The sequence below is a fragment of the Pseudodesulfovibrio sp. lm2024 genome, assembly GCF_051175575.1.
Taxonomy (GTDB): domain Bacteria; phylum Desulfobacterota; class Desulfovibrionia; order Desulfovibrionales; family Desulfovibrionaceae; genus Pseudodesulfovibrio; species Pseudodesulfovibrio caledoniensis.
Genome location: NZ_CP195092.1, coordinates 3,283,612 through 3,341,282 on the forward strand (window position 1 = coordinate 3,283,612; position 57,671 = coordinate 3,341,282).

Genomic DNA, 57,671 nt, shown 5'->3' on the forward strand with positions numbered 1-57,671 from the left:
GCGAAATAGGACAAAATGTTGATGGTCGCCTGGACCAGGCAGGTGTTTTTGTCGAAGACGATGATCGACCCGGTGCCCAGGGACAGCCCGGCCTTTTTCATGGCGTCGAAGTCCATTGGCGTTTCCAGGTGCTCCCTGGCCACGAAGCTGGTGGACGTGCCGCCCGGCAGGCAGGTCTTGAACTCCGCGCCCGGCAGCATGCCCCCGGCGGCCCCGAAGATGATGTCCCCCAGCCGGGTGCCGTTGGGGAGCTCGAAGCAGCCGGGTTCGGCCACCTCGCCGCTCACGGAGTAGAGCTTGGTGCCGTCCCCGGCGGGCGAAGCGGCCAGGGACTTGAACCAGTCCACCCCGTTGCGCAGGATGGACGGGACCGAGGCCAGGGTCTCCACGTTGTTGACCACCGTGGGCAGTCCCCACAACCCCGAGTCGGTCATGTGGCTGTTCTTGTCCGGGTTGGGCCGCTTGCCCATGATAGCGTTGGCCTGCGCCGAGCTCTCGCCGCAGATGTACCGCCCGGCGCTGCGGTGCACGTCGATGTCGAAGGAAAAGCCGCTGCCCAGGATGTTCTTGCCCAGCAGTCCGGCTTCGCGGGCCACGTCCAGTTCCTTTTCCAGCAGCCGGGCGTCCGCGTCGTAGGACGGCCGAATGAAGAACACGCCGTGGTCCGCCTGGACCGCGTAGCCGCACAGGACGATGCCCTCGATGACCAGGTGGGGGTCGGTATTGACCAGGATGCGGTCCTTGAAGGTGCCTGGCTCCATCTCGTCGGTGTTGCACTGAATGTAGCGGGGATGGGGCGCGTCCTTGCGCACGAAGCTCCATTTGCGCCCGGTGGGGAACCCGGCCCCGCCCCGGCCGCGCAGCCCGGAGTCCATGACCTCTTGTATGACCTCCTCCGGGGTCATGGTCCGCACCGCTTTCTCAAGGGCCTCGTAGCCCCCGCCCGCGCGGTAGTCCGCGAAGCTGGCGGGGCGGCAGTCGGCGCGCCGGTTTTTGAAAAGCACCTGTTCGCTCATGACGTCACCTGCACAGACACAGCGGGATGGTGTCGACGTTTTCGCGCAGATTCTCGAGAATCCTGTCTACCTTTTCCGGAGTCAGCCTGCCGTAGTGCTCGCCGTTTATGAGCATGGCCGGGGCGTTGTGGCAATTGCCCAGGCAGGCCGTGGGCAGGACCGTGAACAGCCCGTCCGGGGTGGTCTCGCCCACCGCCACCCCGAGCTTGCGGCAGAGGTAGTCGAACAGCCCGTTCTCATGGTGCATCCAGCAGGTCACCCCGTCGCAGACGTGGATCACAAACCGGCCCAACGGCTCGCGGTAGATGAAGTCGTAGAAGGTAGCCAACTCCTCGAGCTCCACCAGGGTCTTGCCCGTGAGCCGGGCCGCGTGGCCCATGGCCTCGTCCGAAAAATATCCGAAGTGCCGCTGCAGGAGGTAGATCACGTCGATGATCTTCTCCTCCACGTGCTCTGTGCCGTGGACCATGTCCGCTATTTCCTGTTCCAATTCCCTGGGGAGCATGTTCCCTGTTCTCCTAGCGGTCCAGATCGGGCGCGATGTAGTCCAGCGAGCCCATGATGGCGATAAAGTCGGCGATGGTGTGGCCTATGGTCATCAGGGGCAGGGCCTGCACCGAGGCGTAACCGGGCGAGCGCATGTGCAGCCGGTACGGCATGTTGCCGCCGTCGCTGACCACGTAGAACCCTTGCTCGCCGCGCGGGGCCTCGGTGGCCGCGTAGGCCTCGCCCGCGGGCACCTTGGGGCCGCGCGTGGCGTTGATGAAATGGTGGATCAGACTCTCGATGTCCCGCAGCGTGTCCTTCTTGTCCGGGATGCAGTAGCGGTAGTCGTCGGCCATGAACCGGCCGGACGGCATCCACTCCAGGCACTGGGCGATGATCCGGTTGCTCTGGACCATCTCCTCGAAGCGGACCTCGAACCGGGCCAGGCAGTCGCCGTCCTCGCGAGTGGGGATGTCGAAGTCGTACTGCTCGTACCCCGAATACGGGGCGACCTTGCGCAGGTCCCGCGTCGAGCCGCAGGCCCGCAGGTTGGCCCCGGAGATGCCGTGGTCCACGGCGTCGGCGAGCGACAACCGGCCGATACCCTTGACCCTGGCCCGGACGATGGGGTTGCCGGTGATCATCCGCCGGTAGCCCGCCACCCTTTCCGGAAAGATCGTGACGAAGTCGCGGACCATTTTGTCCCAGCCGTCGGGCAGGTCCATGGCCAGGCCGCCGATGCGCAGCCAGGCCGGGTGCAGCCGCGCCCCGGTTATGGCCTCCATGATGTCCAGGATCTGCTCGCGCTCGCGGAAGGTGTGGAAGACCGGGGTGATCATGCCCAGGTCCTGGACCATGGTCCCGAGCCAGAGCAGGTGGTTGGAAAGCCGGTAGAACTCGGCCAGCATGACGCGCACGCACTGGGCGCGATCGGGCACGGCCACGCCGCAGAGCTTTTCCACGGCCAGCAGGTAGGTCAGGTTGTTGGCCGCCCCGCTCAGGTAGTCCAGGCGGTCGGTGTAGGGGATGAACTGATGCCAGGATTGATGCTCGGCGATCTTCTCCACGCCCCGGTGGTGGTAGCCGATGTCCGTGGTCATATCCACGATCTCCTCGCCGTAGAGTTCGAGGATGAAGCGGACCAGCCCGTGGGTGCTGTAGTGGTGCGGGCCGATGTTGAGCACGAACTCGCGACGCGTCGGCGGCGCGCCGTTGGCCCTTTCGAGCAGGCTGACCGCGTCCTCGGGCTGCTCGCGCCGGGCGTCCTCGGCCAGGTACGGGGCCATCTCCGTGGCCCGCTGCGGGTCGCCCTTGCGCAGGGGATGGCCCTGCCACTCCTCGGGCATGATCAGCCGCCGCAGGCCGGGATGGTCCTTGAAGCGGATGCCGAACAGGTCCCATATCTCGCACTCGTACCAGTTGGCGCTGGGCCAGACCGGCGTCACGCTGGGCAGTTCGAGCCCTTCCCCCACGGGCACGCGCACCCGCAGGTACTCGACGGCGCTTAAGGACGTCAGGGTGTAGACCGCCGTATAGTCGTGCTCGGGCCGCACCTTGCGGGCGGTCTCGTCCACGGCCGTGATGTCCTCCAGCCGTTCGAACCGGATGGGCGCTTCGCGCTTGAGGAAATCGAGGACCTCGACGATGCGTTCGGGCGGTACCGTGACCGTGGGCATGTCCACGACCGCCCCGTGCCAGGACGCGATCTCGCCGAACCGGGCGGCCAGGGCCTCGCGCAGGGAATCGTGGGCCGGGGTAAAGGAAAGTTGGGGGGCCGGGGGCGTCCACATCTCGTCGGACCGGGAGCCCGCGAACGCGGGCGGGGTCACCGAGGTGCCGCGCGCCGGGATACCGGCCATGCCCGGGCCGCGCGTGTCGCGGTCCTTGGTCGCGCCGGGCACCAGAATGTCGTCGCGCCCGCCGAGTTGGCCGCCGTCCAGGTTAAGGACCGGGCGCAAGGGACGGCCCTTTTGGCGAATCATGTCCTGGAGGGTGATCAACCCGTGCAGCAGGGCCTCGGGCCGGGGCGGGCAGCCGGTCACGTAGACGTCCACCGGGATGATCTGGTCCACGCCCTGGACCACGCTGTACACGTCGTACATGCCCCCGGTGTTGGCGCAGGAGCCCATGGAGATGACCCACTTTGGCCGGGGCATCTGATCGTAGATGCGCTTGACCATGGGCGCGGCCTTCTTGAAGACCGTGCCCGAAACCACCAGAAGGTCGGCCTGCCGGGGCGAGCCGCGCAGGACCTCGGCCCCGAAGCGGGCGATGTCGTACAGCCCGGTGAAGACCGTGGCCTGCTCCACGAAGCAGCAGGACAGGCCGAAGAACAGGGGCCACAGGCTGTTGGCCTGGCACCAGTTGAGGATGACGTCGCCCAGGCCCGCCTTGTCCGGCAGGGCGGCCGCCGCGTTAGCGTCCCCGTCCATGGCCGCCCGCACGGCCTTGTCTAGCGCTTGCGCGTCATGCCCCATTCGAGGCCCCCCTTGCGCCAGACCCAGAACAGACCGAGCAGCAGCACGCCGATGAAAAAGGTTATCTGGCTCCAGGCGGCCCAGGTCAGGCGGGTGAAGGACACGGCCCAGGAGACCACGTACACGGCCTCCACATCGAAGAGCAGGAAGAAGACCGCCACCAGCCAGAACGGGGCCGGATAGCTCGGCCGGGCCGACCCCGAGGGGATGATGCCGCACTCGTACGGACGGCCCTTCTCCCCTTCCTCGCGCCTGCGGGTCAGGACCACGGACAGGGTCAGCAGCGCCGCCACCAGACCGGCCGCCAGCAGGGCGAAGACGATCAGGGAGAAGACGCTCGGGGCCCAGGCGTTGAACCCGGTGGACATGTATTCCGGTGACGTTGGCATGCGTTTCGATTCCTTTTCGGTCAACGGCCGATCGGCCATTGCGGGCCCCGGGGCCCGGCGTTTGCGGGTCCGATGAACGATGCCCGACCTCTCCTGTTTAATAGCTTCGGCCACTTAAAACAAGTTACTGTTGGCAAAATCCTCAAAGAACATTTATCTATGTGCTCATGTTGCTGACAATTTTCACGGACCGGTTGCCTCTTCGAGGTTTTTGAGGGACACTGCAGGGCGGTTCCGGCAGGCCTCCCGCCCGCGCCGCAACGGCCGAATCGAGCAGCGAGACATGGTACACACGTTGACCGACTACATATTCCTCTCCAGGGTCCAGTTCGCTCTGACCACCATGTTCCACATCATCTGGCCGGTGCTGACCATCGGCCTGTCGGTGTTCATCCTCATGGCCGAACTGGCCTGGGTGCGCACCGGCAAGGCCCACTGGTACCAGCAGGCCCGGTTCTGGAGCCGGTTCTTCCTGCTGGCGTTCGCCATGGGCGTGATCAGCGGCATCCCCCTGGAGTTCCAGTTCGGCACCAACTGGTCCGGCTTCTCGGCCGCCACCGGCCACTTCCTGGGCCAGATCCTGTCCGTCGAGGCCATGTCCGGCTTTCTCCTGGAATCCATATTCCTCTACCTGATGGTCGCCGGATGGAACCGGCTGTCGCCCCGGCTGCACCTGTTCACCACGGCCATGGTCACCCTCGGGTCGGTCCTGTCCGCCTTCTGGATCATGGTCGCCAACTCCTGGATGCAGACCCCGCGCGGCGGGCACATGGAAAGCGGCGTGTTCACGATCACGGACCGGGTGCGGGCCATCCTGAACCCCGATCTATTCGTCTCGTTCCCGCACATGCTCCTGGCCTGCCTGACGGCCACGGCCTTCATCCTCGGCGGGGTCGCGGCCTGGCACCTGCTGCGCGCCCGGCACACGGCCTTCTACCTGCGCGTCTTCAAGTTCGCGGTGGCCGCCGGGCTCCTGCTGGCCCTGCTCCAGGCGGGCACCGGCGACCTGTCCGGGCAGAGCGTCGCCAGACACCAGCCCGCCAAGCTGGCCGCCACAGAAGCGTTCTGGAACACCAACGGCCCGGGCGAAGGCGCGGCCTGGTCCATATTCGCCTGGCCCGGCGCGGAGAACGAGCGCAACGTCGTGGAATTCCGCATTCCCTACGTGCTCAGCCTGCTGGCCACCCACGACCCCTATGGCCGGGTCGTCGGGCTCAAGGACATCCCGCGCGACGAGCGGCCGCCCATCGTGCTCATCTTCTACTCCTTCCGGGTCATGGTCTTCACCGGCACGCTGATGATCCTGGCCGGGCTGCTCGGCGCCCGGGCATGGCGCAAGGGACGGCTCACCCCGGAACGGGCCGGGGCCCAACGCAGGCTGCTGACCTTTTTCGTCTGGCTGGCCCCTTTTTCCATGATTTCGGTCTGGACCGGCTGGATCATGCGCGAGGTGGGCAGGCAGCCCTGGATCCTCCAAGGCATGCTGCGCACGGCCGACACGGCCTCGCCGCTCACCGCCCGTGCCGTTGGCCTCTCCCTGTCCATGTTCCTGGTGGCCGCCGTGGGGTTGACCTGGCTGTTCATCGCCTTCAGCCGACGGCTGCTCAAAGAGGGGCCGGGCCGCGACGTGCCGCCCGACCGCTGCGATATAGGGAGGCGGCCATGAGCCTGCACGACTGGTGGTTCCTGCTGCTGGGCGGGGTGCTCTTCCTCCACCTGGGGCTGGGGAGCATCGACCTGGGCGTCTGCCTGCTCTCCCTGTTCGCGCCCCGTGACCGGGTGGAGACCATGCTCGGCTCCATCGACTCGGTCTGGCACGCCAACCAGACCTGGCTGGTGGTCCTCGGGGCCATGCTCTTCGGGGCCTTCCCCGACGTGTACGGCGAGGTCCTGACCCGGCTGTACGGCCTGGTCATACTGTTGCTCATCGCCCTGGCCCTGCGCGCGCTGGGGCTGGAGTACCGCCACCACGCGGCCAACCCCGAGCCGTGGCGCAGGCTGGCGGGCTGGGGCGCGGTCGCCGTCATGCTCGCCGAGGGGCTGTTGCTCGGCGCGGTCTTCCTGGGCCAATCCGAGGCGACCGTCCTCTACGGGCTGGGGGCCTTGGTCCGGCCCGTGTTCTTCCCGGCCCTGCTCTTCATGTTCTGCTGCGGTCTGCTCATGGGAGGGTCGTGGCGGCTGGGCTGGCTCAAGCGGGCGCGGGGCAACGACATCGACCTGCATCTCTACGGCGCGCTCACCCTGGTGGGCGGCCTGGGCGCGGTCCTGACCGGCGGGCTGCTCTGCGGCCAGCTGGCCGAAGGGCTGGACCGCCTGCCGTGGCCGTATCTCATCCCCATAACCATCACCGCACTGGCCGATCTGGCCGTGCTGTACGCCAGCCTGCGCCCCGGCTGGCAGGGGCCCCCGCTGCCCTGGGGGCTGGCCCTCGTCGGACTGGCGCTGGCGGCCTGCGCGGCCGTGGCGCGCGGCGCGTGGGTTGCGGCAAGCCCGGCCGGGGACGGCGGGGAGCTGTGGTTCCTGACCGTGTCCACAGCCGTGCTGCTGCCGCCGCTGCTGGCCTTCCAGATTTTCCAATACCGCCTGGAGCGGCCGCGCGCCCATCCGGGACGCCAGGCCCCGGCGAACCCGGCAGGGGAGGAACGGCCATGACCCGCGACCGGTTGATCGACATCCTCAAGGGCGTGGGCCGGGGCGCCAAGGGGCTGCTCCAGGGGTACGGCGAGACCTTCAAGGCCATGTTCACCAAGCCCATCACCGTGCAGTACCCGGAGGAGAAGCGCACCCCGCCGCCGCGCTCGCGCGGACACATCATCCTGACCCGCTCCCCGGACGGGGACGAGCGCTGCGTGGCCTGCTACCTCTGCTCGGCCGCCTGCCCGGTCAGCTGCATCTCCATGCAGGCGGCCACCCGCGATGACGGCCGCCGGTACGCCTCATGGTTCCGCATCAATTTCGCCCGCTGCATCTACTGCGGCCTGTGCGAGGAGGCCTGCCCCACACTGGCCATTCAGCTCACCCCGGCCTACGAATTCGCCACCGACGCCACGCTCAAGCTGGTGGCCGAGAAGGAGGACCTGCTGGTGGACCACGGCGGCAAGGACAACGAGTACGATTTCTACCGCCACGCGGGCGTGGAGGAGAAGTTCCCCCGCGAGGAGCACGAGGGCGAAGAGCCGCCCGTCAACTACAAGAGCAACCTGCCATGACCCTGTACGCCGTCCTCTTTTACGCCCTGGCCGCCGTGACCCTGGTCTGCACCCTGGTGGCCGTGACCCGCCGGGTGCTGGTCCACGCCGTGGTCTGGATGGTCGGATCACTGCTCGGCACGGCCCTGATCTTCCTGTTGCTCGGCGCGCCCCTGCTGGCCGGTTTCGAGGTGATCATCTACGCCGGGGCGATCATGGTCCTCTTCCTGTTCGCCATCATGCTCATGGCCCAGGAGCCCAACGAGCCAAAAGAGGTCCGGGCCATGGTCCGGCGCAGGCTGTTCGCCCGCATGTTCTGGCCCGCCGTCTGGGGTCTGGCCGGGATCGTCGCCTGCATGGCCCTGATCTCCTTCGACCCGGCCAACACCACCCCGCTGACCGCCGGGCGCGTCACGCCCCGGGCGCTCGGGGCCTGGGTCTTCGGCAACGCCTGGCCCGCGGTGGAGGTCGTCTCCCTGCTGCTCTTCGCGGCCCTGGCCGGAGCCCGCTACCTCGGCCTGCCCCTGGTGCGCTCGGACCGGCCCGAAAAGATCGGCGGGAGCCTGGACCTGGACCAGCCGCCCTGCGCCGTGAACCCGGAGGACGACCGATGATCGTGCCGCTCGAACACGTCCTGCTCTTTGCCTCGGCCCTGTTTTTCGTCGGCCTGATAACCGTGGTCGCCCGGCGCAATCTGATCATGATCCTGCTCGGCGTGGAGGTCATGCTCAACGCGGCGGGCGTGGTCTTCGTGGCTGCCGCCCTGCGCTGGTGGGACATCGCGGGCCAGGGCATGGTCCTGTTCATCATGGGCGTGGCCGCCGCCGAGATCGCGGTGGGCCTGACCCTGGTCTTCCGCGTCTGGCGCAGGACCCGGAGCCTCAACCCCGACTCGCTGAAAACCCTCAAGGACTGACGGCATGACCGCGACACTCTGCCTGACCCTTTTCGCCCCCCTGGCGGGCGCCCTGATCCTGGCCCTGGCCGGGCGCGCCCTGCCGCGCATGGCGTCGGGCCTGCTCGCCTGCCTGGCCGTGAGCGCGTCCCTGGCGGGCGCGACCGCGAGCTGGGCGCAGCTTGAACACGGGCGTGAGCTGGTCGTCCATCTCTTCGACTGGTTCGAGGCGGGCGGACTGCGCGTGGCCGCGACCCTGCTGTACAATCCGCTGTGCGCGGCGATGACCACCATGGTCGCCTTCGTCTCCCTGATCATCCACGTCCACTCCCTGTTCTTCATGCGCGACGACGACGGCTGGGTGCGCTACTTCTGCTACCTCAACCTGTTCGTCTTCTTCATGCAGTCCATCGCCATGGCCGACGACCTGGTCTTCCTGTTCATGGGCTGGGAGGGCGTGGGCTTCTGCTCCTTCTCGCTCATCGGCTTCTGGTACCGCGAACCCAAGAACGTGCTCGCGGGCAACAAGGCCTTCCTGGTCACGCGCATCGGCGACGTGGCCTTCCTGGGCGCGCTGGCCGTGCTCTTCAACGCCACCGGCGACCTGAGTATCCAGCACCTGTCGAGCAACGCGCCCATCATGGCCGCAGGCACCCTGACCCTGGTAGGGCTGCTCCTGCTCACGGCGGCCACGGGCAAGTCCGCCCAGCTGCCGCTGCTGGTCTGGCTGCCCGACGCCATGGCCGGTCCGTCTCCGGTGTCGGCCCTGATCCACGCGGCCACCATGGTCACGGCGGGCGTCTACCTGCTCATCCGCACCTTCCCGGTGCTGCTCCACGCCGACGCCGTGGCCCTCCAGGCCGTGGCCGTGGTCGGCGCGCTGACCGCCTTTTTCGCCGCCTGCTCGGCCCTGGTCCAACACGACATCAAGCGCGTCCTGGCCTGGTCGACCATCAGCCAGGTGGGCTACATGTTCCTGGGCGTGGGCGCGGGCGACCCGTCGGGCAGCTTCTTCCACCTGCTGGTGCACGCCTTTTTCAAGTCCCTGCTGTTCATGGTCGCGGGTATCGTCATCCAGGCCCTGGACGAGGAGCACGACATCTTCCGCATGGGCGCGCGGGTACGCGGGCTGGTGCCCGGCGCGGCCCCGGCCTTCTTCTGCGGGGCGGCGGCACTGGCCGGGCTGCCGCCGTTCGCCGGGTTCTTCAGCAAGGGCCGCATCCTGGAAAACGGACTGAACATGGCCCAGACCGGCCAGGCCATATGGATTTTCGTCTGGGCGGCGGGCACGGTCACGGCCCTGCTCACCGCCGTGTACAGCTTCCGCGTCTTCCTGCTGGCCTTTACCGGACGTCCGTCCCTGCCCCCGGAGACCGGCACGGAAAAGACGCCCGCCGCCATGCTCCACGTGCTCTGGCCCCTGGCCCTGCTGGCCGTGGTCGCCGGGCTCCTGGACCTGCCCGCGCACTTCGCCCACCTTCTCGGCGCGCCCGCCCAGTGGCTCGACCATCTGACCGGGCTCGTCCCGGCCGCACCCCACGGGGCCGAGTGGACCGGCACCCTGGCCGAGGGGCTGGACGCCGGACTGGCCGTGTTCGGGCTCATCATGGCCCTGTACCTGTACGGCCCCTGGCGCGGGCGCCGCGCCCCGGCCCCGAACCATGGCCTGCCCCGGTTCCTGCTCAACGGCTGGGACCTGGACGCCCTGTACATGAACGGGGTGGCCCGGCCCTACGTCCGGGCGGCCTCGCGGGTCTGGCAGAATGTAGAGGACCGGCTGGTGGACGGCGCGGCCCTCGGCCTCGGGGGGCTGGCCCTGCGTGCGGGCGGACGGCTTTCCAAGTGGGGCGCGGAGCGTCTCTCCAACTATCTGCTCTGGCTGTTGCTGGGCGTGGTCGCCATGCTCGTGGTCATGGCCGCCATAGGGATTCGGTGAGGCCTGTCATGCACGATTTCCCGCTGCTCACCGCACTCATCCTGCTCCCGCTTCTCGGCGGGCTGGCCGGGCTGTTCTTTCACCGCCAACCGGCCCAGGCGCGGTTCATCTGCCTGGTCGCCGCCCTGGCCGAGCTAACCCTGGCCCTGATCCTGCTGCCCCAGGTCCTCGACGGCCGCCAACTGGTCGAGCGGTTCGACTGGATACCCATGCTGGGCGTGCAGTACGCCCTGACCATGGACGGGCTGAGCTATGTCCTGGTCCTGCTCACGGCCCTGCTCGGGGTGCTCGGCATCCTGACCTCCTGGCGCGAAATCCGCGAGGGCGTGGCCGTGTTCCACTGCCTGTTGCAGGCCGCCCTGAGCGCGGCCATCGGCGTGTTCCTGGCCCGCGACCTGCTGCTCTTCTATCTCTTCTGGGAGGCGCAGCTCATCCCCATGTTCTTCCTCATCGGGCGGTTCGGGCACGAGCGGCGGCGCTACGCGGCGCTCAAATTCTTTGTCTTCAGCATGGTCGGCGGGCTGCCCATGCTCCTGGCCGTGGTCTGGCTCATGCTGACCGGCCAGGCCCCGTCCCTGGCCGCCCTGGCCGGTTCGCCGGTGACCGGCCCCATGCAGGCATGGTGCGCGGCCGCCTTCATCCTGGCCTTCGCGGTCAAGACCCCGCTGCTGCCGGTGCACATCTGGCTGCCGGACGCCCACACCCAGGCTCCCACGGCGGGCAGCCTGCTCCTGGCCGGAGTCCTGCTCAAGACCGGGGCCTACGCCATGCTGCGCTGGGCCATCCCCCTGTTCCCCCAGGCCGTGGCGGACGCCGCCCCGTGGCTGGCCGGGCTCGGGCTGGCCGGATTGTTCTACGCCTCCTGGACCGCCATGGCCCAGCAGGACGCCAAGCGGCTGGTGGCCTATTCCAGCGTGGCCCACATGGGGCTGCTGACCTTCGCCCTGTTCGCCCATGACCGCACCGGCCTGTCCGGCGCGGTGGTCATGATGGTCAGCCACGCCCTGACCACGGGCGCGCTGTTCGTCATGGTCGGCATGCTGGCCGAGCGGTTCCATTCGCGGCGGCTGTCCGATTTCGGCGGACTGTGGGGAAAGATGCCGGTCTACGGCGCGTTCATGCTTTTCTTCGCCGTGGCCTCGGCCGGGCTGCCCGGCCTGTCCAATTTCGTGGGCGAGCTGATGATCATGCTCGGCTCCTTCAAGGTCTACCCGGTGGGCGCGTCCCTGGCCTTTTTCGGCATCGTGGTCGGCCTGGCCTACATCCTGCGCCTGCTGCGCGGCACCATCCTCGGCCGCCCCGGCCCGCTGGCCGAATCCGCCGAGGCCGTGGACCTGAACGGCCGGGAAATCCTGATCCTGTCGGTCTTCGCCCTGGCCGTGCTGCTCATCGGCATGCACCCCGGCCCGCTGCTCGACCTGATCCGCGAACCGCTCAACCTCCTGGCCACAACCAGGCCGATCTAGGCAAAGGCGGCGACCATGCACGATATCCTCCTCTTCGCACCGCACCTGCTGCTCACCCTGGGCATCCTGCTCTGCTTTATCCTGGGCACCCTGTTCAAGCGCCCGGTCGGCCTGTACGGCGTGACCCTGTCCGCCACGCTGGCGGCCGGAGCCCTGGCCCTGGCCGCATACCCCTCGGAGGCCCCGCACCTCCCCGCCCTCAAGCCGTTCCTGGCCACGGACATGCTGAGCGCCTATTTCCTGCCTCTGGTCTGCGCCCTGGGCGCGGGCGTGCTGCTCTTCTACGGTGGCGAGCTCAAGCGCAAGGGACACAAGCACGACGACGAGCTCTACGCCCTGTTCCTGACCGCCTTGCTCGGCGGGATCATCCTGGCGGGCGGGCAAAACTGGCTGGCCTTCTTCCTCGGCCTGGAGCTGCTCTCCCTGCCCCTGTACATCCTCATCGGCCTGCGCAAGGACAGCGGCGGCACCGAGGCCTCGGTCAAATATTTCGTCATGGGGGCCACGGCCAGCGGGATACTGCTCTTCGGCACCGGCCTCATCTACGCGGGCTCGGGCAGCCTGGACATCGCGACCAGCCTGCGCGGACCGGAAGGCGGCGGCACCGTGCTCGTCGGCCTGGCCATGGTCCTGGCCGGGGTGGCCTTCAAGCTGTCGCTCGCCCCGTTCCATCTCTGGGCCCCGGACGTCTATCGCGGGGCCCCGGCCTCGGTGGCCGCCCTGCTGACCTCCATGGTCAAGGCCGCCGTGGGCGGCGCGCTGTTGCGCATCGTCCTGGGCCTCGGCCCGGACCTGTGGCCCGCCACCATCCCGGTTCTCTGGGGATTGGCCGCCCTGACCATGCTGGCCGCCAACCTGGCCGCCCTGGCCCAGGACAGCCTCAAGCGGATGCTCGGTTTCTCGTCCGCCGCGCACATGGGCTACCTGCTCATGGGCGTGCTCTGCGTCAACCAGGCCGGGCCGGGCCCGGTCATGTTCTACGCCGCCGCCCTGGCCGTCATGGACCTGGCCGCGTTCGGCGGGCTCTCCCTGCTGGACGACGGGACCAAGCCCATCGACACCCTGGCTTCCCTGCGCGGCCTGGGCCGATCCCGCCCCTGGGCCGCCGGACTGCTCGCCGCCGGGCTGGCCGCACTGGCCGGGCTGCCGCCCACCGCCGGGTTCACCGGCAAGCTGCTGCTCTTCCGGGCGACCATCATGGGCGGCTACAACTGGCTGGGCGTCATCGGCATCCTGGGCGCGGCCCTGTCCGTGTTCTACTACCTGCGGCCCCTGGTCGCCCTCTACCTGCGCGAGGGCGGCGCGCCGTCGATTCCCGAACGGCTCTCCGTGGCGGGCGGCGTGGCCATCTTCCTGGTCCTGCTCGCCCTCGTCGGGCTGGGGATTGCGCCTTCGCCTATTCTGCAGTTGATTCCTTAGGGTCAAATCAGGTTTTGATGGCCGCTTCGCGGCGATGGACGGATGATTTCGCCTCCGGCGGGCAAGGGTTCGCACCCTTGCATCCCTCTTTTGCGCCTGCGGCGCGGAGTATTCGGCTTCGCGGAGTGAAATAATCTTCAATAAAAAAGGGCGGCCCCTGAATGGGGCCGCCCTTCTTGTATTTGATGGGAATCGGCTAGAAATCGCCGTCAATGTCGGCCACGCCGACCACCTTGTGGTTGACGAACTCCTTGATGCCCAGGTCGAGCAGTTCGCGGCCGAAGCCGGAATTGCGGATGCCGCCGAAGGGGATGTCCGCCTTGACCATGGTCGGGTGGTTGACGAAGACCATGCCGGTGGAGATCTTGCGGGCCACCTCCTCGCCGTGCTTCAGATCCGAGGTGAAGACCGAGCCGCCCAGGCCGAACGGGGTGTCGTTGGCGATGGCCACGGCGTCTTCCTCGTCCTTGGCCCGGAAGAGCATGGACACCGGGCCGAAGAACTCCCAGTAGCGGGCCGGGTTGTCCAGCCCCACGTTCTCCAGGATGGTCGGCTGCACGAACGCGCCCGTCTCCGGGACCTTGGGGCCGACCTCGGTGGCCGTTGCGCCGTGCTTCACGGCCTCGGCGATCTTCTCCTTGAGCTGGTCGGCGGCCTCCTGGGAGGACAGCGGGGCCAGGGTGGTCTCGGAATCGAAGGGATCACCGGCCTTGAGGCCCTCGACGCCCTTGACGTACTTCTCGCGGTAGCGGTCGTACAGCTCGTCCACGATGATCATCCGCTTGGACGAGCAGCACACCTGGCCGCCGTTCCAGTGGCGGCCGAACACGCCCCACTTGACCGTCTTGTCCAGGTCCGCGTCGGCCAGGACCACGAAGGCGTCGTTGCCGCCCAGCTCCAGGGTGGACTTCTTCAGCGCCTTGGACGCCTGGGTGGCGACCACCTGGCCCGCCTTCTCGGAGCCGGTCAGGGCCACGCCGCGCACGCGGTCGTCGTTGATGATCAGCTCCAGCTGGTCGCGGGTGGCGTAGAGGTTGGTGAACGCCCCGGCGGGCAGACCGGCCTCGAGCATCAGCTTTTCCGTGGCCGCCGCGGACTGGGGCACGATGGAGGCGTGCTTGAGCAGCAGGGTGTTGCCCGCGGATAGCTGCGGCGCGATGATCCGGGCCACCTGGTAGTACGGGAAGTTCCAGGGCTCGATGGCCAGCAGCACGCCCAGGGGCTCGGCCAGAAGCTTGTACTCGCCCTTGGTGGCCGGGTCCACGTCCAGCTTGCGCGGGGCCAGCTGGGCCTCGGCGTGCTTGGCGTAATAGTCGAAGATGTCGGCGGACAGGTCCACCTCGGCTTCGGCCTCGGCCGTGACCTTGCCCATCTCGAGCGTCAGGAGTCGGGCGTACTCGGACTTGTCCCTGCGCAGGATCTCGGCGGCCTTGCGCATGACCGCCGCCCGCTCTGCAAAGGAGGTCTCCCTCCAGGTTTCAAAGGCGGCCTGCGCGTTGTCCAGGGCCTTGCGGACCTCGTCGTCGGTGGCAAAGGGGAAGGTGGCGACGGTCTCGCCGGAATACGGATTGATGGTGGCGTAACTCATAGTGGAACTCCTTGGGCGCATGGCGCCCGGTATCGGCAACATGCCTCGGGATGTCGTGGTTGTACGAAACGGGCCGCAGACGAACCGTTTCGCGAAGTCAAATCCCGTCGCGCATGCCGCCTTGCATGCTGTCCGGGCGCACGGCCCGGAGCGGGTAAACTACAATGCTTGAGTCGGATTCCAACCGATGCCCGGGGATCGATGCATTCGGCTTCAGGTATGTAGTCGCTAGTAAAAGATACAATCAACTTGGGGTATTAATAACATTTTAATAACTATTGTCAATAAGGAATCTGTAAATTTTCGACAACTTTTCCGCTCCCCGGCCAGGGGGCGCGACATGGCGCGCCCCCTGGCCGGGCCGGACCAGGATGGTCCCCTCAGCGCCCTCGCCCGCCCGGGCAGGACCGGACATGCAGGGATTCCCGCACCCGGCACAGGAAGGCCCGGTTGTGGGACGAGCCCTCGCCCATATGCCGGTAGATGGTCATCTTGACGAAGTCGGTCAAAAACGCCCAGACCAGCGAATACCCCCAGACCAGGCCGATGGCCGCCCAGTCGATGGGCGCGATGAGTCCGAACCCGTAGGCGGCCAGCAGGGTGCCCAGGAGCTTGGTGCCCACGGCGGACCAGATCATGACCGGCGCGGGGTACGGCGGCTTCCAGAAGTACCCCCGGCTGCGCGACACGAACAGGGTCAGGTGGCCGGAAACGGCCATCTTCAGGAAGATGTAGGTCTGGACCTCGGCGATGGTCAGGTGCAGCCAGGTCAGCCCAAGATAGAGCATCAGAAAACTGCCGAGCACCCCGGTCAGCCCCATGGCCAGGGAGACCGACAGGACCCGGTGCATGTTCCAGCGCACCGGATTGGGGTCCAGCCAGGTGCGGTCGTAGGCGATGGTGATGATCGGCACGTCGTTGAGGAAGGCCAGCAGGATGATCATGATGGCCGTGATCGGGTAGAAATTGAAGGCGATCATGGCCAGGACCACGAAGATCATGATCCGGATGGTCTCGGTGATGCGGTAGATGGCGTAGCTGTCCATGCGCTCGAAGATGCGCCGGGCCTCCTCCACCGCGTTGATGATCACCGAGATGCCCGGCGCGGTCAGGACCAGGTCGGCGGCCATGCGCGCCGCGTCCGTGGCCCCGCTCACCGCGATGCCCATGTCCGCCTGCTTCAGGGCCGGGGCGTCGTTGACCCCGTCGCCGGTCATGCCCACGATGTGGTTGCGCGACTGCAACAGCTTGACGATGTTGAACTTGTGCTCGGGGAAGACCTGGGCGAAGCCGTCGGACCGCTCCACCTCGCCGGCCGCCTCGCCCTCCTGGCCGTCCGCATCGAGCCACTTCCCGGCCACGGAGATGTTCTGCCCGAGGTCGAGCTGGCCGGAAATCTCCTTGGCGATGGCCAGGTTGTCGCCGGTGACCATCTTGACCTCGATGCCGTGCTTCCCGGCCTGCTCGATGGTCTCCTTGGAGTCCTCGCGCGGCGGGTCGAACAGGGGCAGGATGCCCAGGAAACGCCACCCGCCGCCATTCTCGCTGCGGGCCACGCCGATGGTCCGGTATCCCTTGACCGCGAAGCCGTGGGAGGCCTCCTCGGCCTTGTCGCGAACGTCGTCGCCCACCCCGGCCAGGTCCAGGATGACCTGCAACGCGCCCTTGCTGACCTTGAAATCCGCGCCGTCGGGCGACTTGACCGAGGCCTCGGTGCGCTTGCCCACCGGGTCGAAGGGCACGAACTTCTCCTGGGTGTACGTCGCCAGGACGGACTTGTCCGCGAGGCCTTCCATGACGGCGATGTCGATGGCGTCCTCGTTCTCGGCCTTGGAGGCCAGGCTCCCGGCCAGGATGAGGTCGGCCGCGTCCGTGGCCTCGAAGACCACGGGGTCGCCGAGCTTGAGCTTGTTCTGAGTCAGGGTGCCGGTCTTGTCCGAGCAGAGGATGTCCATGCCCGCCATCTCCTCGATGGATTCCAGGCGCGAGACGATAGCCTTGTGCTTGGACAGGGCCAGCGCGCCCACGGCCATGGTCACCGAGAGCACGGCGGGCATGGCCACAGGTATGGAGGCCACGGTCAGGATCAGGGCGAACTGGACCAGCTCCAGGAACGGGGTGCCCCGGAAAAGCTGGACCACGATGAGCACGGCCACCAGGGCCAGGCTGAGGAATATCAGGTAGTCGCCGATCTTGATGACCGCCTTCTGGAAGTGGGACACGGCCTTGGCGTCGGACACCAGCCGGGCGGTCTTGCCGAAGAAGGTCTCCCCGCCCGTGGCCGTGACCACGGCCTCCATTTCGCCCTGCCTGGCCACGGCCCCGGAATAGGCCAGGTTGCCCACGCCCTTCTGCACGGGCAGGGACTCGCCGGTCAGGGCGGACTGGTCCACGCTGAGGTAGTCGCCGTCGATCAACCGGCAGTCGGCCGGGATGATGTCGCCCATGCGCAACCGGATGACGTCGCCGGGCACCAGGTCGCGGGCCTCGACGCTGCGCCACTCGCCGTCGCGCAGCACCCGGCCCTTGAGGGCCAGCTTGCTCTTGAGCGCGTCCACGGCGTTGCCCGCCTGGTATTCCTGCCAGAACCCGACCACCGCGTTGAAAATGAGCAGGGCCAGAATGATGAAGAAGTCCGCCCAGTGGCGCACGGCCAGGGAGAGCACGGCGGCCACCTCGATCATCCAGGGGATCGGCCCCCAGAAATAGCCGAGAAACTTCATCAGCGGGCTGACCCGGTGCTCCTCAAGGGCGTTGGGCCCGTACTTGTTTAGCCGTTTGGCGGCCTCTTCGCCGCTCAGCCCCCGGGCCGAGCTGTCCAGGTCCTTGAAGACCTCTTCGGGGCTGCGGTAATCCTGTTCCCTGGTGTCCGTGTTCGCATTCTGTGTGGCCATGGTATGTTCCCCGCGACGAAACGCCCGCACAGGGGCGTATTGTGCTGTCGGCCGGTCCGGGCTCATCCGCCGCGACATGGCGGCGGGTCCTCGTCTGCCCGGCTCCGGCAAGCAGGCAGCGATAACGATACCTGCCAACATACCACACCCGCCCCGTTTTGGACAGGGGCAGCCCCGCTCACGCGGCTCGGCGGGCAAGGGGCTCATTTCACGGGGGATCGGCGCGGGCCGGGGAACAGGGCCGCGAGTCGTCACCCAATCGTCGCGATTTCAGGGCAAAGACGCCGCCCCGAATCAGGCCGCGTCGACCTCCTCCCAGAGGTTGACCTCGGTAGGGCCGGACTGCAGGCCGGCCGTGGCCTCGCGCATGGCGGCCATGTGCGGGGCGCGGCTGTGGGCCTCCAGGTGGGCCGGGCTTTCCCATATCTCGTAAAACAGGAAGGTATTGCCGTAGCCCGAGCGGTGCAGGTCGTAGCGCAGGCAGCCCGCCTCGGCGCGGACCTCGGGCATCACCTTGCGCAGTTCCTTTTCCAGGGCCGCCTCGCAGCCATCCTTGGCCATGATCACGGCCGTCACATAGGTCTTCGCCATGTTTTCACTCCTTATGATTACGCCGGAGCGCTCCCCCGGCGGGCCGGGCCAGGGTAGCCCACGCCGGGCGGCCGGGCAACCGGCGAACGGGCCGTTTTCGCGATGTGCAAAGAATCGTGTAACCGGACACGTCCGCGCGGCGATGTTACCACTGTGGGCGGCGCGTTTTCAGCCCACGGGTTTCCGGGCGGACCGGCACCGGTTGCGGCGCTCCCTCCCCCGGCCGGAGGCCCCATCCTTTCGATCCGGCAACTCCAACGGCACGGGCACCGTCTCCCGCCCCACCCTGGCAGAGGATCGATCCCCCGGGGGCCGCGCCGAGCGCGGCTCCCACAACGGATACCGGGCGCGGCCCGCTTGCGGCCCCGCCCCGCATGAGGCATGCTGCGGACATTGACGGCACCTCAACGATAAAAGGTCGAATGCCCGTACACCTGGACGACGCAGAGATCATCGAGCGCATCCTCGATGGCGACAGGGACGCGTTCGCGCTCCTTCTCAAGCGGCACGAGAGCCATGTCTCCCGGCTGGTGGCCGCGCATGTGCCCCCGGACCAGGTGGCCGAGGTGGCGCACGAGGCGTTCATCCGGGCGTACAGGGGGCTGCCGGGCTATCGTCCGGTCAAGCCGTTCCGCAACTGGCTGACCACCGTGACCCTGCGCTGCTGCAAGGACTACTGGCGCAGGACGTACCGGAGCAGGGAAGCCCCGGTATGCGAATTGAGCGAGGACGGACAGCGCTGGATGGACACGGCCCTGGCCTCGGCCTCGACCGAGGAATTCGAGACCCTGGCACGGCGGCGCGAACTGGGCGAGATACTCTCGGCCGTCCTGGACATGCTTTCGCCGCTGGACAGGATGGTCATGACACTCAGCTACCTGGAGGAACGGTCGACCAAGGAAACGGCGGAGATGCTCGGCATCAGCGTGCCCAACGTCAAGGTGCGCGCCTTCCGGGCCAAACGGAAACTCAAAGGCTTTCTCAAGCGCTACGGCATCCAAGGAGAGGAGCATGAAGCGTAGATCCAACCCCAAGAAATTTCAGACATTGCTTTCCCTGATCCATGCGGCCCGCCCGGACTGGCGGCCCGACCGATCGTGGCGCGACGCCGTCCTGGCCGAAGCGGCACGGCTGCACGCCACGGCCATGGATCTGGACCGGCTGGCCCCCCGCTTCACCCTGGCGGCAGCGGCCGTGTCCGGGGTCAGCCTGCTGGCCGCCTTCTGGGTCCTGAACGACCTGTCCACCCGGATCCTTTCGGTCCTGTCCAGCCAGGCGCTCCAGTTCGGCGCGCCCGGCCTCGGCATATAGGGAGCGGGCCATGCGGAACTGGAAGATCTGGACCGCCTTCATGGCGGTGTTCCTGGCAGGGGCCCTGTCCGGCGTGGCCGGAACCGGTATGTACCTCAAGCTGCAATTCGCCCCGCCCCCGGACCGCGATACGTTCCGGGCCGAGATGGCCGAGCGGGTGTCCTCCACCCTGTCGCGCGAGCTGGGCCTGAACGGCGATACGGCCAAGGCGGTACGCGCCGAGGTGGTCGCCGCCCTGGACCGCCTGGAGGCCGTGCACGCGGAGCTCCGTCCCCGGGCCCGGGCCGTCATCGAGGACGGCATCGAGCGGGTGAAGAGCCACCTGACCCAGGCCCAACAGGCCGGGCTCGACGATCTGATCAAGCGCAACCGGGAGAGGCCCTTCAGCCTGTTCCGCCTGCCGCCCCCGCCTCCGCCGCCCCTGTTCCCCTGAACCGGTGCAAAACCGCGCCCAAACAGAACCTACTTGTCCACCCCGGGCAAAATTGATAGGTGTTTGATTCCAGTAGGCATCTGTCTGTAGGCCCCGGAGAGAACGCGAATTCGCGCGCCTCCGGGCCCCTTGCCGGGCGTAGGTTGGAGGCTCGCCGCGTTTGCCAAGACGCAAGCCATCCTCTCCTGAAACGCCAACGCTGCCGCATAAGAGCGAATTTTCGCGTAGGTGCGGCAGCTGCAAGGCGCAAGGAAGATGCAGGACCGCCGCGTATCTTCATACGCAAGGGTCTGCATATTCCGCAGCAACGCCGCAGATGTCGTGCCTACGCGAAAATTCGGGGAAGCGTTTCGGCACCGGTGTGTCGCTTGGTCTTCAAAACCAATGTGTGGCAGTGATGTCACGGGCAGGTTCGACTCCTGTACGCTTCCGCCATCGTTAACAAAAAAGAGACAGTCCGGAGACTGTCTCTTTTCTTTTGAAGCAAGGGTTCCTGTACGAGGCCGGCCCGCGCGCAAAACACGCGACTTGCCCAGCAAAGGGATTATCCCTTTTTCATGCTCAAGCCTATTCGCCGCCGTTGAACGTCAACGCTCAGTACAGTGACTTCCACCTCTTTGCCTGCGGCCACGACGTCGGAAGGATCACGGACAAAACTGTCCGAGAGCTGACTGATATGCACCAGGCCGTCCTGATGGACGCCGATATCAACGAAGGCGCCGAACTTGGTGACGTTGGTGACGATGCCGGGCAGCTTCATGCCCTCGTGAAGGTCTTTGATGTCGTTCACCCCTTCGGCAAAGGAAAACACGCTGAATTCGGCTCGAGGATCACGACCGGGCCTGGCAAGCTCATTCATGATATCCCGAAGGGTCGGCAGGCCGACATCTTCAGAGACATACGATCCGATGTCCACGCGGGTCCGGGCGTCCTCATTCGTGACCAGTTCGGAAACGGAGCACCCCGCGTCCTTGGCCATCTTCTTCACCAGATCATAGCGCTCGGGGTGGACGGCGCTGCTGTCGAGAATCTCTTTGCCTTTGACGCGGAGGAATCCGGCGGCCTGCTCAAAGGCCTTGGGGCCAAGCCGAGCCACCTTGAGCAACTCGCGCCGTGAAGAAAACGATCCGTTTTCGTCCCGGTACGCCACGATGTTCTCAGCCAACACCGGCCCCAGGCCGGAGACATGGGTGAGCAGTTCGACGCTGGCGGTGTTCAGGTCGACGCCTACCGAGTTGACGCACCGCTCCACAACGTCATCAAGCCCCTTTTTCAAAGCGGTCTGATCCACGTCGTGCTGGTACTGTCCCACCCCGATCGATTTGGGATCGATCTTGACCAGTTCGGCCAGCGGGTCCATGAGCCTGCGGCCGATGGAGACAGAGCCGCGCACAGTGAGATCAAGATCCGGGAACTCGCGCCTGGCCACTTCGGAGGCCGAGTAGATGGAGGCACCGGACTCGTTGACCAAAACGACGGGAATACCAAGACCGAGCTCGCGCACGAAGGCCTCGGTCTCGCGCCCTGCCGTGCCGTTGCCTATGGCTATGGCTTCGACGTCATATCGTGAACAAAGATTGCGGAGTATGTGCGCCGCGTCAGCCTGCTGTTTCTTTGAGCCGGTCGGGTAGATCGTGGTATGATCCTTCAATGCGCCCTGGGCGTCGAGAACGGTCAGCTTGGCACCGGTTCGGAAACCGGGATCAAGAGCCAGTACGCGCTTCTGTCCAAGGGGTGCCGCGAGCAGCAATTCGCGCAAGTTCGAGGCAAATACGCCAATGGCTTCGGCATCCGCCCTCTTCTTGATTTCCGCACGGACCTCGTTTTCAATGGAGGGACGAAGCAGTCGTTTATAGCTGTCTTCAAGGGCCGATTCGACCTCATGGGCATCAGGGCCGGAACCGTGGACCAGCTCCCGAATTAGCAGATTCACACCTTCATCATCCGGCGGTCGCACGGAGAGCCGGAGGACCTTTTCCTTCTCTCCCCTGAACATGGCCAATGCCCGATGTCCCGGGACACGCACAAGCGGCTCGTCCCACTCGAACCAATCCCGGAATTTCTGCCCTTCCTCCATCATCTTCTTGATGACCTTGGATTGGAAACGGCCACGCTTCACGAACAGGACGCGGAGGGCCCCACGTATCCTGGATTGCTCGCTAACGTCTTCCGCGATGATGTCTCGTGCGCCGGCAAGGGCGGTCTCGACGTCGGGGACACCCTTGTCGGCGTCGACATAGGATTTCGCCTCCAATTCGGGATTTACGCCCTTCTGCTTGAAAAGCAGCTTTGCCAAAGGAGCCAGGCCGCGCTCCTTGGCAATGCTCGCGCGTGTCTGGCGTTTGGGGCGGTGCGGAAGGTAGATGTCCTCAAGGATCGTTTTATCCTTGGCGTTCTCGATGGCGGTTTTGAGTTCATCGGTGAGAATATCCCGTTCGGCCAAAGAGGAAAGGATGGAGTCGCGGCGCTTGTCCAGTTCGGCCAACTCGGCGAGCCGGTCACGGACTTTGCCGACGGCCACTTCGTCCATGCTGCCGGTGGCTTCCTTGCGATAGCGGGAGATGAAAGGAATCGTGGCCCCTTCGTCGAGGAGAGAAGCCACGGCTTTTACATGCTTGCCGGAGAGCGTCAGTTCTTGCGAGATGCGCTGGATATGTTTGTCATTCAAGCTTTTATTCCTGTCTTTTTTAGATACATGAGTGATTATCTCTTCACCGGGATAGGGTCTTTGCCCAACGAATCGACGCACTCTCTATCACGGCCTCCTTGTCGGCGCCACCGTCCACGGGGGCTCCCCAGACATTGACCTCCTTACCCCCTTGCCGTTTTCTTCCCCACTTCTAAATCGCCCTTGAAATACGGACAATTCATGGTCATCCCAGCCGTGACGACACGAGCAAAGAACAGAAAAAAATCAACGGCAACGGCATGATAGCCTACATCTGAGGCGCACTCCCACAGGCTCCTGTACGCTTCCGCCCGTGCTATCAATTGAGCCCGATCAGTCGGGCTTATCTTTTTTTTCAAAATTATAACCCTCGGATGCACGCCGATGTGGTATAACCGTAGGAACTAAACCCTCAACCCTACGGAGACACACTATGCCGAATATGGATTACCCCGGACCGTGCCCCAGTTGCATGGGGATAGACGGCTGCCCGACGGAAGCCGGTAAGCAGGAAGCTGTGGCCCACTACTGCAAGGGACTGGAGATGGAACTCAACACATGGAAGGCCCGCCTCTATGATGTCTTGGCATCCGAAAGGAGTGGCGACCTTGCCGATGAGATCAACCTGATCAAGTCGACGGTGAAAGAGATCGAAGCCGTTGCCGCGCAAATGCAGGGCACCTGCCCAAGCAGCTTGAGCGACCAGGAGAAGATCGTCGGCGGCAAGCTTGAAGACCTTCGGGTGCATTACACCAAGGCCCTTGAAGTCATTGCCCCCGGTTGGTTTGGAGGATAACCCAAGCGCACCCCTACCATCGATAAAGCCACCGCTTGCAGGTGGCTTTTTCATTGCCTGATCGTCCAAATGAAGAGCCGCACTCGAAAGCTGACGGTTGTTGGGCCATGAGGAGGCAAACAAAGGGAAAGTCAAATCGTCAATAATGACGATGTCATTCTCATCCAAAGTCAAGCCGGTACAGGTTCCTGTTCGCTTCGGCCCAATCAAACCGGAGCTCATAGTTGCAAAAAAAGCGCCTGCCCTTCAAAGAAGGACAGGCGCTTATGCCGTTTAGGGCGTAATTCGCGAACTACCAGCGGGGGCGTTCTTCGCGGGGCTTGGCTTCGTTGACCTTGAGATTGCGGCCACCGAAATCCTTGCCGTCGAGGGCGGCGATAGCTTCCCGGGCGCCGGCTTCGTCCATCTCGACAAAACCGAAGCCGCGCGGGCGGCCGGTTTCACGGTCCTCGACCAGCTTGACGGAAGTGACTTCGCCAAAAGCTTCGAAAGCGGTGCGGACTTCGGATTCAGTAGAGGTCCAGGACAGATTGCCGACATAAAGTTTTTTAGACATTCAAATTCTCCAAAAAAGTGATGATGTATGGCGCCCGTGCGCCGAAAAAAGGGAGCCGCGTACAAGATGCGTACACGGCTCCTCGATTGACTTGTAAACTTAAAACCAGCGCTGGCCACAATTTGACCGCGCCTTCACGGGTGCGGCTGGTGCAAGGGATAGTTCTCCTCTATTTATTGCTCCGAGTCAAGCCACAATCAATAAAAAATAAAAAAAGATATAATAAAATTTCAAAAATAAAAGAAGCGTGGGCCTTCGGCTGTTCAGTGTCGAGATGAAATGGATTCTGACGCCGACGCCTCCTCCAAGCCCCGTCCGTACACTTCCGTCGGGTCGAACACTCACGGCGTCCATGGACGCCCCTTCCAGGCTCTCTAGCCGATTGCCGGCGACGGTTTATCCTACAGGCCGTCCCCTGAAGGCTAAGGCGTGCCAGATTCTCGAACGCTCCCCGGCGCTCAACAAACTCACGAATGCGACAGGGATATACACGCCGACCAGAACGGCGGCCTTGATGAAAATCGCCGTATAGGAAGTGGAGGCAAGCTTATCATCAATGAATGCAAACGCCATCAAGAAAGCGGCTATCGGAGGCAATATCTTGAGGTAGCAATGCAAAAATTGGTTCGCAATGGATATTTGAAACTTCGTGCTCAAATAAACCATGAAAATAACAAAAAACACCAGCGAGACAACGGCACGCAATCCGGCCAGCGCCGTTATCCCACCCAGGTAGCATGCCGGTATGGAGAGCAGGACATTGACCACCAAGCCAATCGTGATGGTCTTCGAGTAGAATCCCACGTCTCCCCGGCCGATGATCAATCTTCCAAGAAGAGGCTGCAGGCCATCTATCGCAAAGGATATGGTCAACAACTGAAGAGCCGCCCCCCCATTTTCCATGTAGGAAGGGTCAACCCACACACCTATAAAATCCGGTCCCAAGAGAATGATGCCCGTAAACATCGGTATACTTATGGAAATAATATATCTCGTGTACTGGAGGTATAATCTCACAACTGTTTCGTTCTCGTTCTGGGCGTAGAGTTCACTGAAAACAGGCATGAACGCGGCAGTCACCGAATAAACAATTTCAACTGCATATGAAGACAAGCGGTTGGCAACCGCATAATACGCATTCCAAATAGTACCCAGGATGGACACAATGATGATCGGCGCGGTTATATTGTTCAGCCTACCGGCCAACGTCATATAAAACAGCTTACCGCCGAAACTTATCAGGTTTCTGAGCTGCTCACGTGCCGGTCTTTGAAGCCGTAGCGCATACGTGGGCATTTGTTTCTTGAATACGTAGTACAGCGCGCATGAAGACATGATGCTTGTCGACAATTTTACAAAAGCCAGGCCAAGCAATCCATAGCCCGCATTCAGGATGATAATGGTCGCAAACAACTTCATCACGCCTATGGAGATATCTATAACAGACTTCATATGATACTGATGAAAGCTCAGTATGATGCCGGTAAAAATATTGGCGACAAAGACAAACAGGATATCAACTCCAATAAGCGCGGAAATGGCTATGGGAGATTGCGCTCCAAGGGCCCCCTTTTCTATGGATTCAATATAACTCGGCATGAACAACATTATCAGGACCAGGCAAGCGGCCCCAAACAATGTGAACAATGAAATCGATGACGTTATTAAATCCTTTAATTCATTCAGCTTGCCTTTCGACCGATACTCCGCCGCAAGTTTTGTCGTTGCGGTCGAGATGCCCATATCCAACAGCCCTGAATAACCGGCGACAGTCAAGACCACCGCCCAAAGACCGTACTGCCGATCTCCAATGGCGTTGATTATGAATGGAGTTAAATAGAATACAATGGATAGGTTGACGAAATACCGAAGAAATGAAGCGAATGTATTTCGAGCCAACAACCTGTGAACGCTAATCATTTTAACCGACTATCCAATGTTGTTTTTTTTCGACACAAAACGCGTTACTTTAAAGCCATTTATTTTGCCGGACAACACAAAACATCAGCAAGTACCAGATTCCACCGTTGTTCGCGCCCAGCGTCGGCTTGAACTCCGGCCACGGGTTCCCCGTGGGAGATCACTTCCCGGGCCGCTCAACAGCACTTCCAAGTTATTTCTATCATTTTTCAAACGAGTTACCAAGCTCTTGGCGGGGCGTGCACAGCGTCCTCCTATTCAGGCCGATAGGCCTCTCCCCAGCTATCCGCTCACTATCCCGACCAATTCGTACATCGAGATCCATGCGCCGAACCGCCGCCTTCCGCGCCCGAGATCGGCAAGGGCTGTCCGGGGAGTCCGCCGGAAAGGAAACGGCTGGCTCGGTTCACCATGCCACGATTCCTTCGACAGGATTTTCCGGGCAGAGGACATATGGAGTTCGCCAAGCCGAACTCCAGCCTGAGGCGAAGGCCGACCGTATGTGCGGCAAATCGAATTGTTTGTTGAGAATCTTTGCTTTATAGGTAATTTTGTGTGCGGGAATTGATTCTTCGATTCGCGGCCGGACCGACAGGCAAGGACCTCTCGGTTCCTGGCGCCCGCCCAATCGACCGTTCAATGATGCTGGGGATACAACACATCCACCGATCCACCTTTGAGGGAGAACCATGAAACGGGCTTTCGTCAACCTGACCATATCCACCGATCTGGGCGATGGCTGTTCCGCCGAGATCGTCATCGACTCCATATGCAACAACACCAGTTCCGGTGGAGTCCGGGTGGCCGACGCCATCGACACTGCGGAAGTCACCAGGCTCGCCCAGGAGATGTCCCTGAAATACGCCTTCTCCGGTCTTCCCCGTGGTGGCGCGAAGACCGGCATAATGTTGCCCAGCACCCTGAGCCGGGAAGAGAAGCTCCGGAAGCTCAGGCTGTTCGGCCAGTCGGCGGCGCCCATCCTTCAGGCGGGCATCTACTACCCGGGCATGGACATGAACTGCGGCCCCGAGGAACTGACGGCCATCTATGCGGGAGCGGGAATCCCCATAGGCCCGCCCACCGACACCTCGCTTTTCACCGCCTTGTCGGCCCAGGCGGCCCTCCAGGCGTATCGGAGGCAGCACAGCACCGGTTCGGTAACGACCCTAGCCATCGAGGGATTCGGCAGCGTCGCAACCCACCTCATCAAGCGGTTGGACGAAAAGGAATTCCGGGTAGTCGCCATTTCCACCATTGAGGGCGCCGCGGCTGACGCGGGGGGGTATTCCAAATCCACCCTCCTCGACGCCAAGCAATCCCATGGAGACGGCCTGGTCCGCCATCTGGCCGGGGCCGGATTGAGCAGGGAGTCGATCTTCGATGCGGAAGCGGACGTCTTCATGCCTTCGGCCAGGGTGGGCAGCCTGACCATCGAACTGGCCGCAGGGTTGAAGACCGCCTCCGTGATACCGATCGCCAACGCCCCCTACCGGGAAGGCGTGGTCGAGGCGCTCGAAGGCAGAGGGGTGATGTGCATGCCCGGCTTCATCGTCAACAACGGCGGGGTATTCGCCTCATCCCTCTATGACTCGGGGGTCGGGATCGAAGCCATTGAGCGCCTTTGTTCGGATTCGTACAGCGACGTCCTCCGCGCCCTCATGGGCAAAGCGGCCGAACGGGGCGTCTCTCCGGTGGACATGGCCACAGACATCGCGCGCAGGGAATTCGAGGCAGCCTCCTCGAACGATTCCATCCTGGACAAGGTGATGCGCAAGGGGCTGGTGCGGAAAGCCATTCCGTCGAAATTGTCAGGAAGGCTTCAATACAAGGCGTTCATCCGCCATCTCGACAAGCTGCGCGGGGTCATCGCGGACTACGCCTGACCGGAGTGGCCCGCCCGCCCACGATCAGGGCATAGAGACGGGGCGCGCAGCGTTCAAGCAGGAGAACGCCCCCGATCGTGACCGCGACACCAAGGACGAAGAGAAGCAGGTAGGAGGACTGGACGGCATAGCCCATGTCCCGCAACCACCCGGCAAGCAGAGTGATGACCGGCTTGTGGAACATGTACAACGGAAAGGAGTACGCCGCCCCACGGATCAGCCACCGCTGTAGCCTTGACGACGGCCGCACGGGGAACAGGGCGCAGGCGAAAGTGAAAAACGCCACGGCGGCCACCGTGCCGCTGAGGCTGACCAAGAGCCATACCCCCAGGGGAAACACCTTGAGGTGGGCGACAACGAAATAATATGGGTAGGCCATGAAGGTGGCCAGCCAGACGGCAAAGGCGGCCACGGCCAGGCCTCCCGACCGGAACGGATACGGGCGGATTCTATCCAGGGACCGGCCCCAGAGCCACCCGAGCGAGACAAAGATGAGACCCGCCGGGGCGGTGTCCAGCCCGACAGGCAGGAACGGCCTGTATTTCGCGGCCAGGCCGACGAGGACAGTGCCGCCCAGGGCGCAAAGCAACGCCCCCAAACGGATTCCGGCGATTCTGGTGAGAATATCCAACGCCACGAAACACCAAAAAAGGGACGGCAGAAACCAGAGCGGAGAATTCCAGTATAGAGCGTTCGGGGATTGCGCCCAGAAGATGCCGGACAAGATTGAGACAAGGAAGCCCGGCCCGGATGCGGGCCCGCCGGCAACCCAATACAAACCTGCCGTCAGCAGGCAGGCGATGAAGTATGGTACGATGAGGGTTGTAAACTTCTTCCGGGCGAGAGAAACAAACGGTATGTCCTTGAACAGCATCCCGCTGAGAAAAAAGAACAAGGGCATGTGGAATGAATAGATGGCCTTTTCAACCGGCCAGGGGAAATGGGAGTGACCGGCCACGACCAGGGCGACACCGAAGATCCTGACCAAATCCAAGGAAGCATCGTGTTGTTTGGCCTGGTCCTTGTTCATCGTTTCCCTGCATTGATGGAGTACATATGAAAATACTCGTGCCTTCCCGATACGCTCCCGGAATCTCCTCCGAGAACCGCCTGAAGCCTTTACTAGAAAACATACTTTACTACGATTTTCAAACAGTTCAGCAAGGGCTGGCACTCCGGGCCGCGCGCAAGTTCGGGCTCGCCGGGCCCGCCCGGCCCCGGCTGCTCATCCAGGGGCAGGACGCGTCCGATGCGCCCGCCGACGTTCAGGGCGCCGTGCTGGACTGGGGGACCGGCAAGGTCCACGTGGACATGCTGCATGCCCGGGCCGGGGGCATACGCTGGCTGCACTCCATGAGTTCGGGGATAGACCATCTCCCCTTGCAGGACATCGGCGACCGGGGGCAGATTCTCACCTCCAGCAAAGGCCTGCGTCATAAAGCCGTCTCCGAATACGCCATGGGGTTGATCTACCTGGGCGCCAAACACTTTCTGGAGCACCACGACAAGACGGTCCAACGCGAGATACGGTCAGGCGAGATCGCGGGCGCCCGCCTGTGCATCCTGGGCACGGGCTCCATCGGCCGGGCCCTCGGCCGACTTGCGGCGGCCAACGGCATGCTGGTGTCCGGGGTCAACAGATCGGGACGAAAACCCGAAGGATTCGACGCGGTATACCGCACGGAAGACCTTTCCGAGGCCGTGGCCCTGGCAGACGCCATCGTCGTCACGCTCCCGTTCACCCCGGAAACGGCCCGCCTGGTCGATGCCGACGCCTTCGCCGCCATGACTCGAAAACCGTACCTGATCAACATCGGCAGAGACGCCATCGTGGACGGTGAGGCGATGAAACAGGCCCTGCGGACCGGCGCGATATCGGGCGCGGCCCTCGACATCGACCCCCAAGGCAAAAGCCATCCCTGCCACGGCGAGCCCAACGTATTGTTCACCAACCACTCCGCCTACTCCCTGGCCGGGGACAAGGAGGACCTCTTTCAGCGAATGGTCGACAACCTGCTCAGATTCACGGCAGGAGACGAACTCCTGGGGACCATCGACCTCTCTCTGGGCTACTGACCGCACTTCCCTGTCGGCCCTGCGGGAGCGGCCTACAGCTCCTTCCCCGAATGGACGTCCCGCAGGATCTTCCAGATGCGTTCCGAGGCCTTTCCGTCCCATTTCTCGGGGATCCTGCTGCCTTTGCCTTTTTCCAGGGCCTGTTCATAGGCGGCCAGGATGGCCTCGGTGGAGATGCCGCTCAAAACGTTGCTCCCCACCTCGACGGTCACCGGCCGTTCGGTATTCTCCCTGATGGTCACGCAGGGAATCCGCAAGGCGGTCGTTTCCTCCTGCAGGCCGCCGCTGTCGGTGAAGACGACCTGCGCATCCTTCCAGAACCACAGCGACTCGCGGAATCCAAGAGGCGGCAATTGCACGATGTTCTCGGGCAAGGCCAGGCCGGACGCATCGAGCTTCTTGCGCGTTCTCGGGTGCACGGGAAATATGACGGGCATCTCCCTGGCAACGATGCCGATGGCCTCGATGACGCTGCTCAGGGTGGCGACGGTATCCACGTTCGACGGGCGGTGCAGGGTCATGAAGGCGTAGGGGCCGGTTTCCGGCTTGTCCCCGGCATGCGAGAACGCCGACGCATCGAGTTGTTCCAGGATTTCCTTCTGATACAGGAGGTTGTCGATCATCACGTGCCCGACGAAATGCACCCGGGATTTCGGATGATTCTCCTTCAACAGGTTCTGTTCCCCGCTCCTTTCGGTCACGAAGCAGAGGTCCGAAATGGAATCCGTGACCAGCCGGTTGATCTCCTCGGGCATGGTCCGGTCGAAGCTCCGAAGCCCGGCCTCAACATGGGCCACGTTGATATTGAGTTTCTTGGACACGATGGCGCAGGCGAGCGTGGAGTTGACATCCCCCACCACCAAGACCCAATCCGGCTTGCATTCGAGGCACACCTTTTCGAACGCGAGCATTATGGAGGCTGTCTGCTCGGCATGGGAGCCCGAACCGGCGTTGAGGAAGTAATCCGGCTTTCCCATGCCCAGATCGTCAAAAAAGGCCTGGGACATTTCGTAGTCATAGTGCTGGCCCGTGTGCACCAGCTTGTAGTCAATACCCCCCGCCTCCCGGGCTGCGCGCATGAGGGGGGCGATCTTCATGAAATTCGGGCGGGCTCCCGCCACCAGTATTACACGGACCATCGTACACTCTCTTTGTGGATTATAGCTTAAGACCTGCCGCCTACGGCAACTCGCCCGGCGGGCAAACGGCAATCGTGTCTGCAGCGTGTTGTCTCGTCATCTCGGTCCATCAACGGAAACGATGCGCTCAAGGGAATCCATGAGCGTGCGCGAAATGGTGTATACCGAGTATTTCCCGTTGTCATAGGGGGTGATGTCCATTTCCGATCGGGCAATCCGCAGGACCATCTCCTTGATGATCTCCCTGTCGTTGAGATCGCAGGCGATGTTGCCCGTCTCCCGCAACACCCGCGCGCTGGCCCCTTCCTTCGGGGTTATCCCGATTATCGGTTTCCCGCTGCCCAGGTAATCCACCAGCTTGGAGGGAAGGAACACGCTCGGCTTGTCGGAAGGAGCGTCGACAAAGAACAGCCAGTCCGCGTCCGTTATCCTTTTCAGGGAGTCCAGATACGGCACCGGTTCCTCAAGGGTTATCAAATGGCCGAGGCCGTTCTCCGCGATCCATTGCCTGCATTCCGACGGCATCTGCCCCACGCAGACGACCTCCAGCAGATCGGAGATACCCGCTGTCTCCTCCAGTTCCTTCAAGGCGGCGAACAGGGGCATTGGGCTTCTTTTCCTGTAGAAATGCCCGGTGTGGAGCATCGTCATGCGCCCCCCGCCATTGCCCCGCGCCTTGCCAAGGCTCCGATACCAATCCGGCACAAAGGCGTGGGAAAGGACCGATGCCTTCTTTTTTGTCTCCTCCCCATACCCTTCCATGGCGAGTTCGACGGTCTCCGGCGAGGTAAAGAGCAGGGCGTCCGCCTTCTCGAACACGTTTCGCTCGAGCCCTTCAATGTATGAAAGGAGTTTCCCATCCAATTCCTCATAGGGATTGTTCGTCCACGGGTCGCTGAAAAAGGCCACCCATGGCAACGAAAGCCTCTGGGCCAACCTCATCCCGAGCAGATGGTTGCTGTGGGGCTGCGAAAAACTCATGATCAGATCATAATCGCCCTTTGCGACCCAATCCAGCTGCTTCCAGGCGGAAAACGTCCACTCCTTCTTCACCGGCATGACCAGCCGGTAAAAAAGCGAACGCAGCAGGCCGCTGGACTTGATCAGGCGCAAAGGCGGCGACAGTTCGCAGGATTTGATCCGATGCACCCGGACCGAGTCCGGGACCAGCGCTGTGGCCGCATCGTCGATCATCATTTCGCCGGGCGGCTCGTAGGTCTTCGGATCAACCATCACGACGTCGACCTGAGCGCCCTGGGAAGCCAGCCCGTGGGTTATCCGCAGATTGCGGATGGACGCCGGATAGAGCAGCGGCGGGAATATGTACATGACAGCCAGAATTCGCATCGTACTCACCGGCCGGGTCGACGGGAACGCATCCTCACTCGGCCCGGCTCTCCGGGTTAAAAGGTCAAGTCCACCGTATTCACGTTTTCCGCAGGCAACGGGAGGTCGATGACCTTGTCCATGTACTGGACCCGCAGCCCCCAGCCATCGGGCTGTTTCTTCTCCATGCTTCCTTGGTACGCCTTGCCGTCCCTGTTCGTGTACAGTGAATCCGGTATGATCACGGCGAGATCCGTTCCCCGCTGTCCCTTGGCGCTCCAGACCGCCTTCCCCAGCTGATCGACGACGCTGGCCACATACTGCCCGTCGCCGCCCGCGGGCGAGGAGCGCAACACCACCTTCCGGCAATAGACGATCTCCTGCACGGCGGCCCTGCTCGTATCGCAGTCCACGTCCTCCCTGGACGCCCCGCCGATGTACGTGTTGTCCAGCAACCGCACCGTGGACGGATAGGTGGCGTACTGCCCCCATATGGTGTGGTATTCCCCCCCGCCCTCAAGGCGCGCAATAGTGTTGCCCGTAAACAGGGGATACCCTTCGCAGCGACCGTAGAAATCGCTCAACAGCAGGTTGCCCCAATTGCTGGCGATCAGATTCCCCTCGAACAGGAACCCGGACGACTGGTTGTTGAACACCAGGCCCACGGCGGCCGCCTTGGCCCCGTTCCCCTTGTTCAGGCCGATGATGATGTTGTTCCTGATGAGCGCGGTCTTCTCCGGCCCCAAACCGACGAACAGGGCGCGTCCCCAACTGTCAGGGTTCTTGTTCAGCACGTACTGATTGTCGAACAGCCCCTTTTCCGCCCGCACGATGAACAGATTGTCCTCGATATTCACGTTCCACGTCTTCCCCCAGCCGAACCGGACGCAGGCCGCGCCCGTGGAGCCGAACTCAGCGCCCGGCTTGGTGTTCTGCACGTCCACATAGTTGGAATAGACCGCCGTTCCGGGGCCGGGCCATATGCCGATGGGATGCACGCCGCGGCCGATTATCTTGTTGTGATGGATGCTGCCGCTGGAGGTGACGATGCCCGACGAGTTCGTGACCTCGCTTTCGATGTGGATCTCATTGTGGTGGATTTCCGCCGACTGTTCGGAGCGGATGCCTATCTGCCGGACGCCCCTGAGGACATTGTGCCGGATGACGATTCCCTTGCCGTTGGTCCGGATGGCGGGCACGCCCGAGTGCCGGTCCTTGACCACGGTCCCGTTATCGATGAGCTCATTGTGGTGGATGTCGTCGCCCGGATGGCCCCTGTACACGAATATCCCCGCCAGGTTGTCACCGCTGTAGGTGATCTTGAGGCCCGCCAGCTTGACCGGTTCGATGTTGAGAAGGAACACCGGATTGGCGCCTCTGCCGTAGGCGTCGCCCTTGCCGCCGCCTTTGCCCTGCTCGATTTCACCATTTATCAGGACGAAATCCTTCGGGTTGCTCCAATCATTCTGAAAGACCCCGCACCCTTTGCTTGAAACGTTGTTGTACGTAACCTTGTGGCCGTTGAGATTGAGGGTGATCCTGCTCCCCTTGACCGTGAAGGCGGTCTCGTCGGCGACAACATCCGCTTCGAGAATATACTCCGTGTTCCCTTTGGTCAGCACGGCCGGTCCGGTCAGTTTGACTATGTTGGCGCGTTTCGGGCCTTCTATCCGTTGGACACCTTCCGCGTACGCCATGTCGGCACGCGCGGTCTCATGCCTAGCCGAGGGGAATTGCCACTCGAGGGCCTCGTTCAGGGGAATCCCTTCCGCCATGGCGGGCATGGCGGATGCCCCCAACAATACGATCAAGGAAACACATATGGCGGCAAGCTGTTTCATCCTCATCCCTCCTCGGATTCAAACCATTTCGGCCCAAGCCCCGCATCGTTCTCCGGGGCTTGGTTCACAGTCATCTGACCCGCGTTAGACGGCAGACCGCGAAACCGTAGAATATTCCACTCTTCTTTACACCTTCATACTAGACAGTACTCAACGGCAAAGATCAACTTATCTATTCCACTGGCAAAGTGGTTGGTGCGCCTCGCAGACCGGGAATGGAGGTCAAGCGCTATGCACCGCTCGCTCCCTCCTAAAGGGCCTCATGCGAATTGCCGCGTTTTACCCGGCGCACGACCGCCCGTTTGGCAGTGACCAGACAGCCGGTGAGAAATCCCCAGCCGAGCCCCGCATGGATCGACCAAAAAATCGCCATCATCCTGAGCATGCAGCCGCCTCCCGCGCCCCGGCACAGACCCAGGGAAAAGGAACCGACAAGGAGACAGTACGCCGCCAGCGGCGCCAGCATTGCCAAAGCCGGCCACCAGTTCACCGCTCCCGCGGCAGCCAACGGAACGGACAGGACGGCCGCCGCAAGCAACAACACGAACACCGGCGGGACCAGCAGGTTCAGCGACAGGGTATCCGGATGCTTCATCAGCAATTCCCAGCGTCCGAGCCCGTACCTGCCCATCTGCCGGAACAGGGAGGCCAGCGAATCACGGGGGTAGTATTGAACCAGCAGCCTCGGGCTCGTGTACGCGGGCAACCCCGCCTTCTCCACCCGGTAATTGAACTCGACGTCTTCGCAGGCGTCGAAATTCTCATCGACGTAACCGATGGTCTCGAAGACCTCTTTCGCATACGCCGCGCCGTTGCTCATGGGGCTCGCGAAGCCCTCGTAGTCGCCATAGATGAGCGAATCCCCGCCATGGCCTATGCGGCTCGCCCGGGCCGCGGCCACCGCCTGCTGGAAGCCGCTCAGTCCCGGAGGATCCAGGCGCTGGGGACGCCCGAGGCACTGTGCGCCGCTCTCCTTGAAAATTCCCACCATGTCGGAGAGCAGAGTATTGCTCGGGATATGGCAATGCCCGTCGATGACCAGGAAGTATTCGCCCCTGCCCTCCCTGAAACCGACATTTCTCCCCGAGCTCGAACGCCTGCCCGGGTTGTCCTCGAGCCTGACGCCCGGATTCTCCCCGGCGATTGAGCGGACGATGTCGCGGGTTCCGTCCGTGGAGCCCCCGTCCGCCACGATGACCTCAAAGCGATCGGCCGGATAGTCCTGCTCCAGAAGCCGGTGAAGAGTCTGCGCAATGTACGGCTCCTCGTTGTAGACCGGCATGACGACCGTGACGAACGGCAGGGGATTGGCGGTCATTGCGCTTTCTCTCCGGACAGCTTGCGAATGACCTTTGCGGGCACGCCTCCCACAACCGTCTTTCCCGGCAGGCTGCGGGTGACGACCGCGCCCGCTCCGACGACCGTATAGGGATTCACGTCCGCCATGATCACGGCCTTGGTGCCGATCCAGCTCCCCTTGCCGATGGTGATCCGATATGAGTCATGATCCTTGGGCTGGTGCTGAAAGCTGACGGAGCTGTCCGCAATGCCGTGCTGATGGCCGCCGTCGAGCACGTGCGTGTACGCGCTCAGCATGACGCCTTCCTCGAGGACGCACCGGGCGACAATGCAATACGCGCTGATATAGACGTCATCCTTCACCACGACGTCCCAGTGGGAGAAATAGCTGCCGAATTCCATTACGGACCGGCCGCTGCACTCGGTCAGCGTCCGGCGGTAGAACGCCATGCGAAGATAGCATCCGATCTTTCCGGGTATGATGGCCAGCAGCTGGCCTGCGCCCTGAAAGAACGTCAGGCTCCTGAAAAGCATGTTCAGCACGATCAGCGGCGAGACCAATAAGAACGCCGCGGCCCCCGCCAGGTTCTTGAGCATTTCCCTCATGAAACACATCCCATATAGAAGGCCTTGAACCTCTCCATGCACGAGCCGATCTCATATCGGAGACTTCGACGTCGGCTCACTTCGCCCATCCGGGCGCGAACGTCCGCGTCGGCCAGGCTCGACATCCCCTCGGCAAGGGCCGGGATGTCGCCGGGCGGGACCAGTGCGCCGTTCTCGCCGTCCACCATTTCCCCGGCGTCGCCCACATCGCTGCAGACCACGGGCAGCCCCGCCGCGAGATATTCCAGGATCGTGTTGGACATGCTCTCCGACCGGGAAAACAACAGGCCCACGTCCAGTGCCGAAAGGATATCCGGGATGTCGCTCCTCTTGCCGAGAAACTCCACCCTGGACCGGACGCCCAACTCCGACGCCAGGCTTTCGAGGTCCGACCGGCAGCGGCCGTCCCCCACCAGCACCAGCCTTAGCCGATGGTTTTCCGAACAGGCCATGGCGAACCCCTTGAGCACCCCGTCATGGTCCTTGACCGGCCGCAACGTGGCCACGCACCCGACCACGATGTCCCGGTCCTCCGCCCCCCACTCCGCGCGCAGGGCGTCACGGGCCGCAGACGGCGTGAACAGCGACAGGTCGATGCCGTTGGGGATCACCTCGATGATCGCTTCCGGTATGTTCTCCCGCTCCATCATCTGCCTCCGGGTGCTGTGGGCGTTGGTAATGAAGTGCGTCTGGAATCTCCGTATGATCCGCCTCAACGCCCGTTCCTTCCAGTTCAGCCAGTACCCCTGGTCCCTTCTGGAGCCGACGATGACGGGAATGCCCGCCACTCTGGCGGCGATGGTTCCGAAAAGATCGCCGTCCCTGTGAAAGGTGTGCACGATATCGAACCGGTTTTCTTTCAAATACCTTGCCAGACCGATCAGGCGAGGGACAAAGGACAAAGAGGCGACGGAAGGGACTTCAGCATGGAATATCTCCCCCTTGTACTTCGATCTCGACCACTCCGACTCCCTCAGGATACAGAGGCAGGGTTGAAAGACCCGTGTGTCCAGATTCTCCAGGATGGTGTTGAGCTGCTTCTCGGTTCCGGCCGTGGGGCTCTCGATATAATCTATGATGAAGGCGATGCGGATTCTCCGTTTCATCTTGCCCCCTTTTCCATCATGGCGTCATACAGGCCAGCGTACTGGCACGCCTGGCGGTCGAAGGTGAACCGGGAATCGACCAGTTCGAATCCCCCCTTGCCGAGCCTCTTCCGCAGCGCCCCGTCCGACGCCACCCGCGTCAGGGCGTCCGCCAGGGCCTGCGGGTCATCGAGCGGCACCAGGACCCCGGTGACGTCGTCGGCCACGACTTCCCGGGTGCCCCCGGCATCCGTGGCCACGACGGGGACGCCGTGGGCCATGGCCTCGAGCACCACGACAGGAAGCCCTTCCGTCAGGGAAGAGAGAACGAACATGTCCGCACCGGCGAGCAACCCGGGAAAATCTTCCGTGAAGCCATGCAACCGAACCCGATCCTGCAGGCCATGCCGGTTGATCAGACCGGTCAGCAACTCCCGTTCGGGCCCTTCTCCGAAAATCGACAGGCGGAAATCGGGAACGCCCGAAGCCATTCTCCGCACAGCCTCAACAAGTCCCCCGAAATTCTTCTCCGGGCTCAGCCTCCCGCCCGCGACGAGCCAACAGGTGTCCTGCGGAATCCCGTAACGCGTCCGCACCTCCTGCCTGTCCTGCATGCGCTCGGGCAGCCGGACGCAGTTTTTTATGACATGGATGCGCCGGACGGGGACCCCGGCCCGGGCGAGGCGCCTGGCCTGCTCCTCCGACACGGCCACCACGGCGTCGGCTACGCGGCAAAACAGTTTGTCGATGGCGTCGAACCAACGGACCTTGCACGATTCCCCGGTCCAGCCGTGCGAAACGACCACCAGAGGGATTTTGGCCATCCAGGTAGCCAGGCGGCCGAGAATGTCCGCCTTGTAGCCATGGGCCACCAGCACGTCGATCCTCCTCTCCCTGAGCACCCGGGCGATCTTGCGCACCCCGTCCAGGCCGAACTTCAATCGGGTCTGGATGCTCAGGCAATCGAATCCCATCGCCCGGCCCGCGTGGAGCATGGGATTGTCCGCGTTCTCTTCCTGGAAAGAACCCAGGAGGAGGTGGTATTTCTCCTCGTCGACATGCTTGAAATGCTCGAAGATCATTTTCTCCGGGCCCCCGACGAAATTCGACGGACGAAGGTGCAGAATCCTAGCCCGCATGCCCACGGCTCTCCCTGGCCCGCAGCCACACGTCGTTCATCACCGTGGCGATGCTGTCCCATGTGTACATGGACAGGACCCGCTGCAATCCGTTGTCGGCCAAGCGGTCGTACTCGCCGGGCGCGGACAGCATCTCCACCGCCTTCCGGGCAAACCCCTCGGCCGAATCCTCCAGCATCAGGTGCACCCCGCCGTCGAGCTTCAACCCCTCGGCCCCCACGGACGTGGACAACACCCTTTTGCGCATGGACAAGGCCTCGAGGATCTTCAACCGCGACCCGCCCCCGATCCGCAGGGGCACCACGTACAGGCTGGACCGGGCGATGTACGTCCTCACGTCGTCGACCGTCCCGGTCACCGTGACGCCGGGTATCCGCCGCCATTTCCCGGCCATGTCCTCCGGGGGGAATCTGCCGACGATGGTGAATGTGGCCGTAGGCAACGCTTCCCGGATCAACGGGAAGACGTCGTTGACGAAGTGGTTGACCGCATCCTGGTTCGGCCTCCAATCCATGGACCCCGTGAAAACCATGCTGTTTTCCGTCTCTTCGCCGGCGACCGGGGCGAAATACTGTTCGTCCACCCCGTTCGGAACCACGGTCGCGTGCGGACAATCGAATTTCTCCAAGACACACTGCCTGTCCTCGTCCGAAACGCACATCACACTGTCATAGAGATGGACCGCCCGGGCCTCGTACTTCTCCATCTTTTTCCACTGGAGCCGGATATAGCTTTTCTTGAGCGGATTGACCTCGCGCTCCCACATCCGTTTCCAGATGAGCGCCTCGACATTGTGCGTGGAGAGCACCGACGGATACGTCCCCAGCACTTCCCGCAGATTCACGGTGTAGGGCGTCCATTCGCAGTGCACCAGATCAAAGGACTGGCGTGCGACCAGATCGGCTATGACCTTGCGCATGCCTTTCGAGAAGTGACGCTGTACGACATACGGATCCGGGGACAAGAGGTTGGCCAGCAGAGCCGAGTAAAACCTCACGCCATGCTGCTCGACGACAGGCGACGCAACGGGATGCACCACGACATTGGGACAGCCCGGCAACGCATCCGCATCTCCATGGCATACGAGGTGCAATTCATGCTCTCTCTGCATTCTGAGGAGAAGGTTGTACGTCCTCAGACGCTTCCCCGTATTCAGCGGCCAAGGCAACTCTTCATCCACTACCAACACTTTCATCAGGACTGTCCCTCGCTCCGCACGATTAAAACGGTTGCTCGCCGAGCTTCGATATACAGAACCGGTATTTCCCGGAATCCTCGGACTGTATCGAAGCGACCAGTTCCACATCGTACCGCATGGTTTCCCCGAAGCGCTTGCGGATCAGGCCGTCCAGCGCGGCGGCATCCTCTTCCGCCCAGGTCCCGGCGGGCACGATCCGGAACGTCAACCGGTCCAGTTCCTCCTGGATGATCTGCAACTGCTTGACCCCTGGCAGAGCCATATGGAAATTCTCCGTCAGGGAGATGCCCGACACATAGCTGCCGTCCGCAAGCTGGACGTAGTCGGCGATGCGCCCCTCCAGGGAGGTGATCAGCGGCGCGGTTCTGCCGCAGGGACAGAACTCGTTCGACAGCACGCCGACGTCGCCCACCTTGTAGCGGATGACGGGCATGGCCATATTGGTCAGGTCCGTGACGACGATGGCTCCCGCCTCGCCCTCGGGCAGGGGCCTGCCCTCGCCGTCGACGACCTCGACGACAAGGGTGTCCATGTTCACATGCAGGCCGCGATGGGCATCGCACTCCGAGCCGATGAGGCTGACCTCTTCGCATCCGTAGCGGTTGAACACCCCGCAATCGAAGACACGCTCCAGCACGGTTCTTTCAAAGTCGTGCAAGACCATGGCGGTCGAGATGATCCCCTTGGGCCTGATGTCGTCGTACCCCTTCGATTCGCAGTACTTGGCGAACAGGTACAGCGAGTGCGCATGGCCGAACAGGACGGTCGGCCGCTTTTCCAGCAAGGTTTCGTGGTATCGGTCCATGATGCCCTCGTCCATCTTGAGGGTATCCAGCGGGATATGGCGGATGAGAAGCAGGTTCCTCAGCCGGGAGCGCCAGTCGGCGTACTGCTCCGGGTTTCCCCAAATCGCGCCCACCCGTTCCCCGAGCCGCCAGCCGGTCCACATGTCGTGCCGGACCGTGCACCCCCGTTTCCATTGCAGGCTGTCCTCGTCCATGAACAGTTCGAGCGAAACCCCGGTGGAACCGGATGTCTTCATCCGAAACAATGACGATTTGTCGTAGCCCGCGGCGATCATGTCGTCGGCGCTGGAACGGATTTCATCCTTGGTGAGCAGGGGCAGTTTCCCGAGGTCGTCCCAACCGTCCAGGCGGCGGCCCTTGTACTTCTCCGCGTAAAAGGCCGTGTTGCCGACGGCATGTTGAAAGAGCCCGGCGAGTTTCTCCCACTGCCACTTCAACATGTCGTCCCTGTCCGCGTACTGCGTCTTCTGAAAACGTTTCAGATGGCGCAGATAGGGAGAGCCTTCGTACATCGCCCACAACGGCGCAAAGAAATTTCGTGAAACATGGGAGAACGGATCTCCCTGGAATCTGGCTCGTTCACTCATTGTCTCGACTTCCCGAATGCTTTTTCATACCTACAGCAGCCCGCTTTGGGCGAGCACGGCTCCCATCGAGTCGAAAGGCAGCGTCTTCAGCAGCACCTCCAGCTTCCCGTATGTCCCGGAGAGATTCACATAGTGGCGGAACCGGGATTTCAGGCTGAGGTTGCCGACCCGGGGCTGGTCCGGATCTATCTCCCATGGATGGAAATAGACCACTGCGGGCTGCCGCTCCACGGCGTTCACACGCTGCAGGGAGTTGCGGATCAGTGAAATGGGAAGCAGACGGAGATAACCGCCACCGGCCACCGGCAGTTCCACGGACTTGCCGAACAGGGAGAACCGCCTGGTCGTCAGCGGGAACTCGGCGATGCTGCCCTCATCCCGTTTCAGCATATGGGGGAAGCGCTTGGCGTTCGGGATGCCGTACCTGTCGTGATAGATCGGAAAGATGCTCGAATCGAACCGGAATCCCTCCTCGATGAGAATATCCAGGGCCCAGAGCGAGCGCTCGGTGACGGTGTAGCTGGGAGCCCGGTAACCGATGACCGCCTTGCCGACCTGGTCTTCGAGGATGGCTTTGGCCCGGTGTATGTCCTCGCGAAAGGCCTTCGGGCCGATATCGTAAACAAGTTGGTGCCCATAGCCATGGCAGGCGATCTCATGCCCGCGATCCGCTATCCTGCGGACCAGCTTCGGCGCTCTTTCCGCCACCCACCCGAGGGTAAAGAACGTCCCCTTGACGCTGTATTCATCAAAGAGGTCGAGAATGCGGGCTACATTGTTCTCCACGCGCAACTCGTACCCGTCCCAACTGGAGCGGTCTATGCTCTTAGCGAACGCGCTCACCTGGAAGTAATCTTCCACATCGACCGTCAAAGCATTCGTCATTGTCTGCATCGCCGCTCCCACGCCAGGCTAGTTCCCGGGCAACCACTCTGAAATCACGGGATAGAAGGTTCTCACAAAATCATTCAGCGTTTCCGAAATCCCGTCGTCTCCCGCCGCGACGGGCATGGACACCCGGATGAAGGCGGCGTCCTTGCGCCGGGCCACGAGGGAGTTCCACATCTCGGACAGCTTGAGGGCGTACTCGTCGGTCAGGATTCCGCCCCTGACCTGGTACCAGTAATAGAAGGAGATCGTGGTCGCCTCCTTGCTCATGACCGTGTCCGCGATCTCGATGTCCCGGCCGTCATGCAGGCGGATCGGAACGAGCCCGGATGAGTTGGTGTACCAGCCGGCGCTGGGCAGACAATTGCGCGGGGAATGGATGCCGCCGTCGCCCTTCCTGCCGCCGTGATAGCCGATGTACAGGGTCACACGGTTCCCCTTGGCGTCCATGTAATCGCGGGACATGTAGTCCGTGGGCCGCAGGATGGCCATGATCTCCTGGGAGAAAACATCCTCCCGGACCATGCGCCATTCGCCGACCCTTGCCGGAAACTCGACCAAGGGGCGCTCCAGAAGAATGGGCCTCGCCTCGACGAAGTGGATGTAGGCCCCGGCCGCGAGCAGCAGGATGAGGACGAGGACGAACTTACGATTCATGGCGCTTCTCCCCCCACTTCAGGACCCAGCCGATCACGGCCATGATGACCATGGCCACGAAAAAGACCATGAACCCGGCGAACTCGTGGAAAAATCCTTCCGCCGCCACGCTTCCGTAATGCTTGGCCAGGATGCCGGTCAGGAAGACCCGCAGGATGTTGGTGATCACGGCCACCGGCAGGGCCGAGACGATGAGCGCCCATTTCTTCCATGCGCCGCGCTGGGTCAGGAAGGCGAAGGCCACGCTCAACGCGATCAGGGACATGAGCGAGCGCAGGCCGCTGCACGCGTCCGCCACCTCCAAAGTGATGTTGGGCAGCATGATGATGTTGCCCTCGCGCAGGACCGGGTAGCCGAAGAAGACGAGTCCCTGGACCGAGACCTTGGCCACGAAGAGCTTGAGCGGCATGGTCATGGAGTCGTAGATGATCGCCGGAATGGGCACCATCAGGAGGAGGTAGAGCAAGGGAAGCAGCATCCGTTTGCACGGCTCCCAGCCCAGGATGTAGAGGATCGTTCCGCCGGTGATGACGATCATCGAGGTCCGCATGGTGAAGTATTCCGTGGCCAGGGACCCGACGACCAGCTGGGCCACGCCCAGGAGCACGACGGCAAGCCCCCAGCCCGCCGGTCGGACCGTGGCCTCCAGGATGCTCTTGCGGTTGGCCCAGAGGAAATAGCCGGAGACCAGCGGCACCAGGAACCCGTGGGAGTAATTGTCGTCCCTGGCCCAGTCCGCGACCATATCCGCGATGATTTCGTGGTACACCAAGCCGATGACCGCGCAGTAGGCGGCCACGTACCACTTGTTTGCTTCAAGCCATTTGGAAACTGTCACGGGTCCTCCGGATGCCTGCCGTTGCGTTCTTGGTCGCCGGTGCCTAGCCCTGGGGCCTGGAGATGCCGACGGTGACGGTTTTGGCCTGGTGGCGGATGGTGTCGATGGGGCGGGTCATTTCCTCGATGGCCTTGTTCAGGATGGTCAGGATGTCGGCCAGGCGGGCCTCGGTGGCCTGGATGGCCTGGGCCTGGTTGACCAGCCAGAGCATGTAGTTGGCCAGGCTCGCGGCCACGCGGGCGGGCAGGGCCGAGTCCGTGGCGCCCGAGGCGATCCGCTCGTTGCATTCGTTCAGGGCGATGAGCAGCTTCTCGCGGTCGAAGGTGGTGGTGTCCTCGAGCATCGCGCCGATGAGCACGCGCGCCTTGCGGAACGGCTCGGCGTGGCCGTCGATGGCCTTGGCCGCGGACACGCCCCACCAGTGGCCGGCCACGGTCTCGAGCACGAAGTCCAGGCCGCCGCCCGCGCGGGGCACCTTGACCGTGGCCTCGGCCACCCGGTCGAAACGGTCCTCGTCCTCGGCGCAGAACACGATGGGCGAGCCGTTGTGCGCCTTGAAGATCGTCGTCTCCTTGACCGTGTCCGTGACCACCATCTCCGGCAGGTCCGAGGCCATGACCAGGGTCAGGGGCTCGGTGGACAGGTCGATGTGCTTCTTGTCCTCCGTGACGTCGCATGGGATGGATTTATAACATAATTCCGATAGCTTGATGCGCACTTCCTGGGCCGCGACGCAGTTGGCGCCGTTGCCGACCAGGGCCCAATAGCGGTGCACGGGCGCGTATTTGCGGGCCACCTCGGCGATGGCTTCCTTGTTCTCCAGGACCTTGTCGATCTTCCCGGGGAGTCCTTCCAATGCCTCGATTTCCTTGAGGATGGAAGGCTTGTCCATGGTCCCGAGGATGTCCGCCAGCCAGAGCGAGAGCAGCTTGCCCGCCGCGATCTGGGAGTAGAACGCCTTGGTCGAGGCCACGGCCATCTCCACGTCGCGGCCGTTGCTCGTGTAGATGTGCGAGTCCGATTTCTGGACCAGGGGCGAGTTGCGCCGGTTGACGATGCAGTTGACCCACGCGCCCCGGTCGCGGCACAGGTCCACCACCCGGTTCGTGTCCGTGGTCGTGCCCGACTGGGAGACCGGGATCAGGAACACGTCGTCCATGCGCTCGTCGCCCATGAACCCGATGAGCTCGCTTCCGGTGTAGGACTCGATGGCCATGCCGGTGTCGGCCAGGGTGCGGCGCAGCAGCCGGGCCACGGCCATGGCGGCCACGGCGGCCGTGCCCTGGCCCACGCAGATGATCCGGCGGATGGGCCGGGTCTTGTCCAGCAGCCGCTCCACCAGGGCCGGGCCGCGCCCGAACCCCTCGGGCAGGAACTCCACCGCGCCGTTTTTCTTGAGATATTTGCCGTGCAGGGTGTTGCGCACCGAGTCCGGGGCCTCGTGGATTTCCTTCTCGATGTAATGGGCGTACTCGCCCCGGAAGATGTCGCGCGAGAAGATTTCGATCCGCTCCTCGGCCAGCTCCACGGGCTCGCCGTTGTCCAGGTAGCGGGCCACCGGGATGGCGTCCGAGGGATCGGTGTCGCGCAGGACAACCGACACGCCGCCCTGGCGGTGCACGGCCACCGGGAAGGACGAGCGGGCGCGGGCGGCCATGCCGTAGGCCTCGCTGGCCACCAACCAGCCGTCCCGGGTGCGGCCGATGTAGAACGACTGGCCCGAGCCCTTCTGGGCCAGGAATTGCGAGTCGAAGTCGTTCAGGTTCTGCATGACCACGGCCAGGGATCCCTCGCAGCGCCGGAGCACGTTGCGGAACCGCTCCTCGGCGTCGTCGCTCTCCTCCACGCCCAGGTGGAAGAGCACGGGCAGGATCTTGGCGTCGGTGGAGATGGCCGGCGGGATGTGCGCGCCCTTGGCCAGCACGGATTCCTCCACCAGGGTGCGGTAGTTGTCCACGTCGCCGTTGAGCACGAACATGGTCTTTTCCAGGCCCGTGGACATGTCGCCCTCGACCAGCCCATCGACAGGGTGGCAGTTGGGCACCGAGATGATCCCGTTGGACGCCCAGCGGGTGTGGGCGATGATGTTCAGGGTCTGCAGCCCCTTGGACATGGCCCACAACAGGTCGTCATGTTTGATGAATTCTCTGAGTGCCGCGCCGTTGTCCCCGAGCTGGCCGACCAGCTGGGCTACCTTGTACAGGAAGCGGCAGGCGGTCCGGCCGTCGCCGAGTTTGCGCACCAGCACCTGGCGGGTGTCGGCGTTGTTGATGGAGCTGCGGTCGGCCAGCTCGCGCTTCTGCGCGGCGGACAAAGCGGCCTCCGGGTCCACGCCCTCGGGCAGGACGAAGGCCAGGGCCACGCCCGCCGAGTCGCGGCCGCGCACCTCGAGCTTGTCGATGGACTGGAGCACCTGCTCGGCCCCCCAGGCCAGGAAATGCCGGTCGCGCGCGTCCGCGTCCTTGGCCAAATCCCCGGGCATGAGCGCCAGCGTCCGGTCCACGTTGACCAGCACCTCGCGCTCGATCTGCCACAGATAGTCGTCCAAGGCCTCGCGCAGCGACTCCAACTCGTCCGTGCGCGGCCCCTGCTCCAGCTTCACCGCCGCCGCATTGCGCAACGCCCGGATGGTGTCCCGAATGGACGACAACGCCCGCAGCGCCTCGCCGTCCCCCACCAGCCGCATGTGCAGCCCGAAGGACATCAAATCATAAAACCGCCCGGCCAACTCATCCAGCGGCCCGCTGGCCGCGAGGAGGTCGTCCCCCTTGTTGGCCTGGGCAAAGGACGTTTCAAGCTCCCCGAGCCAGGACACGTCGGGCACGGTCACCCACAGCCTGTTGCTCAAAAAACTCGCGATTCCGCACATGGTTCCCTCTCCTTATCGCAACGGACGGCGCTAGCGTTTGTATTTGTCCTCGAAGCGGACGATGTCGTCCTCGCCCAGGTAGCTGCCGGTCTGGACCTCGATGAGTTCCAGGGGGATCTTGCCCGGGTTTTCCAGACGGTGGATGTTGCCCAGCGGGATGTACGTGGATTCGTCCTCGCACAGGATGGACTCGTTGTCCCCGTTGACGATCTTGGCGGTCCCCTTGACCACCACCCAATGTTCGGCCCGGTGAAAATGCTTCTGCAGGGACAGGACCTCGCCCGGTTTGACGATGATCCGCTTGACCTGGAAACGGTCGTCCGCCGAGATGGACTCGAAGCTGCCCCAGGGGCGGTAGACGATCTTGTGCGCCTCGGTCTCGGGACGGCCCGCGTCCTTGAGGCGCTGGATGACCGACTTCATGTTGTCCAGCTTGTCGTTGGCGGCCACGAAGACCGCGTCCTGGGTCTCCACCACGGTGGTGTCCCGCAGCCCCAGGGTGACCACCAACCGGTTCGAGGAACGCACGTAGCAGTTGACGGTGTCCTCGGCCACCACGTCGCCCAGCAGGCTGTTGCCCGCCTCGTCGCTCGGATGCATGTCGTGCAGGCTCTTCCAGGAGCCGAGGTCGCGCCAGGCCAGATCGATGGGCACCACCTCGATGTCGTCCACCTTTTCCATGACCGCGTAGTCGATGGAGTCCGACGGGCACTGCCCGAACTCCTCCTCGCCCAGCCGGATGAAGTCCAGGTCCCGGTAGCTGTTCTCCACGGCGGTCCGACAGCTCTTGAGGATGGCCGGGGCGTGGGCGGCCAGGGCGTCCAGGTAGTTTGAGGCCTTGAACAGGAAGATGCCGCTGTTCCAGAGGTATTCGCCCGATTTCAGATACTCCTCGGCCACCTCGCGTTCCGGCTTTTCCACGAAGCTGTCCACGGCGTGCACGCCCTCGGACGCGGCCTGCCCCTTGCGGATGTAGCCGTACCCGGTGTGCGGGTGGTCCGGGACCACGCCGAAACAGACGAAGCGCCCCTGCTTGGCCCGTTCGTAGCCCAGGGCCACGGCCTTGGAAAAGGCCTCGCCGTCGGCGATGGAATGGTCCGCGGGCATAACCAGCAGGACCGGATCGCCGCCGTGCTCCATGAGGGCGGCCACGGCCGTGGCCGGGGCGGTGTTGCGTCCGAAGGGCTCCAGGACCATGCGCCCGGACGTGCCGAGCCTGCGCAGCTGCTCGGCCACCAGGAAGCGGTGCTCGTTGTTGCAGACCACGATGGGTTCGGCCGCTCTGGGCAGGGCCATGCACCGGGCCACGGCGTCGGCGAAGAGCACGCGCCCTTCGGACACCTCGATGAACTGCTTGGGGTACAGGGTCCGGGAAAGGGGCCACAGGCGGGTGCCTTGCCCGCCGCAAAGTATGACTGGCTGCAACATATTCAACCTCGTTCGGTCTTTTCCACCCCTCTGGTCGGGGGCTTCATCTGGTTCTCGGTGTTCACTGCACCTTATGAGCTCTTGAGCCCGTGCTTTTTCATCAGGTCGTAGAAAGTGGGCCTGCTCACGCCGATGGACGCGGCGGCCTTGACGATATTCCCGGAAAACTTCTCCAGCGCGTTCTCCACCATATCGCGCTCCAGGAGGAACCGGGCGTCCTTCAGGGAGATGTCGTTGGTCTGAAGCTTCTGGCGCAGGGCTTCGTCGCCCTTCATGCCCAGGTCCTCGGGCAGGATCTCCGGCCCGGTGGCCATGATGACCGCCCGCTTGACCCTGTTCTCCAGCTCGCGGATGTTGCCCGGCCACTCGTATCCCTTGATGCAGGCCAGGGCCTCGTCGGAGAACCGCTTGGACGTGGTCCGCTGCCCCACGGAAACGGACTTGAGGAAATAGTTGGCCAGCAGCTCGATGTCGTCGCCGCGTTCGCGCAGGGGCGGCAGGTTGATGGTCATGACCCCGACGCGGTAGAAGAGGTCCTCGCGGAACGCGCCCTCCTCCATGGCCTTCTGGATGTCGATGTTGGTGGCCGTGATGATGCGCACGTCCACCGGAATCTCCTTGCGCCCGCCCACCCGGGTGACGACCATCTCCTGGAGGAAGCGCAACAGCTTGACCTGCAGGGTCATGGGCATCTCGCCGATCTCGTCCAGGAACAGGGTGCCCTTGTCCGCGTATTCGACCTTGCCCTTGACCAGCTTGTTCGCGCCGGTGAACGCGCCCTTCTCGTGTCCGAAAAGTTCGGACTCCAGCAGGTTCTCGGGAATGGCGCCGCAGTTGATCGAGACCATCTCCATGTCCGAGCGCAGGCTCTTCTGGTGCACGGCCCGGGCGACCAGCTCCTTGCCGGTGCCGGACTCGCCGCAGATCAGGACCGGCACGTCCGAGGCGGCCACCCGGTCGATCTGGTTGAAGACGACCTGCATGCGCGCGCATTCGCCCACGATGCCGCTCTCGTTGACGGTTTTCCTGCGCAGCTCCTGGTTCTCGCTCTCGATGTTCTGCAGGTACATGGCCCGGTCGACCATGACCTTGAGCTCGTCCAGGTTGACCGGTTTCTTGTAGTAGTCGTACGCCCCGAGCCGGACCGCCTGCAGGGCCGCGTCCTTTTCCTCGTTGCCGGTGATGACGATGACCTTGGCCGTGGGGTCCATGCGCAGCATCTCGCCCAGGCAGCGCAGCCCCTCCCCGATGCCGTTCTCGTGCGGCGGCAGCCCGAGGTCCAGGGTGACCACCGCCGGGGAGTGCTTTTTGAACAGCTTGAGTCCCTCTTCGCCGTCGCGAGCGAAGATGAGCTCGTAGTTCGACTTGGACAGCCCCCACTTGAGCTGCCGGAGAATCTCGTCGTTGTCGTCTATGATCAGAAGCTTCTGCATGAATAAGAACCCGTTGGTTTGTCTCGTTTACCTTGCCTCGGCCGGGGCGGGCAGGGTCACGGTGAAGATCGCCCCGCCCCCCTCCGGGCTCGTGGCCACGATGGAGCCTCCGTGGGCTTCCAGAATCTGCTTGCTCTGGTACAGGCCGATGCCCATACCCTTCTTCTTGGTGGTCTTGAACGGGACGAAAAGCCCGCCCTCCAGGATCTCCTCGTCAATGCCCGCCCCGGAGTCCGAGACCCGCATGACCGGGCCGTTCTCGTCGCCGACAAAGACCTTGAACGGCGCGTTATCCCCGGCCTCCATGGCGTTGAGGTAGAGATTGACCGCGACCTTCTTGAACTCGGACACGTCCAGCTCCACGGACACCGATTCGCCCGAGAATTCGATCCTGGCCGACGGCAGGGCCTCGGCCGCGCTCTTGGCCACCTCCATGAGGTCCACCAGTTCCAGGCTCAGGGACCCCTTGGTGGGGATGTTGGTCAGCTGGGCGATGAGCGTGTTCATGCGGCCCACGATGTTGCTCAGGGAGTCGAGCATGTCCTGCTGGAATTCCGGGTCGTTGATGTACTCGCGGGCGTTCTCCTCGAGCAGGGACAGAGGATAGACCTGGTTCTTGAGGTCGTGCAGGACGAACGCCGCCACCTTGCCGAAGGCCTCCATGTCGCGGGCCTCGGCCAGCTCGTCGCCCAACCGCATGTTCATGAGCACGGCCGCCGCCTGCATGGCCACGGCCTCCATGAGCTCCATGTCCTCCTGGTCGTAATTCTCGACCACGTTGATGGGCGCGCCCAGAATGATGACCCCGACCAGGGACCGGGCCGTGCGGATGGGCACGATGAACCGGCAGCTCCGCTCGGCCAGAAAGGTCTGCGCCTCCTCGCCCAGATCGACCTCCTCGCGGCGCAGGTCCAGGATGTGCCGACGATCCTTGAGCAGGCGGACCAGCGGCGAGCGGGCCGGGATGGGCATCTTGGAATCGTCCATCTCGTGGAAGCAGATGGGCGCGAAGTCCGTGCTGTGGCGGCCCTGCAGGAAGATGCACCCGCCGACGATGCCGAAGGTCTCGCAGTAGACGGTCAGGATGTTCTTGTAGAGCTCGTCCCGGCTGCGGGAGTTGGTCACCCGGTCCGTGAAGCGCTTCCACTCGATGCGGTAGTCGTATTTCTCGCCGTAGAAATGGCGCTGGATGGCCAGCCGGAACTTGCGGCGCATGGACTCGGAAAGGGAGATGACCACCAGGCCGAGCACGCCGAGGAAGGCGACCATGGTGAAGGCGTAGGCGTTGAACTGGTTGCCGAATATCTTGAGCCCCTCGCCCACCAGCCCGACCAGGACCAGGAAGAGGCCGCAGAACAGGACCACGAACGAGCGGTATGTCAGGCTCTTGGAGATGGTGATCCGCTCGTCGTTGCCCCGGGTGAACTCCGAGTAGGCCATCAGCAGCACCCCCACGATCACCCCCAGGGAGCGCGTGGTGATGAACCCGGTGTCGATGGCCCGGAAGATCATGGATTGGCTGTAGTAGAGCACGTACGAGGCCAGTACCGTGCCGACGCCCACGATGGAGAACTTGATCTTCCATTTCACCCCGTGGGGTGCGTTGGCGATGGTCGCCTCCAGGTTGAACAGGGACACGGCCATGAACAGAATGACCTGGAGGTAGAAGAAGAAGGCCACCGGCTCCAGGAAGAGGGTCTTGTCGGTGTGGAAATCGGGAGAATAGTAGAAATTCCGGGCCGGGAAGACCAGGACCATGGCCAGGGGCACCAGGGACAGCCCCATGAGCAGCTGCTGGGTGGCGGGCAGCTCCGGGAAGGAGAACTCCCGGCGGTAGGCATTGGAGAACAGGATGCAGACCGGGCAGGCCAGGGCCATGCAGTAGAGGGAAATCTGGCTGATGGTCAGGAATTCGGCCGGGTACTCGAGGAGCAGATAATCGCACACGCCCAGCCCGGCCACCAGCCAGAGCAGGACGAGCAGGGAGACGGTCTCCCACCTCCGGCCGCCGCGCGAAAGGGCTATCAGGGGATAGAGGGCCGCGAGAACGACGGCCAATATCTGGACCGCGCCGCTCAGCATTCCCGGCCTCCGTCATGCAAAAAAAAGGGCGCATGCCCACCCATGGTTGCGGCATTGCGTCCGTCGCGTTTCAAAGAAACGTACGGCTTGGGGGCTGCGGCCGCGGCGAGGCATCGCTCGCACGCATTATGGGGCTTTTCAGGCAAACGTCTCATAGATCATTCCTTTGGACCACATCCCTGTACCGTATTCATCGACTCGTACCGCTCGCTATCCTCCCCTTGCAATTACTCCGGACACCGGACCGTCATCGCCGCCACGTCAACGTCAACCCGACGGAATTGGACCTGTAGTCATTCGCGTCCGTCTGCTCGTCGTTCATCTTGAACCGGTACGACAAACTCGCGGAGGTGCTTTCGGACATACTGTAGCTCAGGCTAACCAGAGAGAATATCGTCTTTTCGCAGTCAGGGTTCGTGTACAAGTTCATATAGGCATTGTAATTGAAAGAAAGCCGCTCCGACAGGTCGTGTCTCCCTCCAAAACTCGGACGCCAATAGGTCGTCCTGCTGGCCTGGTCCTCTTCATAGTCATAGTACGCAAGCGTTAATATAAAATTTCCCCGTTCGTATTCATTCCTCAAACTGACTTCATGCACATACTGGTTCTTCGTATCCGCGGACTCGGGGTCCTCCGTGAAATCCATGGATGACGATATGCTGCCTATAATCGTCGGAGTGAACGCGTGGGTTATGCCGATGAAATACGGGGTGTACTGCTTGTTCGAGGAGTCCTCGGTCGCGTAGTCCGTATAGGTTGGCGACACGTTTGCCTCAATGTACGATCCCTCGGCGTACGAATACGTTGTCCCCAACTTCAGATTGTACCGCTCGAACCCTCCATCTTCCCAACGCGGGTCATGTTTCTGGAACCCGACGCCTCCGGTGAATTGCCATCTGTCGGTCAACTCATGGCTCAAGTCCGCGTACAGCTCGTATATCCGTTTATCGACGCTGCCTTCCTCCGAGTACCAGATGTCCCGGAACCCCGCTCCGGTCTTCAATGAAGTCCGGTCCTGAAGCGGGACGACGAAGTAGGGCCTGATGTCAAACGTGTTCTGGTCCGTGGTCCCTGCCGTGGTGTCGCCTTCCTCCACATCGCCCCGGGTGGCGTTCGTGTAGACCTTTTTATAGACGTCTGAAGTATCTATGAAAAAGAAATCCTTGATGGCCTCGATCTCGCCCCGCGCATTCAGGTAGTTGTTCTGTTCATCCCCCTTGACCTGGTCAAGATATTTCTTGTTTTCAAAATCGTAGGAGAGATCGAAGAGAACCCTGGAATGCTCATAGGTAGCGCTCAGCCCCGGCTTGACGATCCACAGGTAGTCCCCTTTGGGGTTCTGCGTTTGAGTAACGTTGTCGTTGTACTCCATGGTGGTCGATATTCTCGGCTCGATCGTAAAGTCCGCGCCCCGGGCCACTCCCCCCAAAGGAAGGAGCAGGCTCAGAACCAGGAGCACCACGGGGAATATTGACATGTTTACTATGGACACGACACCCTCTCAGCGGACGGACACTGCAGACGCACACAATGAAATTTTATAAGCTTTACTAGCTATCCAATTGCATTGCAAGGCGCTTGCTCCAGGATTCTCCGCCTACTCACCTCCGAACAAGAGTCTGTAGGCCCATCCCTTTTTCACGGGACGCTCCCCTTTTTTATCCACTTGTTTCATGGGTTCCATTCTCTGTTGCGCCATCTTGTTCCAGCACATGGCCTTGACGGACTCCATGCTGTCCTCAAGCAGCTTCAGCTTCTTTTCCACGGCTTCCAGCCGATCCATCAGAACGACCATCGAGTTCTGGTCGGTCTTGGAAGACGAACGTTCCAGCATATCCAACCGGTTGCTCAGGTCGTTGATGGTCTTGAGCACCTGGGATGCCCGCTTGGGCAACTTCCTCGCCCGGTGCAGGCCGCCGGCCGTCGCGACCGGCCTCTCCTGCGAGCTCTGCCAGTACTGCCGCTCGAAATCCAGTTCCTCGGCGATGGCCGAGACGTCCTCTCCGGCGATGTCCCGCTTCTCGCCGGCAAAGGCGTCGAGCAGGAGGTAGTCGCACAGGATGTTGATCAGGCGAGGCACCCCTCGGCTCAGGTCGTGGATCAGATCCAGGGCCTCGGGCGCAAAGGTCACGGCCTCCCTGTTACCGGCGCTTTCCATCCGGTAGTATATGTATTCCTTGACCTCTTCCCGATCCAGGGGCCTGAGGTGGCAGCCGATCTGGATGCGCTGCCGCAGCTGCAGCAGCTCAGGGCTGTTCAGGGTGTCGCGAAGTTCCGGCTGTCCCACCAGGACGATCTGGAGCAGCTTGCCGCCGTCGGTCTCCAGATTGGAGAGCATGCGGATCTCCTCCAGCAGGTCCGAGGACAGATTCTGGGCCTCGTCGATGATCAGGACGGCCCGCTTGCCCTCGGCGTACTGGTCGATGAGAAACTCGTTCAGGTCCCGCAGCAGCGCGGCCTTGGACCGCCCGTCGGTCTCCAGGCCAAAATCGTCGTTAATCATGGTCAGGAGCTGATGGGAGTCCGCCTTGGTGTTGAAAATCTTTGCCAGGGTCACGTTGTCGAGATGGCGCTTGATGAGCTCGCGGATGAGCGTGGTCTTGCCCGCGCCCACTTCGCCGCTCAGGAGGATGAACCCGGCGCGCTCCTCGATGCCGTACCGCAGGTACGAGAGGGCCTTGCCGTGGGACCGGCTCATGAAGAGCATGTCCGGGTTCGGCAACAGGTCGAATGGCTTGGACCTGAAGTTGAAGAATTCCTCGTACATGGCGCCGCCTCAATGCCTAACTAGGCATTGTAAGAGTATTTGTAGCTGTAGTGCGCGTACCCGCTGTAGCCCGAGGCCGAATGCCCGCGTGAGGCCTGGGTGAACACGGCTCCGGCCACGTTGGCCCCGCTCAGGGCCTCCAGGGTCTCGTTCATCTCGTACTTGGACAGCCGCTGCTCCCTGACCACCAGGACCACCATGTCGGCCAGCCGGGCCAGGATGCGGCTTTCGGCAAAGGGCAGGACCGGCGGCGTGTCGATGATCAGGAAGCGGTCGGAATACCGCTCCTTCATCTCGCGCAGGACCGTGGCCATGCGCTGGGAGGCCAGCAACTCGCCCGGGTTGGCCATGGGCGTACCGGCCGGAAGGAACGACAGTTTGCCGATGCCGGTCCGGATGATGGCGTTGCTGACGTCGGTGCCTTCGAGCAGGCAGTCGGACAGCCCGTAGCCCTGGTCCATGCACAGCAGTTCGTGGCAGGAGGGCTTGCGCAGGTCGGCGTCCACCAGGAGCACGGTGTGGTCGAACTCCTGGGCCAGGCTGATGGCCAGGTTGGTGGAGGTCACGCTCTTGCCTTCGCCCACAGTGCCGCTGGTGATGACGATGGTGTTCTGGAACCCCTTCTTCTTGGTCAGCCGGACCAGATTCTGCTTCAGCTTGCGGAATTCCTCGGCCGCGGGGGACACGATATCGTTCAGGGAGACCAGCATGTGCTGCCCGGCCACCCGGTCGAGCACCTCCTGGGGAATCTCCTTTTTAGGAGCATGTCCCAGATCGCCGCCCGGCGCACCGCCGATGGTCCGGCCGGTGGGGATGGAACGGCCCTGCCGCTCTCCCTCTTTGCCGCGCAATTGGGACGCTTTCTTCAATGCTTCTTCTATTCTGCTCATATTCATATCTCCCGTCAGCCGACCATGCCGGCGACTTTGGCTATCACTTTATCCACGATACCGAGGTGGAGAAATTCCACGACCAGGAAAGACAGGGTGATCAGCAGACCGACGACGCCCACGGCGTATACCCACCGGTCGCGCTTGCGCTGCTTGGCCACCTGTTCCTCGTCCCGGACCTTGGGGATGACCGCCAGCACGGGCACGCCGTACTCCTTGAGGTCGTCCAGGGTCTTGATGCTGGGATTGATCAGGTCCAGAAGGATGATGAGGCCGATACCCAGGCCGATCCCGCCCGCTATACCCATCAGGATGATGAGCGGCCGGTTCGGCTTGGAGGGCTGGGTGGGCACCACCGCGGGGTCGAGCACCCGGAAGGACATGGACTTGTCCTGAAGCTCCATCTCCTTGGAGACCTCGGACTGTCCATAGCGGGAAACGAGCTTTTCGTAGATGATCGTCTCGTTGTGCAGCTTGCGCTGCAATTCCGCCAGCTCGCTGCGCACGGCCGGGATCCTGCGGAGGATGTCCCGATTCCTCTCGATCTCTTCTTCCAGATTTTCCTTCGTATTCTCAAGCGAGGCCAGCTCCACTTTGAGGGACAGGTACTCGGAGGTCCGATACACGGCGTTCAGCTCGGACGTGCCGCTGGACTGGAGCCGCTGCTTTGTCGCGGCGATGGCGTTTTCCAGCTGCCTGACCTTGGGGTGGCTCTCCGTATACCGGCCCCGCATGGCGTCCAAGGCCTTCTGCTGCGAGTCCAGCTGCTGCCTGAGCGGCGTGTTGCTGACCAGCAGGTTCTTGGACGTCTTCAGCGCATTGATGCGGATGTTCAGTTGATCGAGCCGCGAGCTCGCGTCGAGGAGTTCGCCCCGGATGGCCCCTTCGTCGGCGAACAGCACCTGGCCGGCCTCGGCCTTGAACTTGTCGATCTCCTGTTCCGCGGCGTCGATGCGCTTCTTGAAGACCTCGATCTGCTCGGCCAGGAACTGGGTCGCCTCAAAGGACTCCTTGCGCTTTGTCGAGGTGTTCTCCTCGATGTACAAACGGGTGAGGGTGTTGACCACATCCCGGGCCCTGACCGGATCGACATCTTCCAGGGATATCTTGAACACGCCCCTGCGTTCATCGAGGCTTACCTGGATACGCCTCTGCAACCCCGCGATCATGGCGTCGAGATCGCGAGCCGAGGTGGCGTGGACATCCATATCCAGGGCCTTGATGACGTTGAGCACCATGGTCCTGGAGAGCATGGTCACCTTGATGGCCTTGATCTTCATGTTCATGGACGGCGTGATGGCGATACCCTTGACCAGGTCGCTGATGACGTTCTGCTCGATGAAGACGGTGGACCTGGCATCATACTTCTTGGGCATGACGTATGCGGCGACGATCGCCGCGAACATGACGACGAGAGCGATGGACACCAAGATCCCCTTGCGCTTCAGCACCAGGTGCACATAGCGCATGATATCGAAGCTGCCTTCGTTGGAAAAGGCATCTGAATGCGGATTGGCCATTGCTTTTCCTAGAAGAAGCTTTCGTGCGCGATGATGTAGTCACCGGCCTGGAGCTGGACGTTCTGCTTCAAGTCGCCCTTTTTGATGAGGTCCTTGGTGCGAACCGGGATGCGCTCCTTCTTGCCGTCGACGGTGCGGACGATGACGATCTCGTCCTCGTTGGCGTACTTGTTGAACTCGCCGGCCATGAGCAGCGCGTCCAGCACGGTGAGCCCGTCCTGGTAGAGGATCGCCTTGGGCTGGTTGACCGCGCCGACCACGTACACATTCTGATCGTACTTGACCGGCATGAAAATGGTATCCCCGGGTTCCATGCGAATATCCTTGGTAAAGTCGCCCCTGTAAAATAGTCCGTAAAAATCGGACATCACCTTTTTCCCGTCGCGATAGACGTAGGCCTTGTGCAGATCGGCCCGGGCCAGAGTGCCGAGGGAGGCGAGCACGTGCAGCAGCGTCGTCCGCTGGGGCATATCGAACACCCGGGGCTCCACGCCGCCACCGACCACGAAGATCCGGCTGTTGACGCTCTTGAGCAGGGAAATATTGAGGATCGGATCCTTGATCAGGGTTGCTATGCTCTTTTGCAACCGCTCCTTGAGTTGGGGCAGCGTGCTGCCCGCGGCCTCGATGTCATCGACGCCCGGCATGGATATCTTGCCGTCGGGCCTGACAATGACAGTGGAATTCAGTTCGTCCTCGCCCCAGACGTGCACGGCCAGTTGGTCGCCCTCGCCGATCACGTAATCGTCGGCGAGGCCGACCGCCGGTGCCAGGAGCACCAGGGCCGCAACCAAAACACATGTTTTCAAGATACCACCGAAAATCTGCATCCCTCTCTCCTTTTTCTAGCGTCCGAGCTTCTTGACCATGACGGCGATGGTGTCGATCATGATCCTGAAGTCGAAGAACAGCGAATAGTTTTTAATGTAATACAGGTCGTAGCGCAGCTTTTCAATGGCGTCCTCCACCGAGGCGCCGTAGGGGTAGCGGACCTGGGCCCAGCCCGTGATGCCGGGCTTCACGAAGTGGCGCTCGGAGTAGTATGGGATGACCTTCTTCAGGTTCTTGACGAATTCGGGCCGCTCCGGGCGAGGTCCCACCAGGCTCATGTCCCCGATCAGCACGTTGAAGAGCTGCGGGATCTCGTCGATGCGGGACTTGCGCAGGAACGCGCCCAGCTTGGTGACGCGGTTGTCGTTCTGCTTCGCCCACACGGCGCCGGATTCCTTTTCGGCGTCCTGGCGCATGGAGCGGAACTTGTAGATGACGAAGTTTTCGTCGGCCT

General features: G+C 62.9%; 47 protein-coding genes and 1 tRNA gene (2 of these 48 only partly in view). 15 read left to right on the forward strand and 33 right to left on the reverse strand.

Features of this window, described 5'->3' with window-relative positions:
- The 4 genes in view from ACR42D_RS15370 to ACR42D_RS15385 are tightly spaced (at most 20 nt apart) and all read right to left on the reverse strand, a layout consistent with a single transcriptional unit that may run on beyond the window.
- On the reverse strand, positions 1-1,016 hold the 5' portion of the coding sequence (locus ACR42D_RS15370) for a complex I 51 kDa subunit family protein (protein WP_484567669.1). 340 nt of this gene lie to the left of the window's left edge; 1,016 of the gene's 1,356 nt are visible here — the first part of the coding sequence; the start codon lies at positions 1,014-1,016; the stop codon falls past the left edge of the window.
- Between the two features lie 4 nt (positions 1,017-1,020).
- Complete coding sequence (gene nuoE / locus ACR42D_RS15375; protein ID WP_484567670.1) at positions 1,021-1,521, reverse strand: NADH-quinone oxidoreductase subunit NuoE; 501 nt, start codon at positions 1,519-1,521, stop codon at positions 1,021-1,023.
- A gap of 13 nt (positions 1,522-1,534) precedes the next feature.
- Positions 1,535-3,934 (reverse strand): NADH-quinone oxidoreductase subunit B/C/D, encoded by a 2,400-nt coding sequence (locus ACR42D_RS15380; RefSeq protein WP_484567671.1) that lies wholly within the window; start codon positions 3,932-3,934, stop codon positions 1,535-1,537.
- Positions 3,935-3,954: 20 nt separating this feature from the next.
- Positions 3,955-4,368, reverse strand: a complete 414-nt coding sequence (locus tag ACR42D_RS15385; protein WP_484567672.1) for an NADH-quinone oxidoreductase subunit A — start codon at positions 4,366-4,368, stop codon at positions 3,955-3,957.
- Between the two features lie 283 nt (positions 4,369-4,651).
- On the opposite strand from ACR42D_RS15385, the gene ACR42D_RS15390 reads away from it, so the two are divergent.
- From ACR42D_RS15390 to ACR42D_RS15425, 8 genes are read left to right on the forward strand one after another with little or no spacing between them, the layout of a single operon-like run.
- Positions 4,652-6,034: a cytochrome ubiquinol oxidase subunit I gene (locus ACR42D_RS15390; RefSeq protein ID WP_484567673.1), complete on the forward strand. Its 1,383-nt coding sequence runs from the start codon at positions 4,652-4,654 to the stop codon at positions 6,032-6,034.
- Positions 6,031-7,020, forward strand: a complete 990-nt coding sequence (locus ACR42D_RS15395; protein ID WP_484567674.1) for a cytochrome d ubiquinol oxidase subunit II — start codon at positions 6,031-6,033, stop codon at positions 7,018-7,020. The genes ACR42D_RS15390 and ACR42D_RS15395 overlap by 4 nt, the downstream gene beginning before the upstream one ends.
- Entirely contained in the window at positions 7,017-7,577 is a 561-nt protein-coding gene (gene nuoI, locus ACR42D_RS15400; protein ID WP_484567675.1) for an NADH-quinone oxidoreductase subunit NuoI, read from the forward strand. Before ACR42D_RS15395 ends, nuoI begins: the two co-directional genes overlap by 4 nt.
- A complete protein-coding gene (locus ACR42D_RS15405; RefSeq protein WP_484567676.1) occupies positions 7,574-8,170 on the forward strand; it encodes an NADH-quinone oxidoreductase subunit J family protein in 597 nt (198 codons plus the stop codon). The genes nuoI and ACR42D_RS15405 overlap by 4 nt, the downstream gene beginning before the upstream one ends.
- Positions 8,167-8,472, forward strand: coding sequence for an NADH-quinone oxidoreductase subunit NuoK (gene nuoK, locus ACR42D_RS15410; protein ID WP_484567677.1), 306 nt, complete (start codon positions 8,167-8,169; stop codon positions 8,470-8,472). The genes ACR42D_RS15405 and nuoK overlap by 4 nt, the downstream gene beginning before the upstream one ends.
- A 4-nt stretch (positions 8,473-8,476) precedes the next feature.
- Positions 8,477-10,387, forward strand: a complete 1,911-nt coding sequence (gene nuoL, locus ACR42D_RS15415; protein WP_484567678.1) for an NADH-quinone oxidoreductase subunit L — start codon at positions 8,477-8,479, stop codon at positions 10,385-10,387.
- A gap of 8 nt (positions 10,388-10,395) precedes the next feature.
- Positions 10,396-11,853, forward strand: coding sequence for a complex I subunit 4 family protein (locus ACR42D_RS15420; RefSeq protein WP_484567679.1), 1,458 nt, complete (start codon positions 10,396-10,398; stop codon positions 11,851-11,853).
- 15 nt (positions 11,854-11,868) lie between these two features.
- Positions 11,869-13,272 (forward strand): NADH-quinone oxidoreductase subunit N, encoded by a 1,404-nt coding sequence (locus ACR42D_RS15425; RefSeq protein ID WP_484567680.1) that lies wholly within the window; start codon positions 11,869-11,871, stop codon positions 13,270-13,272.
- A gap of 196 nt (positions 13,273-13,468) precedes the next feature.
- Here ACR42D_RS15425 and ACR42D_RS15430 read toward each other — a convergent pair whose 3' ends face one another.
- From ACR42D_RS15430 to ACR42D_RS15440, 3 genes are all read right to left on the reverse strand, one after another.
- Complete coding sequence (locus ACR42D_RS15430) at positions 13,469-14,860, reverse strand: NAD-dependent succinate-semialdehyde dehydrogenase (RefSeq protein ID WP_484567681.1); 1,392 nt, start codon at positions 14,858-14,860, stop codon at positions 13,469-13,471.
- Positions 14,861-15,240: 380 nt separating this feature from the next.
- Complete coding sequence (locus tag ACR42D_RS15435; protein ID WP_484567682.1) at positions 15,241-17,754, reverse strand: plasma-membrane proton-efflux P-type ATPase; 2,514 nt, start codon at positions 17,752-17,754, stop codon at positions 15,241-15,243.
- A 294-nt stretch (positions 17,755-18,048) separates the two neighbouring features.
- Entirely contained in the window at positions 18,049-18,345 is a 297-nt protein-coding gene (locus tag ACR42D_RS15440; protein WP_484567683.1) for a putative quinol monooxygenase, read from the reverse strand.
- Between the two features lie 422 nt (positions 18,346-18,767).
- Here ACR42D_RS15440 and ACR42D_RS15445 point away from each other — a divergent pair, with 422 nt between their 5' ends.
- From ACR42D_RS15445 to ACR42D_RS15460, 4 genes are all read left to right on the forward strand, one after another.
- Complete coding sequence (locus tag ACR42D_RS15445) at positions 18,768-19,367, forward strand: RNA polymerase sigma factor (RefSeq protein WP_484567684.1); 600 nt, start codon at positions 18,768-18,770, stop codon at positions 19,365-19,367.
- Positions 19,357-19,656, forward strand: coding sequence for a hypothetical protein (locus ACR42D_RS15450; protein ID WP_484567685.1), 300 nt, complete (start codon positions 19,357-19,359; stop codon positions 19,654-19,656). The genes ACR42D_RS15445 and ACR42D_RS15450 overlap by 11 nt, the downstream gene beginning before the upstream one ends.
- Before the next feature lie 10 nt (positions 19,657-19,666).
- A complete protein-coding gene (locus ACR42D_RS15455) occupies positions 19,667-20,089 on the forward strand; it encodes a hypothetical protein (protein WP_484567686.1) in 423 nt (140 codons plus the stop codon).
- A gap of 341 nt (positions 20,090-20,430) precedes the next feature.
- A tRNA-Sec gene (locus tag ACR42D_RS15460) sits at positions 20,431-20,524 on the forward strand.
- A gap of 109 nt (positions 20,525-20,633) precedes the next feature.
- On the opposite strand, the gene ACR42D_RS15465 is transcribed toward ACR42D_RS15460, so the two are convergent.
- Positions 20,634-22,757 carry a Tex family protein gene (locus tag ACR42D_RS15465; RefSeq protein WP_484567687.1) on the reverse strand — a complete coding sequence of 708 codons (2,124 nt, stop codon included), beginning with the start codon at positions 22,755-22,757 and terminating at the stop codon, positions 20,634-20,636.
- Positions 22,758-23,190: 433 nt separating this feature from the next.
- Here ACR42D_RS15465 and ACR42D_RS15470 point away from each other — a divergent pair, with 433 nt between their 5' ends.
- On the forward strand, positions 23,191-23,553 hold the full coding sequence (locus ACR42D_RS15470; protein ID WP_484567688.1) for a hypothetical protein: 363 nt from the start codon (positions 23,191-23,193) through the stop codon (positions 23,551-23,553).
- 292 nt (positions 23,554-23,845) lie between these two features.
- On the opposite strand, the gene ACR42D_RS15475 is transcribed toward ACR42D_RS15470, so the two are convergent.
- Both ACR42D_RS15475 and ACR42D_RS15480 read right to left on the reverse strand, forming a co-directional pair.
- Positions 23,846-24,109, reverse strand: a complete 264-nt coding sequence (locus tag ACR42D_RS15475) for an RNA recognition motif domain-containing protein (protein WP_484567689.1) — start codon at positions 24,107-24,109, stop codon at positions 23,846-23,848.
- 396 nt (positions 24,110-24,505) lie between these two features.
- Positions 24,506-26,029, reverse strand: coding sequence for an oligosaccharide flippase family protein (locus ACR42D_RS15480; protein ID WP_484567690.1), 1,524 nt, complete (start codon positions 26,027-26,029; stop codon positions 24,506-24,508).
- A gap of 689 nt (positions 26,030-26,718) precedes the next feature.
- Here ACR42D_RS15480 and ACR42D_RS15485 point away from each other — a divergent pair.
- Complete coding sequence (locus ACR42D_RS15485) at positions 26,719-27,912, forward strand: Glu/Leu/Phe/Val dehydrogenase dimerization domain-containing protein (RefSeq protein ID WP_484567691.1); 1,194 nt, start codon at positions 26,719-26,721, stop codon at positions 27,910-27,912.
- Here the strand turns inward: ACR42D_RS15485 and ACR42D_RS15490 are convergent.
- Positions 27,893-28,942 carry an acyltransferase family protein gene (locus ACR42D_RS15490; RefSeq protein WP_484567692.1) on the reverse strand — a complete coding sequence of 350 codons (1,050 nt, stop codon included), beginning with the start codon at positions 28,940-28,942 and terminating at the stop codon, positions 27,893-27,895. The two genes, ACR42D_RS15485 and ACR42D_RS15490, sit on opposite strands and share 20 nt — an antisense overlap.
- 26 nt (positions 28,943-28,968) lie before the next feature.
- Between ACR42D_RS15490 and ACR42D_RS15495 the strand changes: the two genes are divergently transcribed.
- Positions 28,969-29,988, forward strand: coding sequence for an NAD(P)-dependent oxidoreductase (locus tag ACR42D_RS15495; RefSeq protein ID WP_484567693.1), 1,020 nt, complete (start codon positions 28,969-28,971; stop codon positions 29,986-29,988).
- Between the two features lie 32 nt (positions 29,989-30,020).
- Here ACR42D_RS15495 and wecB read toward each other — a convergent pair whose 3' ends face one another.
- The 22 genes from wecB to ACR42D_RS15605 form a co-directional block, all read right to left on the reverse strand.
- Entirely contained in the window at positions 30,021-31,127 is a 1,107-nt protein-coding gene (wecB, locus tag ACR42D_RS15500) for a non-hydrolyzing UDP-N-acetylglucosamine 2-epimerase (RefSeq protein ID WP_484567694.1), read from the reverse strand.
- A gap of 96 nt (positions 31,128-31,223) precedes the next feature.
- Positions 31,224-32,324 (reverse strand): glycosyltransferase, encoded by a 1,101-nt coding sequence (locus tag ACR42D_RS15505; protein WP_484567695.1) that lies wholly within the window; start codon positions 32,322-32,324, stop codon positions 31,224-31,226.
- 206 nt (positions 32,325-32,530) lie between these two features.
- Positions 32,531-34,150, reverse strand: a complete 1,620-nt coding sequence (locus ACR42D_RS15510; protein WP_484567696.1) for a hypothetical protein — start codon at positions 34,148-34,150, stop codon at positions 32,531-32,533.
- A gap of 394 nt (positions 34,151-34,544) precedes the next feature.
- Complete coding sequence (locus ACR42D_RS15515; protein WP_484567697.1) at positions 34,545-35,612, reverse strand: glycosyltransferase family 2 protein; 1,068 nt, start codon at positions 35,610-35,612, stop codon at positions 34,545-34,547.
- Positions 35,609-36,190, reverse strand: coding sequence for an acyltransferase (locus ACR42D_RS15520; protein WP_484567698.1), 582 nt, complete (start codon positions 36,188-36,190; stop codon positions 35,609-35,611). The genes ACR42D_RS15515 and ACR42D_RS15520 overlap by 4 nt, the downstream gene beginning before the upstream one ends.
- Positions 36,191-36,195: 5 nt before the next feature.
- Complete coding sequence (locus ACR42D_RS15525) at positions 36,196-37,305, reverse strand: glycosyltransferase (protein WP_484567699.1); 1,110 nt, start codon at positions 37,303-37,305, stop codon at positions 36,196-36,198.
- A complete protein-coding gene (locus ACR42D_RS15530) occupies positions 37,302-38,423 on the reverse strand; it encodes a glycosyltransferase family 4 protein (protein ID WP_484567700.1) in 1,122 nt (373 codons plus the stop codon). The genes ACR42D_RS15525 and ACR42D_RS15530 overlap by 4 nt, the downstream gene beginning before the upstream one ends.
- Positions 38,413-39,729, reverse strand: coding sequence for a glycosyltransferase family 4 protein (locus tag ACR42D_RS15535; RefSeq protein ID WP_484567701.1), 1,317 nt, complete (start codon positions 39,727-39,729; stop codon positions 38,413-38,415). The genes ACR42D_RS15530 and ACR42D_RS15535 overlap by 11 nt, the downstream gene beginning before the upstream one ends.
- Positions 39,644-40,939: a phenylacetate--CoA ligase family protein gene (locus tag ACR42D_RS15540; protein WP_484567702.1), complete on the reverse strand. Its 1,296-nt coding sequence runs from the start codon at positions 40,937-40,939 to the stop codon at positions 39,644-39,646. Before ACR42D_RS15540 ends, ACR42D_RS15535 begins: the two co-directional genes overlap by 86 nt.
- Positions 40,940-41,044: 105 nt before the next feature.
- Entirely contained in the window at positions 41,045-41,908 is an 864-nt protein-coding gene (locus ACR42D_RS15545) for an XrtA system polysaccharide deacetylase (protein WP_484567703.1), read from the reverse strand.
- Positions 41,909-41,926: 18 nt separating this feature from the next.
- Positions 41,927-42,559 (reverse strand): exosortase C-terminal domain/associated protein EpsI, encoded by a 633-nt coding sequence (locus tag ACR42D_RS15550; protein ID WP_484567704.1) that lies wholly within the window; start codon positions 42,557-42,559, stop codon positions 41,927-41,929.
- Positions 42,549-43,397, reverse strand: a complete 849-nt coding sequence (gene xrtA / locus ACR42D_RS15555) for an exosortase A (RefSeq protein WP_484567705.1) — start codon at positions 43,395-43,397, stop codon at positions 42,549-42,551. Before xrtA ends, ACR42D_RS15550 begins: the two co-directional genes overlap by 11 nt.
- 43 nt (positions 43,398-43,440) lie before the next feature.
- Positions 43,441-46,266, reverse strand: coding sequence for an SIS domain-containing protein (locus tag ACR42D_RS15560; RefSeq protein ID WP_484567706.1), 2,826 nt, complete (start codon positions 46,264-46,266; stop codon positions 43,441-43,443).
- A gap of 30 nt (positions 46,267-46,296) precedes the next feature.
- The gene (locus ACR42D_RS15565; protein WP_484567707.1) at positions 46,297-47,694 is read right to left on the reverse strand and encodes a mannose-1-phosphate guanylyltransferase/mannose-6-phosphate isomerase; all 1,398 of its coding nucleotides are present in this window, start codon (positions 47,692-47,694) and stop codon (positions 46,297-46,299) included.
- Between the two features lie 71 nt (positions 47,695-47,765).
- Positions 47,766-49,127, reverse strand: coding sequence for a PEP-CTERM-box response regulator transcription factor (gene prsR / locus ACR42D_RS15570; protein WP_484567708.1), 1,362 nt, complete (start codon positions 49,125-49,127; stop codon positions 47,766-47,768).
- Between the two features lie 27 nt (positions 49,128-49,154).
- The gene (gene prsK, locus ACR42D_RS15575; RefSeq protein WP_484567709.1) at positions 49,155-51,209 is read right to left on the reverse strand and encodes an XrtA/PEP-CTERM system histidine kinase PrsK; all 2,055 of its coding nucleotides are present in this window, start codon (positions 51,207-51,209) and stop codon (positions 49,155-49,157) included.
- Positions 51,210-51,456: 247 nt separating this feature from the next.
- Positions 51,457-52,701, reverse strand: a complete 1,245-nt coding sequence (locus ACR42D_RS15580) for a TIGR03016 family PEP-CTERM system-associated outer membrane protein (protein WP_484567710.1) — start codon at positions 52,699-52,701, stop codon at positions 51,457-51,459.
- Positions 52,702-52,806: 105 nt separating this feature from the next.
- Positions 52,807-53,976, reverse strand: coding sequence for an XrtA/PEP-CTERM system-associated ATPase (locus ACR42D_RS15585; protein ID WP_484567711.1), 1,170 nt, complete (start codon positions 53,974-53,976; stop codon positions 52,807-52,809).
- Between the two features lie 20 nt (positions 53,977-53,996).
- Positions 53,997-54,866 (reverse strand): XrtA-associated tyrosine autokinase, encoded by an 870-nt coding sequence (locus ACR42D_RS15590; RefSeq protein ID WP_484567712.1) that lies wholly within the window; start codon positions 54,864-54,866, stop codon positions 53,997-53,999.
- A gap of 14 nt (positions 54,867-54,880) precedes the next feature.
- Complete coding sequence (locus tag ACR42D_RS15595; protein WP_484567713.1) at positions 54,881-56,386, reverse strand: XrtA system polysaccharide chain length determinant; 1,506 nt, start codon at positions 56,384-56,386, stop codon at positions 54,881-54,883.
- Between the two features lie 8 nt (positions 56,387-56,394).
- Positions 56,395-57,195 (reverse strand): polysaccharide biosynthesis/export family protein, encoded by an 801-nt coding sequence (locus ACR42D_RS15600; protein WP_484567714.1) that lies wholly within the window; start codon positions 57,193-57,195, stop codon positions 56,395-56,397.
- Positions 57,196-57,231: 36 nt separating this feature from the next.
- Positions 57,232-57,671, reverse strand: partial view of a TIGR03013 family XrtA/PEP-CTERM system glycosyltransferase gene (locus ACR42D_RS15605; RefSeq protein ID WP_484567715.1) — the 3' portion only. Its footprint extends 919 nt past the window's final position; the window shows 440 of its 1,359 coding nt (coding positions 920-1,359); the start codon falls outside the window, past its right edge — the gene reads right to left on this strand; it ends in the stop codon at positions 57,232-57,234.

What these genes read in the sequence shown, in the direction of transcription:
- ACR42D_RS15390 (WP_484567673.1), top strand. Translation starts at nt 4,652, where the DNA reads ATGGTACACACGTTGACCGACTACATATTCCTCTCCAGGGTCCAGTTC.
- prsR (WP_484567708.1), bottom strand. Translation starts at nt 49,127, where the DNA reads ATGCAGAAGCTTCTGATCATAGACGACAACGACGAGATTCTCCGGCAG.
- nuoK (WP_484567677.1), top strand. Translation starts at nt 8,167, where the DNA reads ATGATCGTGCCGCTCGAACACGTCCTGCTCTTTGCCTCGGCCCTGTTT.
- ACR42D_RS15520 (WP_484567698.1), bottom strand. Translation starts at nt 36,190, where the DNA reads ATGCTCAAGAACCTGGCGGGGGCCGCGGCGTTCTTATTGGTCTCGCCG.
- ACR42D_RS15530 (WP_484567700.1), bottom strand. Translation starts at nt 38,423, where the DNA reads ATGCGGGCTAGGATTCTGCACCTTCGTCCGTCGAATTTCGTCGGGGGC.
- nuoI (WP_484567675.1), top strand. Translation starts at nt 7,017, where the DNA reads ATGACCCGCGACCGGTTGATCGACATCCTCAAGGGCGTGGGCCGGGGC.
- ACR42D_RS15595 (WP_484567713.1), bottom strand. Translation starts at nt 56,386, where the DNA reads ATGGCCAATCCGCATTCAGATGCCTTTTCCAACGAAGGCAGCTTCGAT.
- ACR42D_RS15455 (WP_484567686.1), top strand. Translation starts at nt 19,667, where the DNA reads ATGCGGAACTGGAAGATCTGGACCGCCTTCATGGCGGTGTTCCTGGCA.
- prsK (WP_484567709.1), bottom strand. Translation starts at nt 51,209, where the DNA reads ATGCTGAGCGGCGCGGTCCAGATATTGGCCGTCGTTCTCGCGGCCCTC.
- ACR42D_RS15420 (WP_484567679.1), top strand. Translation starts at nt 10,396, where the DNA reads ATGCACGATTTCCCGCTGCTCACCGCACTCATCCTGCTCCCGCTTCTC.
- ACR42D_RS15475 (WP_484567689.1), bottom strand. Translation starts at nt 24,109, where the DNA reads ATGTCTAAAAAACTTTATGTCGGCAATCTGTCCTGGACCTCTACTGAA.
- ACR42D_RS15395 (WP_484567674.1), top strand. Translation starts at nt 6,031, where the DNA reads ATGAGCCTGCACGACTGGTGGTTCCTGCTGCTGGGCGGGGTGCTCTTC.
- ACR42D_RS15450 (WP_484567685.1), top strand. Translation starts at nt 19,357, where the DNA reads ATGAAGCGTAGATCCAACCCCAAGAAATTTCAGACATTGCTTTCCCTG.
- ACR42D_RS15590 (WP_484567712.1), bottom strand. Translation starts at nt 54,866, where the DNA reads ATGAGCAGAATAGAAGAAGCATTGAAGAAAGCGTCCCAATTGCGCGGC.
- ACR42D_RS15470 (WP_484567688.1), top strand. Translation starts at nt 23,191, where the DNA reads ATGCCGAATATGGATTACCCCGGACCGTGCCCCAGTTGCATGGGGATA.
- ACR42D_RS15485 (WP_484567691.1), top strand. Translation starts at nt 26,719, where the DNA reads ATGAAACGGGCTTTCGTCAACCTGACCATATCCACCGATCTGGGCGAT.
- ACR42D_RS15535 (WP_484567701.1), bottom strand. Translation starts at nt 39,729, where the DNA reads ATGTGGAACTGGTCGCTTCGATACAGTCCGAGGATTCCGGGAAATACC.
- ACR42D_RS15435 (WP_484567682.1), bottom strand. Translation starts at nt 17,754, where the DNA reads ATGGCCACACAGAATGCGAACACGGACACCAGGGAACAGGATTACCGC.
- ACR42D_RS15405 (WP_484567676.1), top strand. Translation starts at nt 7,574, where the DNA reads ATGACCCTGTACGCCGTCCTCTTTTACGCCCTGGCCGCCGTGACCCTG.
- ACR42D_RS15385 (WP_484567672.1), bottom strand. Translation starts at nt 4,368, where the DNA reads ATGCCAACGTCACCGGAATACATGTCCACCGGGTTCAACGCCTGGGCC.
- ACR42D_RS15560 (WP_484567706.1), bottom strand. Translation starts at nt 46,266, where the DNA reads ATGTGCGGAATCGCGAGTTTTTTGAGCAACAGGCTGTGGGTGACCGTG.
- ACR42D_RS15525 (WP_484567699.1), bottom strand. Translation starts at nt 37,305, where the DNA reads ATGAAACGGAGAATCCGCATCGCCTTCATCATAGATTATATCGAGAGC.
- ACR42D_RS15490 (WP_484567692.1), bottom strand. Translation starts at nt 28,942, where the DNA reads ATGAACAAGGACCAGGCCAAACAACACGATGCTTCCTTGGATTTGGTC.
- ACR42D_RS15495 (WP_484567693.1), top strand. Translation starts at nt 28,969, where the DNA reads ATGAAAATACTCGTGCCTTCCCGATACGCTCCCGGAATCTCCTCCGAG.
- ACR42D_RS15505 (WP_484567695.1), bottom strand. Translation starts at nt 32,324, where the DNA reads ATGATGATCGACGATGCGGCCACAGCGCTGGTCCCGGACTCGGTCCGG.
- ACR42D_RS15510 (WP_484567696.1), bottom strand. Translation starts at nt 34,150, where the DNA reads ATGGCGTACGCGGAAGGTGTCCAACGGATAGAAGGCCCGAAACGCGCC.
- ACR42D_RS15550 (WP_484567704.1), bottom strand. Translation starts at nt 42,559, where the DNA reads ATGAATCGTAAGTTCGTCCTCGTCCTCATCCTGCTGCTCGCGGCCGGG.
- ACR42D_RS15445 (WP_484567684.1), top strand. Translation starts at nt 18,768, where the DNA reads ATGCCCGTACACCTGGACGACGCAGAGATCATCGAGCGCATCCTCGAT.
- ACR42D_RS15425 (WP_484567680.1), top strand. Translation starts at nt 11,869, where the DNA reads ATGCACGATATCCTCCTCTTCGCACCGCACCTGCTGCTCACCCTGGGC.
- ACR42D_RS15565 (WP_484567707.1), bottom strand. Translation starts at nt 47,694, where the DNA reads ATGTTGCAGCCAGTCATACTTTGCGGCGGGCAAGGCACCCGCCTGTGG.
- ACR42D_RS15480 (WP_484567690.1), bottom strand. Translation starts at nt 26,029, where the DNA reads ATGATTAGCGTTCACAGGTTGTTGGCTCGAAATACATTCGCTTCATTT.
- ACR42D_RS15515 (WP_484567697.1), bottom strand. Translation starts at nt 35,612, where the DNA reads ATGACCGCCAATCCCCTGCCGTTCGTCACGGTCGTCATGCCGGTCTAC.
- nuoL (WP_484567678.1), top strand. Translation starts at nt 8,477, where the DNA reads ATGACCGCGACACTCTGCCTGACCCTTTTCGCCCCCCTGGCGGGCGCC.
- nuoE (WP_484567670.1), bottom strand. Translation starts at nt 1,521, where the DNA reads ATGCTCCCCAGGGAATTGGAACAGGAAATAGCGGACATGGTCCACGGC.
- ACR42D_RS15540 (WP_484567702.1), bottom strand. Translation starts at nt 40,939, where the DNA reads ATGTACGAAGGCTCTCCCTATCTGCGCCATCTGAAACGTTTTCAGAAG.
- ACR42D_RS15545 (WP_484567703.1), bottom strand. Translation starts at nt 41,908, where the DNA reads ATGCAGACAATGACGAATGCTTTGACGGTCGATGTGGAAGATTACTTC.
- ACR42D_RS15440 (WP_484567683.1), bottom strand. Translation starts at nt 18,345, where the DNA reads ATGGCGAAGACCTATGTGACGGCCGTGATCATGGCCAAGGATGGCTGC.
- ACR42D_RS15430 (WP_484567681.1), bottom strand. Translation starts at nt 14,860, where the DNA reads ATGAGTTACGCCACCATCAATCCGTATTCCGGCGAGACCGTCGCCACC.
- ACR42D_RS15585 (WP_484567711.1), bottom strand. Translation starts at nt 53,976, where the DNA reads ATGTACGAGGAATTCTTCAACTTCAGGTCCAAGCCATTCGACCTGTTG.
- wecB (WP_484567694.1), bottom strand. Translation starts at nt 31,127, where the DNA reads ATGGTCCGTGTAATACTGGTGGCGGGAGCCCGCCCGAATTTCATGAAG.
- ACR42D_RS15380 (WP_484567671.1), bottom strand. Translation starts at nt 3,934, where the DNA reads ATGGACGGGGACGCTAACGCGGCGGCCGCCCTGCCGGACAAGGCGGGC.